Annotated in this window: 51 protein-coding genes and 5 pseudogenes (2 of these 56 cut by a window edge); 26 read left to right on the plus strand and 30 right to left on the minus strand. The window is 70.1% G+C overall.

Annotated features, from left to right (window positions below; genetic code table 11):
- From ACIP4Y_RS36545 to ACIP4Y_RS36570, 6 genes and pseudogenes are all read right to left on the minus strand, one after another.
- Nucleotides 1–445, minus strand: partial view of a helix-turn-helix domain-containing protein gene (locus tag ACIP4Y_RS36545; protein ID WP_401400902.1) — the 5' portion only. Its footprint begins 251 nt before the window's first position; 445 of the gene's 696 nt are visible here — the first part of the coding sequence; the start codon lies at nucleotides 443–445; its stop codon lies off the left edge, out of view.
- The gene (locus ACIP4Y_RS36550) at nucleotides 442–1,857 is read right to left on the minus strand and encodes a phytoene desaturase family protein (protein ID WP_401400904.1); all 1,416 of its coding nucleotides are present in this window, start codon (nucleotides 1,855–1,857) and stop codon (nucleotides 442–444) included. The genes ACIP4Y_RS36545 and ACIP4Y_RS36550 overlap by 4 nt, the downstream gene beginning before the upstream one ends.
- Complete coding sequence (locus ACIP4Y_RS36555) at nucleotides 1,850–2,392, minus strand: DUF3556 domain-containing protein (RefSeq protein ID WP_401400907.1); 543 nt, start codon at nucleotides 2,390–2,392, stop codon at nucleotides 1,850–1,852. Before ACIP4Y_RS36555 ends, ACIP4Y_RS36550 begins: the two co-directional genes overlap by 8 nt.
- Nucleotides 2,393–2,540: 148 nt before the next feature.
- Nucleotides 2,541–2,807, minus strand: a pseudogene (locus ACIP4Y_RS36560) (enoyl-CoA hydratase-related protein); the annotation flags it as partial.
- Between the two features lie 129 nt (nucleotides 2,808–2,936).
- Nucleotides 2,937–3,374 (minus strand): CoA transferase, encoded by a 438-nt coding sequence (locus ACIP4Y_RS36565; RefSeq protein WP_401400910.1) that lies wholly within the window; start codon nucleotides 3,372–3,374, stop codon nucleotides 2,937–2,939.
- 94 nt (nucleotides 3,375–3,468) lie between these two features.
- Nucleotides 3,469–3,594 (minus strand): annotated as a pseudogene (locus ACIP4Y_RS36570) (hypothetical protein); the annotation flags it as partial.
- Here ACIP4Y_RS36570 and ACIP4Y_RS36575 point away from each other — a divergent pair.
- The 5 genes from ACIP4Y_RS36575 (at nucleotide 3,593) to ACIP4Y_RS36595 (ending at nucleotide 7,190) form a co-directional block, all read left to right on the plus strand.
- On the plus strand, nucleotides 3,593–3,721 hold the full coding sequence (locus tag ACIP4Y_RS36575) for a hypothetical protein (protein WP_401400912.1): 129 nt from the start codon (nucleotides 3,593–3,595) through the stop codon (nucleotides 3,719–3,721). The pseudogene ACIP4Y_RS36570 and the gene ACIP4Y_RS36575 overlap by 2 nt on opposite strands.
- A 154-nt stretch (nucleotides 3,722–3,875) precedes the next feature.
- Nucleotides 3,876–4,226 (plus strand): hypothetical protein, encoded by a 351-nt coding sequence (locus ACIP4Y_RS36580; RefSeq protein ID WP_401400915.1) that lies wholly within the window; start codon nucleotides 3,876–3,878, stop codon nucleotides 4,224–4,226.
- 332 nt (nucleotides 4,227–4,558) lie between these two features.
- A complete protein-coding gene (locus tag ACIP4Y_RS36585) occupies nucleotides 4,559–5,437 on the plus strand; it encodes a hypothetical protein (RefSeq protein ID WP_401400918.1) in 879 nt (292 codons plus the stop codon).
- Nucleotides 5,431–6,426 carry a serine hydrolase domain-containing protein gene (locus ACIP4Y_RS36590; protein ID WP_401400921.1) on the plus strand — a complete coding sequence of 332 codons (996 nt, stop codon included), beginning with the start codon at nucleotides 5,431–5,433 and terminating at the stop codon, nucleotides 6,424–6,426. Before ACIP4Y_RS36585 ends, ACIP4Y_RS36590 begins: the two co-directional genes overlap by 7 nt.
- A gap of 488 nt (nucleotides 6,427–6,914) precedes the next feature.
- Entirely contained in the window at nucleotides 6,915–7,190 is a 276-nt protein-coding gene (locus ACIP4Y_RS36595; RefSeq protein ID WP_401401041.1) for a hypothetical protein, read from the plus strand.
- On the opposite strand, the gene ACIP4Y_RS36600 is transcribed toward ACIP4Y_RS36595, so the two are convergent.
- From ACIP4Y_RS36600 to ACIP4Y_RS36615, 4 genes and pseudogenes are all read right to left on the minus strand, one after another.
- Entirely contained in the window at nucleotides 7,114–8,088 is a 975-nt protein-coding gene (locus ACIP4Y_RS36600) for a RimK family alpha-L-glutamate ligase (protein WP_401400922.1), read from the minus strand. The two genes, ACIP4Y_RS36595 and ACIP4Y_RS36600, sit on opposite strands and share 77 nt — an antisense overlap.
- 100 nt (nucleotides 8,089–8,188) lie before the next feature.
- Nucleotides 8,189–8,485, minus strand: coding sequence for a hypothetical protein (locus ACIP4Y_RS36605; RefSeq protein WP_401400925.1), 297 nt, complete (start codon nucleotides 8,483–8,485; stop codon nucleotides 8,189–8,191).
- Nucleotides 8,486–8,512: 27 nt separating this feature from the next.
- Nucleotides 8,513–8,827 carry a hypothetical protein gene (locus tag ACIP4Y_RS36610; RefSeq protein WP_401401044.1) on the minus strand — a complete coding sequence of 105 codons (315 nt, stop codon included), beginning with the start codon at nucleotides 8,825–8,827 and terminating at the stop codon, nucleotides 8,513–8,515.
- A gap of 22 nt (nucleotides 8,828–8,849) precedes the next feature.
- Nucleotides 8,850–9,560 (minus strand): annotated as a pseudogene (locus ACIP4Y_RS36615) (hypothetical protein); the annotation flags it as partial.
- 1,034 nt (nucleotides 9,561–10,594) lie between these two features.
- Here ACIP4Y_RS36615 and ACIP4Y_RS36620 point away from each other — a divergent pair.
- Together ACIP4Y_RS36620 and ACIP4Y_RS36625 are read left to right on the plus strand one after the other, a co-directional pair.
- Nucleotides 10,595–11,593: an aldo/keto reductase family protein gene (locus ACIP4Y_RS36620; protein ID WP_401400927.1), complete on the plus strand. Its 999-nt coding sequence runs from the start codon at nucleotides 10,595–10,597 to the stop codon at nucleotides 11,591–11,593.
- Between the two features lie 392 nt (nucleotides 11,594–11,985).
- Entirely contained in the window at nucleotides 11,986–13,680 is a 1,695-nt protein-coding gene (locus ACIP4Y_RS36625) for a hypothetical protein (protein WP_401400930.1), read from the plus strand.
- Between the two features lie 81 nt (nucleotides 13,681–13,761).
- Here the strand turns inward: ACIP4Y_RS36625 and ACIP4Y_RS36630 are convergent, their stop codons facing one another.
- Complete coding sequence (locus tag ACIP4Y_RS36630; RefSeq protein WP_401400933.1) at nucleotides 13,762–14,241, minus strand: hypothetical protein; 480 nt, start codon at nucleotides 14,239–14,241, stop codon at nucleotides 13,762–13,764.
- A gap of 532 nt (nucleotides 14,242–14,773) precedes the next feature.
- Here ACIP4Y_RS36630 and ACIP4Y_RS36635 point away from each other — a divergent pair.
- The 4 genes from ACIP4Y_RS36635 to ACIP4Y_RS36650 all read left to right on the plus strand — a co-directional run bounded on the left by ACIP4Y_RS36635 (nucleotide 14,774) and on the right by ACIP4Y_RS36650 (nucleotide 18,314).
- Nucleotides 14,774–14,914 carry a hypothetical protein gene (locus ACIP4Y_RS36635; RefSeq protein WP_401400935.1) on the plus strand — a complete coding sequence of 47 codons (141 nt, stop codon included), beginning with the start codon at nucleotides 14,774–14,776 and terminating at the stop codon, nucleotides 14,912–14,914.
- Between the two features lie 484 nt (nucleotides 14,915–15,398).
- Nucleotides 15,399–16,364: an endonuclease/exonuclease/phosphatase family protein gene (locus ACIP4Y_RS36640; protein ID WP_401400938.1), complete on the plus strand. Its 966-nt coding sequence runs from the start codon at nucleotides 15,399–15,401 to the stop codon at nucleotides 16,362–16,364.
- A 97-nt stretch (nucleotides 16,365–16,461) separates the two neighbouring features.
- A complete protein-coding gene (locus tag ACIP4Y_RS36645; protein WP_401400941.1) occupies nucleotides 16,462–17,673 on the plus strand; it encodes a M4 family metallopeptidase in 1,212 nt (403 codons plus the stop codon).
- 338 nt (nucleotides 17,674–18,011) lie between these two features.
- The gene (locus tag ACIP4Y_RS36650; RefSeq protein ID WP_401400944.1) at nucleotides 18,012–18,314 is read left to right on the plus strand and encodes a protealysin inhibitor emfourin; all 303 of its coding nucleotides are present in this window, start codon (nucleotides 18,012–18,014) and stop codon (nucleotides 18,312–18,314) included.
- A 31-nt stretch (nucleotides 18,315–18,345) separates the two neighbouring features.
- Here ACIP4Y_RS36650 and ACIP4Y_RS36655 read toward each other — a convergent pair whose 3' ends face one another.
- Complete coding sequence (locus tag ACIP4Y_RS36655; RefSeq protein WP_401400947.1) at nucleotides 18,346–18,882, minus strand: GNAT family N-acetyltransferase; 537 nt, start codon at nucleotides 18,880–18,882, stop codon at nucleotides 18,346–18,348.
- Between the two features lie 243 nt (nucleotides 18,883–19,125).
- Complete coding sequence (locus tag ACIP4Y_RS36660; RefSeq protein ID WP_401400950.1) at nucleotides 19,126–19,521, minus strand: hypothetical protein; 396 nt, start codon at nucleotides 19,519–19,521, stop codon at nucleotides 19,126–19,128.
- A 1,256-nt stretch (nucleotides 19,522–20,777) separates the two neighbouring features.
- Here ACIP4Y_RS36660 and ACIP4Y_RS36665 point away from each other — a divergent pair.
- Nucleotides 20,778–21,929, plus strand: coding sequence for a glutathione-independent formaldehyde dehydrogenase (locus ACIP4Y_RS36665; protein WP_358645533.1), 1,152 nt, complete (start codon nucleotides 20,778–20,780; stop codon nucleotides 21,927–21,929).
- Nucleotides 21,930–22,104: 175 nt separating this feature from the next.
- Nucleotides 22,105–22,344 carry a hypothetical protein gene (locus tag ACIP4Y_RS36670; RefSeq protein WP_401400953.1) on the plus strand — a complete coding sequence of 80 codons (240 nt, stop codon included), beginning with the start codon at nucleotides 22,105–22,107 and terminating at the stop codon, nucleotides 22,342–22,344.
- 29 nt (nucleotides 22,345–22,373) lie between these two features.
- Here ACIP4Y_RS36670 and ACIP4Y_RS36675 read toward each other — a convergent pair whose 3' ends face one another.
- The gene (locus ACIP4Y_RS36675) at nucleotides 22,374–22,826 is read right to left on the minus strand and encodes an HIT family protein (RefSeq protein WP_401400956.1); all 453 of its coding nucleotides are present in this window, start codon (nucleotides 22,824–22,826) and stop codon (nucleotides 22,374–22,376) included.
- A 952-nt stretch (nucleotides 22,827–23,778) separates the two neighbouring features.
- Entirely contained in the window at nucleotides 23,779–24,030 is a 252-nt protein-coding gene (locus tag ACIP4Y_RS36680; RefSeq protein ID WP_358648340.1) for a DUF4242 domain-containing protein, read from the minus strand.
- Nucleotides 24,031–24,158: 128 nt separating this feature from the next.
- On the opposite strand from ACIP4Y_RS36680, the gene ACIP4Y_RS36685 reads away from it, so the two are divergent.
- A complete protein-coding gene (locus ACIP4Y_RS36685) occupies nucleotides 24,159–25,151 on the plus strand; it encodes an AraC family transcriptional regulator (protein ID WP_401400959.1) in 993 nt (330 codons plus the stop codon).
- A 396-nt stretch (nucleotides 25,152–25,547) separates the two neighbouring features.
- The gene (locus ACIP4Y_RS36690) at nucleotides 25,548–26,324 is read left to right on the plus strand and encodes an alpha/beta fold hydrolase (RefSeq protein ID WP_401400961.1); all 777 of its coding nucleotides are present in this window, start codon (nucleotides 25,548–25,550) and stop codon (nucleotides 26,322–26,324) included.
- Between the two features lie 51 nt (nucleotides 26,325–26,375).
- Here the strand turns inward: ACIP4Y_RS36690 and ACIP4Y_RS36695 are convergent, their stop codons facing one another.
- Nucleotides 26,376–27,038 (minus strand): hemerythrin domain-containing protein, encoded by a 663-nt coding sequence (locus ACIP4Y_RS36695; protein ID WP_401400964.1) that lies wholly within the window; start codon nucleotides 27,036–27,038, stop codon nucleotides 26,376–26,378.
- Nucleotides 27,039–27,320: 282 nt separating this feature from the next.
- On the opposite strand from ACIP4Y_RS36695, the gene ACIP4Y_RS36700 reads away from it, so the two are divergent.
- Together ACIP4Y_RS36700 and ACIP4Y_RS36705 are read left to right on the plus strand one after the other, a co-directional pair.
- Nucleotides 27,321–28,334: a YihY/virulence factor BrkB family protein gene (locus ACIP4Y_RS36700; protein WP_401400966.1), complete on the plus strand. Its 1,014-nt coding sequence runs from the start codon at nucleotides 27,321–27,323 to the stop codon at nucleotides 28,332–28,334.
- A 180-nt stretch (nucleotides 28,335–28,514) separates the two neighbouring features.
- Nucleotides 28,515–29,354: an MBL fold metallo-hydrolase gene (locus ACIP4Y_RS36705; RefSeq protein WP_358646765.1), complete on the plus strand. Its 840-nt coding sequence runs from the start codon at nucleotides 28,515–28,517 to the stop codon at nucleotides 29,352–29,354.
- A gap of 105 nt (nucleotides 29,355–29,459) precedes the next feature.
- On the opposite strand, the gene ACIP4Y_RS36710 is transcribed toward ACIP4Y_RS36705, so the two are convergent.
- From ACIP4Y_RS36710 to ACIP4Y_RS36730, 5 genes are all read right to left on the minus strand, one after another.
- Nucleotides 29,460–31,859, minus strand: a complete 2,400-nt coding sequence (locus ACIP4Y_RS36710; protein WP_401400970.1) for a glycoside hydrolase family 65 protein — start codon at nucleotides 31,857–31,859, stop codon at nucleotides 29,460–29,462.
- Entirely contained in the window at nucleotides 31,856–32,599 is a 744-nt protein-coding gene (locus tag ACIP4Y_RS36715) for a beta-phosphoglucomutase family hydrolase (protein WP_401400973.1), read from the minus strand. Before ACIP4Y_RS36715 ends, ACIP4Y_RS36710 begins: the two co-directional genes overlap by 4 nt.
- Nucleotides 32,600–33,093: 494 nt before the next feature.
- On the minus strand, nucleotides 33,094–33,627 hold the full coding sequence (locus ACIP4Y_RS36720; protein ID WP_401401047.1) for an AAA family ATPase: 534 nt from the start codon (nucleotides 33,625–33,627) through the stop codon (nucleotides 33,094–33,096).
- Nucleotides 33,628–33,912: 285 nt separating this feature from the next.
- The gene (locus tag ACIP4Y_RS36725) at nucleotides 33,913–34,464 is read right to left on the minus strand and encodes a hypothetical protein (protein ID WP_401400975.1); all 552 of its coding nucleotides are present in this window, start codon (nucleotides 34,462–34,464) and stop codon (nucleotides 33,913–33,915) included.
- Between the two features lie 403 nt (nucleotides 34,465–34,867).
- Complete coding sequence (locus ACIP4Y_RS36730) at nucleotides 34,868–35,044, minus strand: hypothetical protein (RefSeq protein WP_401400976.1); 177 nt, start codon at nucleotides 35,042–35,044, stop codon at nucleotides 34,868–34,870.
- A gap of 1,456 nt (nucleotides 35,045–36,500) precedes the next feature.
- Here ACIP4Y_RS36730 and ACIP4Y_RS36735 point away from each other — a divergent pair.
- Nucleotides 36,501–36,833, plus strand: a complete 333-nt coding sequence (locus ACIP4Y_RS36735) for a putative quinol monooxygenase (RefSeq protein ID WP_358646757.1) — start codon at nucleotides 36,501–36,503, stop codon at nucleotides 36,831–36,833.
- 421 nt (nucleotides 36,834–37,254) lie between these two features.
- Here the strand turns inward: ACIP4Y_RS36735 and ACIP4Y_RS36740 are convergent.
- A pseudogene (locus ACIP4Y_RS36740) lies at nucleotides 37,255–37,697 on the minus strand (amino acid ABC transporter substrate-binding protein); the annotation flags it as partial.
- 143 nt (nucleotides 37,698–37,840) lie between these two features.
- Here ACIP4Y_RS36740 and ACIP4Y_RS36745 point away from each other — a divergent pair.
- Nucleotides 37,841–38,275, plus strand: coding sequence for a VOC family protein (locus ACIP4Y_RS36745; RefSeq protein ID WP_401400978.1), 435 nt, complete (start codon nucleotides 37,841–37,843; stop codon nucleotides 38,273–38,275).
- A 69-nt stretch (nucleotides 38,276–38,344) separates the two neighbouring features.
- On the opposite strand, the pseudogene ACIP4Y_RS36750 reads toward ACIP4Y_RS36745, so the two are convergent.
- Both ACIP4Y_RS36750 and ACIP4Y_RS36755 read right to left on the minus strand, forming a co-directional pair.
- Nucleotides 38,345–38,510 (minus strand): annotated as a pseudogene (locus tag ACIP4Y_RS36750) (IS5/IS1182 family transposase); the annotation flags it as partial.
- Between the two features lie 503 nt (nucleotides 38,511–39,013).
- Entirely contained in the window at nucleotides 39,014–39,988 is a 975-nt protein-coding gene (locus ACIP4Y_RS36755; protein WP_401400980.1) for an SDR family NAD(P)-dependent oxidoreductase, read from the minus strand.
- A gap of 58 nt (nucleotides 39,989–40,046) precedes the next feature.
- Here ACIP4Y_RS36755 and ACIP4Y_RS36760 point away from each other — a divergent pair, with 58 nt between their 5' ends.
- On the plus strand, nucleotides 40,047–40,469 hold the full coding sequence (locus ACIP4Y_RS36760; protein ID WP_401400983.1) for a MerR family transcriptional regulator: 423 nt from the start codon (nucleotides 40,047–40,049) through the stop codon (nucleotides 40,467–40,469).
- A gap of 367 nt (nucleotides 40,470–40,836) precedes the next feature.
- Here ACIP4Y_RS36760 and ACIP4Y_RS36765 read toward each other — a convergent pair whose 3' ends face one another.
- Both ACIP4Y_RS36765 and ACIP4Y_RS36770 read right to left on the minus strand, forming a co-directional pair.
- Complete coding sequence (locus ACIP4Y_RS36765; RefSeq protein WP_401400985.1) at nucleotides 40,837–41,682, minus strand: DUF3626 domain-containing protein; 846 nt, start codon at nucleotides 41,680–41,682, stop codon at nucleotides 40,837–40,839.
- A 286-nt stretch (nucleotides 41,683–41,968) separates the two neighbouring features.
- Nucleotides 41,969–42,766: an MBL fold metallo-hydrolase gene (locus ACIP4Y_RS36770; protein ID WP_401400988.1), complete on the minus strand. Its 798-nt coding sequence runs from the start codon at nucleotides 42,764–42,766 to the stop codon at nucleotides 41,969–41,971.
- A 79-nt stretch (nucleotides 42,767–42,845) separates the two neighbouring features.
- Between ACIP4Y_RS36770 and ACIP4Y_RS36775 the strand changes: the two genes are divergently transcribed.
- Complete coding sequence (locus ACIP4Y_RS36775; RefSeq protein ID WP_401400990.1) at nucleotides 42,846–43,460, plus strand: TetR/AcrR family transcriptional regulator; 615 nt, start codon at nucleotides 42,846–42,848, stop codon at nucleotides 43,458–43,460.
- A 267-nt stretch (nucleotides 43,461–43,727) separates the two neighbouring features.
- On the opposite strand, the gene ACIP4Y_RS36780 is transcribed toward ACIP4Y_RS36775, so the two are convergent.
- On the minus strand, nucleotides 43,728–44,777 hold the full coding sequence (locus ACIP4Y_RS36780) for an aldo/keto reductase (RefSeq protein WP_358648108.1): 1,050 nt from the start codon (nucleotides 44,775–44,777) through the stop codon (nucleotides 43,728–43,730).
- A 116-nt stretch (nucleotides 44,778–44,893) separates the two neighbouring features.
- Here ACIP4Y_RS36780 and ACIP4Y_RS36785 point away from each other — a divergent pair, with 116 nt between their 5' ends.
- On the plus strand, nucleotides 44,894–45,346 hold the full coding sequence (locus tag ACIP4Y_RS36785; protein ID WP_401400994.1) for a MerR family transcriptional regulator: 453 nt from the start codon (nucleotides 44,894–44,896) through the stop codon (nucleotides 45,344–45,346).
- Between the two features lie 922 nt (nucleotides 45,347–46,268).
- Here ACIP4Y_RS36785 and ACIP4Y_RS36790 read toward each other — a convergent pair.
- The 3 genes from ACIP4Y_RS36790 to ACIP4Y_RS36800 all read right to left on the minus strand — a co-directional run bounded on the left by ACIP4Y_RS36790 (nucleotide 46,269) and on the right by ACIP4Y_RS36800 (nucleotide 49,674).
- Nucleotides 46,269–46,439, minus strand: a complete 171-nt coding sequence (locus ACIP4Y_RS36790; RefSeq protein ID WP_121790737.1) for a hydrophobic protein — start codon at nucleotides 46,437–46,439, stop codon at nucleotides 46,269–46,271.
- A gap of 678 nt (nucleotides 46,440–47,117) precedes the next feature.
- Nucleotides 47,118–47,933, minus strand: a complete 816-nt coding sequence (locus ACIP4Y_RS36795; RefSeq protein WP_401400997.1) for a hypothetical protein — start codon at nucleotides 47,931–47,933, stop codon at nucleotides 47,118–47,120.
- Nucleotides 47,934–48,609: 676 nt separating this feature from the next.
- On the minus strand, nucleotides 48,610–49,674 hold the full coding sequence (locus ACIP4Y_RS36800) for a sodium:calcium antiporter (protein ID WP_401400999.1): 1,065 nt from the start codon (nucleotides 49,672–49,674) through the stop codon (nucleotides 48,610–48,612).
- 390 nt (nucleotides 49,675–50,064) lie between these two features.
- On the opposite strand from ACIP4Y_RS36800, the gene ACIP4Y_RS36805 reads away from it, so the two are divergent.
- The 4 genes from ACIP4Y_RS36805 to ACIP4Y_RS36820 form a co-directional block, all read left to right on the plus strand.
- Nucleotides 50,065–51,042 carry a thiopeptide-type bacteriocin biosynthesis protein gene (locus ACIP4Y_RS36805; protein ID WP_401401001.1) on the plus strand — a complete coding sequence of 326 codons (978 nt, stop codon included), beginning with the start codon at nucleotides 50,065–50,067 and terminating at the stop codon, nucleotides 51,040–51,042.
- A 2-nt stretch (nucleotides 51,043–51,044) separates the two neighbouring features.
- The gene (locus tag ACIP4Y_RS36810; protein WP_401401004.1) at nucleotides 51,045–53,786 is read left to right on the plus strand and encodes a lantibiotic dehydratase; all 2,742 of its coding nucleotides are present in this window, start codon (nucleotides 51,045–51,047) and stop codon (nucleotides 53,784–53,786) included.
- Entirely contained in the window at nucleotides 53,750–53,902 is a 153-nt protein-coding gene (locus ACIP4Y_RS36815; RefSeq protein WP_358648114.1) for a hypothetical protein, read from the plus strand. Before ACIP4Y_RS36810 ends, ACIP4Y_RS36815 begins: the two co-directional genes overlap by 37 nt.
- A 71-nt stretch (nucleotides 53,903–53,973) precedes the next feature.
- Nucleotides 53,974–54,804: the 5' portion of a lanthionine synthetase LanC family protein gene (locus ACIP4Y_RS36820; protein WP_401401008.1), read on the plus strand. The gene runs 378 nt beyond the window's last position; only the first 831 of its 1,209 coding nucleotides appear in the window; the start codon lies at nucleotides 53,974–53,976; the stop codon falls past the right edge of the window.

Consider the following 54,804-nt stretch of genomic DNA (forward strand, 5'->3'; position numbering starts at 1 on the left):
CTGGTCGCAGACCCGGTCCAGAAATGCCGAGGTGAGGCTGACCAGTTTGATGACGGTGCCGGTCCGGCAGCTCCAGTCGGACGGCCTCACCGAGAACCAGGTCCAGGCTCTGCGCATGGCCGAGGCGGTAAGCGCGCAGGAGGGCCGAGAGTGGAACGTGCCGCTGGGCGAGACGGCGGGCGTAGGTCACGGCCGAGGCGGGGGCGTCCACGGTCTGCGGGTCGATGCCGTTGATGAGGACGTGCACGGCGGGGACGATGTTCTCGGTGATGCTGGCTTCCAGGAACCCACTCAGCGGTGCGTCGTGTTCCAGCTGGGAGATCTCCGCCTCGGTGGTGGCAACCAGCCGGGCGATGAAGTCGTCCCGACGCGCCTGCATCACCTGGGCCGCGAGGACGACCGGATCCGGTGCCCCGTCCGTCGGGGGGTCCACGGCGCCGGTCACCGGCCCAGGTACCGCAGCGCGGAACCAGCGGCGTTCGCCCCGCACATGCCGTGTACCCCGGCGCCGGGCGGGGTGGCCGCCGAGCACAGGTAGACGCCGGGGATGCCGGTGCTGTAGGGGTCCACAGCCGTCCGGGGGCGCAGTGCGACCTGCCGTGCGGTGTTGGCGCCACCGACGATGTCGCCACCGACGAAGTTCGCGTTGTAGCGGGCGAGTTCAGGGGTCGGGCGCACCGAGATCGCCACGATCCGCTCCCGGACGCCCGGTGCGAACCGCTCGATCTGGCGCAGTACCGCCTCGGTGGCGTCACCTGGGTGGCCGTGCGGGACGTGCGCGTAGGCCCAGACCGGGTGGACGTCGCCGCGGGAGCGGCCGGGGTCGGCGAGGTACTGCTGGCCGACCAGGACGAACGGGCGCTCGGGCATCCGCCCGGCGGCGGTCTGCGCCTCCGTACGGACGACCTCCTCCAGGGTGCCGCCCAGGTGCACGGTGCCCGCCCGGCGGCACGCCTCGTGCGTCCAGGGAATGCCACCCTGGACGGCGAGGTCCACCTTGAACGCCGCCGGGCCGTGCCGCCAGCCGCGGTAGGCCCGGCGTACCCGGCCGGGCAGCCGGTCGCCGCAGATGCGCGCCGCGGCGCCGGGCGTGGTGTCCAGCATGACGATCCTGGCGGGGGCGAGTTCGGCGAGAGTCTCCACCCGCACCCCCGTCTCGATGGTCCCGCCGAGCTCGGCGAGCAGTGCGGCCAGCGCCTCGGTGATGGTCCGCGACCCGCCGCGGGCGACCGGCCAGCCGAACCGGTGAGCGGCGGCGATGAGCATCAGCCCCGCCGCAGAACTGGCCGGCCCGGTCAGCGGGAACATCAGATGCGCCGCCGCCCCGGCGAACAGCGCCCTGGCTTCCTCGGTTCCCCAGCGCCGGGCCACCGCCGTGGCCGGCTGGAGCGCACGGAGCCCGAACCGAGCCAGCGTCACCGGATGGGCAGGCAGCCGGAGCACCGGGCGCAGCACGTCCTCGGTGAGCGCGTCGAAGTCACCGGCCAGCGGAGCGAACAGCCGCTCCCAGGCCGGGCCGTCGGCGCCCAGACCGCGCACGGTCCGCTCCACGGAGCGGACGAGCACTCCGGCCCGCCCGCCGTCCAGTGGGTGGGCCAGATCGACCTCGGGCCACGCCCAGGCGACGCCGTACCGCTCCACGTCGAGGGACCGCAGGAACGGCGAGCCGACGCCCAGCGGATGTACCGCGGAGCAGTGGTCGTGGATCAGACCCGGAACGGTCAGTTCGCCGCTCCGGGTGCCGCCACCGATCTCGTCGGCGGCCTCCAGGACGGTCACCTTCAGCCCCCGCTGGGCTAGGGCGACGGCGGCGGCCAGCCCGTTCGGGCCGGCCCCCACCACGATCGCGTCACTCATGTGCCGCCGCCACCTCGGTCACCGGTCGTGGGGTCGGGAAGGGCTCGACGGGGATCGCGGGCGCCTCGTCGTCGAGCCAGGGCTGCCGGGACACCATCTCCCCTACTTTCACATATCCCTCCTCGATCAGGCCGCTCGCCGCGTCCACGATGCGGTAGTGCTGGCGCTGCCGGTGGGTCGGATGGGACTCCAGCACGACGACGCGCAGGTCGCCCGGCGCGAAACCGCACCGCTGCTGTACGGCGGCCACCAGCTGCTCGTTGTGCAGATGACCGTCCCCGAAGTTCCAGCCGAGGACTGCTCCCGTCACGATCTCGCCCTCCCGTACATCGTAGGCCTCCACGTCGTCCACGGCCCGCGGCAGCAGCCCGGCCAGCGCGCGGCCGTGGGTGTGCATCTCCCGCCAGGCCAGCCCCTGGTGCAGCACCAGTTCGGCGGCCTCGGCACCGTACAGGCGGGTGAGCTGGTCGACGGGCGGACCGGACGCCGTGACGATGCGCTCGTTGAGCCGGTGCTCGGTTCCCTGCGGCAGCACCGCAGGCTGGTGGCCCGGTTGTCGGCGTAGTAGCGCATCGAGGGGAGGAACGACACCAGAGCGAATGCCTCTTCCTCCGGCGTGCCGTCGGCGGCGCGGCGAGTTCCTTGACGGCGGCCAGGGCCAGCGGGGCGTTCTGCGCCATCCGCTCGGCCAGTTGCAGTACCGTCTCGACGGTCTGACCGGACGGAACGACACGGTTGGCGATGACCGAGCCGGCCTCCCGCTCGCCGGTGACCGGTTCGCCGGTCAGCAGCAGTTCCATCGCCAGGTGGTACGGGATGCGCTTGGGCAGCCGGATCACCCCGCCGCCCGCCGCGATCAGCCCGCGGCTGACCTCGGGGAGGCCGAACCGGGCATCCTCCGCGGCGATGACGAGGTCGCAGTCCAGGGCCGGTTCGAAGCCGCCTCCCATGGCCCAGCCCTCGACGGCGGCGATCAGCGGCTTGGTCGTCCGGGCCTGGGTGAGTCCGCCGAAGCCGCGTCCCGGGATCTCGGGCGACTCACCGGCCAGCGCGGCCGTGCGTCCTTGCTTGGCGGCCGGTCAGCGGCCGGCGGCGAGTTCCTGGAAGACCTCTTCGGTGTGCTGGCCGGGCAGCGGGGCGAACCGGCGGACCGAGGCCGGCGTGGCGGAGAACCGCACCGGGACGCCGACCGAGCGGATGGCGCCCTCGCTGGGGTGGTGCACCACGTCGACCAGCCCGCCGCCACGCACGTACGGGTCCTCTGCGGCCCGGTCGAGTTCGAGCACGGGGGCCATCGGGATGCTGTGCTTGGCGCAGACCCGCGTCCACTCCTCGGTGGTCAGGCTCGACGAGCACTCCCCCACCGGCTCCATCAGCGCGTCGACGTCGTCGTCGGCGATGGAGTCGCCGTTGACGCGGGGGTCCGCGGCCAGATCGGCACGGTCGGCCGCGAGGAAGAAGTCCCGGCGCTGCGGCTGCCGCTGTTCGAACAGCTCCGCGGGGACAGAGGTGGCCACGGCTCCCGCGACCCTCCCGTCCGCGTCGAGAACGGGGGGCGGCGAGGCAGGACAGGCCGCCCTGGAACTCCCCCACCTCGACCGCCACGCCGGAGGCATGGACCCGTTCGCGATGTCCCTCCAGGACGTCGGGCGCGGTGATGGTGCGCTCGGTGAGCCGGGACAGCCCCTGTTGCCGCAGGTAGTCACGGCGCCGCGCGGCCGGCAGCGACGACAGCATGACCTTGCCGAAGGCCGTGGCGTGCGGGGCCTGGTGGAAGCCGACGTCGAGCGGCTCGGCCCGGGGCGCCGAGGGCGAGTCCACGACCTCGGCGACGACGACCTCCTCGTCCCGGAAGACGGTGTAGTACGCGGCGGCGGCGCACTCGTCGTGGTTCTGGTGGAGCACGCCCAGCAGGCCGGGGGTCACCTCCAACTGCTGGCACAGACGCCGGTGCAGCCCGGTGACCCCGCAGAAGAACCTCGGCCACGGCGTCGGCACCCTTGATGCCGTGATCGCCGATGCCGTTGCCCACCGACGACTTCTACCACCACCCCTCCGCCTGGCTGGCAGACCGAGGCACCAAGGCGCATCTCATCATCGTCGACGACAGCCCGCCGCTGCTCGGGGAAGGCTCTCGTCGGCTCCGGACCAAGGAGCTTGGGCCCGCCCCGGGCGTCTCCTACGACCAGATGCCCACCCACCCGCTCCAGCGCGAGGCGCCCACGGCGAACGTCTGGGACCGCCCGCAGGCGCCGGCCCACGCAAGCAAGTCGGACGCGTTCGGCGCCCTGGATCTGCTGCACCTCCCGGGCGCCGTGGCGTGCTCGGAGTGCGGCGCCGACGCCACACTCGGCCCGCACGCGTGTTGACGCCCCGGCCGGGCTGCGGATTCGATTGCGGGGGAACACCCGCGGGGCCAGAACTTCCCATAACGTCCAACAGGCCGTACAGGGAAGGCTCGTGCCGCGCAGCCCGATGACCGGCACGGTCCAACCGCTCCTTGGCCGGGCAGCCTTGCGACCAGTAACCCGGGTCCCGGCGCTCTGCCGCGCCTTCGGGACCCCGGTGCCGCCCCGGCCACAAGGTCCCGCCCCGGGCCTGCCCCCGGGGCGGGTTCCTATCTGCCTGATGCGGGGGCGGCCGACAGGTACTAGCGTTTCAGGTGTGGCGTGGGGTGGGTCGATCCGAGGTAGGGAGAACAATGGCCCTGCAACAGCCCCAGTGGAATCTCACTGACGCGCAGTACCGGTCGAACTTCGATTTGTACGTCAAAGTTCGGGGGTACCGCATCGTGGACCTGTGTGGATACGAAGTCCCCTCTGGCTCGACCAAGGTAATCGACCATGCCCAGTTTGGTGTCATCTGGGAAAAGTGGGACGGCTTGGAGGGGGCCGCCCACTGGAGTGCTCACGATACGCCAGTAGCCGACTTTCAAGGCATCTCTAACCAGCGCATAGCCGAGGGATACAGGCCTGTACGTATTAGCGGGTACACCGTCCTCGGTCAGGCGTTTCTGGCCTCCATCTGGGAGAAGTCAACGAGAACCGACCGGAACGCGCAGTGGGCTATCCCGTACGGCGAGCTTTTCTCGAGAATCCATGAGATTCGGTCAAACGGCCAGCGCATTGTCGATGTCAGCGTCTACCCCGGCCCGGCGAACGACACGAGATGCGCCTTGATCTGGGAAAATTCGGATGGTCGGGACTGGGTGGTGATGGAATCACTCGCGACCGCCTACCAGCACGACTTCGAGTCACTGACAGGGGAAGGTTACAGGCCGGTCCGAGTCTTCGGTCATAGAAGAGACAACCCTGGCGGCAATCCTGACACGCACCGCTTCATCAGTCTTTGGGAAAGGGAGGATGGTGCAGCATGGGTCCCTCTCTACGCCCGGCATGGCGTCACTCACCTCACGGTGGCAAGTGAAGTACCGCTGAAAAGAATGGCTGGCTACCGGATGGTCGCCCTGGGCGGGTTCAATGCGGCAATCAAGCCGGACATACTGGCCGCTTCTGTCCGATCTGGGAGAGGCGCGAGGTGCGCCCCGTCATATCGAACCTCGTGCGCAGATTTATGGTGAAGTACGACGTGCCTGGTCTGTCGGTCGCCGTCGCCAAGGACGGGCACCTGCTTTACGCTCAGGGTTTCGGATACGCCGACAAGACCAGCCTGGAAGGCGTCTCCAGCTCCAGCCTGTTTCGAATCGCCAGCGCCTCCAAGCCAATCACTGCGGCAGCCGTGATGAAACTAGCCTCCCAAGGCAGCTTGGCGCCCGCCGACCTCGTCTTTGGAAGCACGGGATGGTTGAACGGGTTTGATGCGTCGCTTGACCCGAAGTTCAAGCAGATCACTGTAAGACACCTCTTGGAACACTCCTGTGGCGGCTGGGTGAACGATAATTCCGATCCGATGTATGTCAACCCTGCCTTCACTCACCAGCAGTTGATCTCATGGGTGCTTAAACACAGGCCGCTTCAAAATAAACCTGGCACCAAATTCGCGTACTCGAATTTTGGGTACTGCCTGCTCGGCCGGATCATCGAAAAGGCGACCGGGAAGCCTTACGACACTTATGTAAGAGGCAGCATCTTGGCGCCCTGCGGAATAACCGACATGTATATCGCCGGGAATACTGTGGCGCAGCGTCGCGCCGGGGAAGTCACGTACTACGACCAAGGCGGCGACAACCCATACGGCATACCGGTGACCCGGATGGATTCCCACGGAGGATGGCTTGGCACCGCCACGGACCTGGTGACATTCATGTCCAAGCTACCGGATCCCCTGGACGCGGACTGGCTCCATTACATGACGAAGCCCTCCGGTCTACCGTCATCAGATGGATATGCGCTGGGATGGCGCAACTATAATGGATCCATCTTCCATAACGGGGAGTTGGCGGGAACCGATTCATATCTGGCTCGCACCGCCGACGGCTACTGTCTGGCCGTACTAATAAATACACGGAAAAGGGAATCAGCCGACCCCGACAACGTGGAGAAGAACTCTCTCATCGGTCTTGGTCATCTCATGTGGTCCATACGGGACCAAGTGGACGTCTGGAACTGATGCTGCAAGCCGGTCCCGGCCGACGGCTCCAGCAACCCCCTGTGGTGCGGCCCGTCAGTGTTGGGGCTGCGGCATGGGGGCGCTAAAAGCTCCAGGCCGCGTCTTTTCGGCATGCCGATGGCCAGGTCGCGGTATCCGTCGCCGTTGACGTCGTCGGCCAACTTGGACCCGGCGGCGACGGCCTGGTCGGCCGAGGCGGCCACCAGAGTGCCGGTCAGACAAGCCGCCAGGGCCGCTGCCACGGAAAGACGGAGTGGGTGACGCACGAAATCCCCCCACTTTCGCCGCGGACGCCGACGGCGTCCGCGAACCAGAATGGCGGCCCGCACTCCGTGTCAGCGGACTACCCGCTTGATCACGTGCTGTGTGACAGTGAACAGACTCCACGCCTGACGGGCAAGCACGTCTACATCACACAGACCTCCACCAACATCCCCGGCACCGCTGGATACCAGGACTACTTCGGCAGCAGCCTGGCCAGCGGCGACATGAACAGGGACGGGTACGCCGACCTGCTGGTCGGCAGCGAAGGAGACGCGTCGGGAACGGGCTCAGTGACCGTGCTCTGGGGCGGCGCCGCACCGTTCCGCAGTGCCTCGCGTTGCCCTCGGGACCGTCGTATCCCGGCCGCATGTTCGGCGCCGACATCGGCCGGGGCCGGCCGAGGCGATCGGGGGTGCGGTTCCGTCAGGGCTTGGCCGACGCCGGTGGAGGCGCAGGCTCGGGGCCGGCCTTTTGGCTGTGGGTGGCCAGGTGGTGGGTAATGCAGGCGGTGATGGCGGGGGTTACCTGTGTCATGTCCGGGCGCCAGCCGGGGACGGCGTTGACCTCGCAGATGGTGTAGGTGTCGGGTGAGGTGAACAACAGGTCCACACCGGCGATGTGCAGACCGAGAGCGCGGGCGGCGCGCACTGCCAGGTGTTCTGCCTCAGGGTGTTGGCCGGTGCACGCGGTGGCGGTGCCGCCGTTGGCGATGTTCGCGGCCAGCGCGGTGCGGCGGGAGGTGTGCACCACGGCGCCCACGGATTCGCCGTCGACGACGATGACGCGGAGGGTCCGGCCGTGCGAGTGGGCGATGTGCTGCTGGAAGAGGAAAGGTGTCTCCCGGGTGAGGCTGCCGGCCACCTCGTGCAGCAGCTGGGGGCCAGGGGCGAGGAAGACTTGCGCGCCTTTGGCGCCGTTGACGGATTTCACCACGCACGGGGTGGTCAGATCGGGGCTGCGGACCACGCCTTCGAGGGGTGCGGTGGCGTAGGAGAGGGTGTCGGGTACGGGCAGCCCCGCCAGGGCGAGTTCCTGGAGCTGCCAGATCTTGTTGCGGGCCTTGAGCTGGGCGTCCAGGGGGTTGACGAGGGTGGCGCCCATGCGGTCGAGGTGGCGGAGCAGGGTGATCTCACGGTCGTTGTCCATGGGGCCGGCGACCTGGCGTACGCACACGACTTTGGGCGGCGCCAGAGGGGTGCCGCCCAGGGTGTGGAGGGTGAGCCGGCCGTCGCGGATGCCGACGAGGAGTTCGTCGGTGTGCCAGAGGGCGAAGCGGGGGCCGTGGGTCGTGGCCAGTGCTGTGGCGAGTTCCTGGGTGGAGCGGCGCAGGACGGCGGGGTGGTGGCGTACCAGCATCCACACATCGGCGGAAGGCGGGATGGTGTGCTGGTCGGTCACGGTGGCTCCTCGCCTGGTGTGTCGCCCGTCGTCTGCGGGGTCAGTGTCGCAGCGTCGGGGGTGGCGTCTTGCGGTTTTCGCGGGTCTCGCGGGGGGCGGGTCAGTCACAGGAGGGGCGGTGGGTCAGGTGGGGGAAGAGGATCCTCCACTGGGTTGCGGGGACGCTGACCGGGTGCGCTTGGCACAGTTCGTAGTGGATGCGGTCACTGTCGAGGCCGAGGAGGAAGGTGAACTCGTCGTGGTCGACTCCGGAGTGGTTGCCGGGCACAGCCTCCAGGTCGGAGACGTCGGTGAGGCTGGTCTGTGCGGGGTTGCGCCATCGCCCGTTAGGGCCGGTGGCCCAGATGCGGAACTCCTGGGTGGCGGAGAATTCGCCGGTGGTCGTGCCGGTCAGCATGGTTTCTTGCGGCGGCGTTCGGCGCGTTCACCGGCCGCGATGAAGTCCCGCTCGACGCGGCGCAGTCACAGGCTGCGGCGGTCGTACGTGACGGAGCGGGCCGCGGCGAGGTGACGGCCGGCGTACTGGCCGCTGGCCGGGCGGGCCGCCTCGTCCCCGGCGTCGGCGGCCTGGGCGAGTCTGCGGTGGACCAGCAGGGTGTCGAGGTCGGCGTTGATCCCAGGTGCGCAGGCGTGGCCATCCGTGCAGGAGGGAGTCGTGGCGCAGCCGGGCCACGCCGTCGTCCACGATCAGGAGGCGGGCGTCGGCCAGGCGGGCCAGCAGGTCGCCGGCGCCGTCCAGTCCACCAGGGGGAGGGGCGGTGTACGGCCCGGCCGTCGTCGTCGACGAGGTGGACCATGCGCAGCAGCAGGCCGCGTAACCGGTTGCGGTCGTCGGCGTCGAAGGCGTTGTGGATGTCCTCGGCGCTCTTGACGGCGGAGGTGCGGATGCCGCCGGAGCCCTGGTAGCCGGCGAAGGTGAGTTCGGCGCCGCGCCTGCGATGTCGGGTCTGCTGCAGGGTGTGGGCGAGGAAGGGCAAGGCGGTGGCGTCGCCGACGCCGACGTGTTCGTACCGCAGTTTCACGCAGCAGGAGCTTCGGCAGGGCCTCCTCCCAGCGCAGTCCGGCCCTGGGAGCGGGTTGTTCGACGGCGGCGCGCAGTGCGTCTCGTCGTTCATCACCGCAACGGGGAACTGGCCGGTGCTCACGATGGGGTCGAGGCGGGGATCCTGCAGGTCCGGGCCGAGGTAGTCGGCGCGCAGGCCGAGGACGCTCCGCGGGGCCGGGGCGTGGGGCGATCCGCTGAGTGCGCGCGTGAACAGGCGGCGTTCCTCGCTGTCCCGGGAGTGGGTGAAGATCTCCTCCAACTGGTCGATCACCAGCACGCGGGGCATGCGGCACACGTCCCCGGGCGGGGTGAACCGGCCGACTTCCAGGTCGCGTTCGACGTCGCTGAACGGGCGGCCCACTGCGCGGGCCCAGGCGGTGGCGAGCGTTTGGAAGGGCCGGGCGCCGGGGGCGGACACCGGGAGCACTGGTATGTGGCCGGCGGCTGAGCTCCAGGGCGGTGCCAGATCGCCGGTGTTGTCCGCCGGGGGCGGTGGGGCGGGTGGGATGAGCTGGGGTGGTGAGGGCTGTCCGTGGTGGAGGGCTGGGGTCGGCTGTCCGGGGCGGTGGGCCGGTCGGGGCTGGACCGGGGTGGGCTGTCCGAGGTACCGAGTTGGGGTGGGCTGTCCGAGGTACCGGGCTGGGGTGCGCTGTCCGAAGTGCCGAACCGGGGTGGGCTGTGCGAAGTGCGGCCGGATTCCTCCACCGCCGCCGCGATGCCTGGGCCAGGTCGCCGGTGGCCTCCGCGGTCAGACCGCGGACCTTGATGGAAACGACCGTGATCTGCGGCTGGTCGGGCAGCGTGATCGTGACGGTCTGGTCGCTCCCCCGCCCCGCCATGGTGCCGAGCGGCGGTGAGGCCGCCGGGTGCCGCACCAGGCGGCCGCGCAGCCGCGGGTCACGCTGCAGCCACCGGTGGAGATCGTCCGTGGCCGCTACGCCACGGCCGTGGGCATCGCTCCAGGAGACCGTGACCTTCACGTACCCTCCGCGTTGGCGCGACGTGGGAGCCGGACTGACGTCATCCGTGTCAATTATCCTTCCGGAGGGGGAAGTTCGGACAAGCACGTCCGTATCGCCGGGGCCGGCCGGTCCCTGCCCATGGCCCCGGCCACGTCCGCCTCCGCGTTCCGGGTTGGCATCGCCGCCGGCTCCTGGCTCGGCGGCATCGCCCTGACCTCCGGACTCTGCCTGAGGGGCCCGTCGCTGACAGGCGCCTTCGCCCTGTCGCCCTGCCGCCCCTCGGCCTGTTGGCCGCCTCCCACCGCAAGGCGGAAGCAGCGCAGAGCTGACACCGCACGGGGAGGCCGGGCCCTGCCTGGACCCGGCCTCCGGGACCGCATCGACACCAAACGTCACCCCCGAGACGGTCATCAACCCGGCGACACCAGCATGGTCAATCCCGCCCTGGAGGTGGTGGCCCGCCGACGCTGGTCGCACACCCGTTTTCAGAGGAGCAATCATGCGGTACCGCACACTCGGCAGCTCGGACCTGGAGGTCTCGGAGATCTCCCTCGGCTCCTGGCTGACCTTCTCCGGCGGCATCGAAGCGGACAAGACCCGCGCCTGCACCGAGGCGGCCTTCGACGCCGGCATCAACTTCTTCGACACCGCCAACGTCTACGGCCAGGGAGCCGCCGAGACGGCCTGGGGCGAGATCCTCTCCGCCCACCCCCGCGACTCCTACATCCTGGCCACCAAGGTCTACTTCCCCATGTCGGACGACCCGGCCGACCATGGCCTGTCCCCCGCCCAGATCGCCAAGCAGATCGACGCCTCCCTCAGCCGCCTGAAGACCGACCACGTCGACCTCTACCAGGCACACCGCTTCGACCCCACGGTTCCCATCGAGGACACCATCGAGGCGTTCCAGAAGGTCGTCGAGCAGGGCAAGGCCCGCTATCTCGGCTTCAGCGAGTGGACGCCCGAACAGATCCAGGCCGCGATCGACATCGCCGGCCCCGATCTGTTCGTCTCCTCCCAGCCGCAGTACTCCATGCTGTGGCAGGCCCCCGAGGCCGAGGTCTTCGGCCTGTGCGCGGCCAACGGCATCTCGCAGATCGTCTGGTCCCCCCTCGCCCAGGGCGTCCTGACCGGCAAGTACAAGCCCGGTCAGCCCCTGCCGGAAGGCAGCCGGTTCGCCTCCGCGGACATGGCCGTCTCGAAGGACCTCGTCTACCACGACGCCACCCTGGAAGCGGTCCAGCGCCTCGTCCCGATCGCCGAGGAGGCCGGGCTGAGCATGCCCACCCTGGCGCTCGCCTGGATCCTGCGCCGCAGTGAGGTCGCCTCCGCCATCACCGGCGCCTCCCGCCCCGGACAGGTCCACGCCAACGCCGCCGCCTCCGGCGTGCACCTCTCCGACGACCTGCTCGCGGCCGTCGACCAGGCCCTCGGCGACGTCCCCGTCACAGAACCCACCCTCGCCCCCGCCGCCCAGCCCGGCCTCAAGCACCGCTGACCCAGCAAAGATCCCGGAAGGCCAGACCCGGCAGGCGGTGGAGGCCGCACTCCGAATCGGCTACCGCCTGCTCGACCCGGCCGCCGCGTAAGAGAAGGAGCAAGCCGTCAGCCGAGCCATCGCCGCCAGCTGCATCCCCCGCGAAGACCCTCACATCAACCCGGCCGGCCGCGCCCGGGCGATCGGAGTCAGCAACTTCGAGGGCGACCGGGATCTGCGTCTGGTCGGGGGCTGCGGGGCGGGCCTGGGCCTGTCCGGACGGCACCCTCCCGGGGGCGTTTCCTTCCTGAATGGGCGGTATCCGTGGTGTCTTCGCTAGGGTCGTCGTACGGCCGCCCCCCTGTCCGGTCGGGTCACCGGGGCGGGCAGTGGGCAGCGGTGAGGAGTTCCGGGTGCGCTACTACGATCTCGGCAGCCACGGCCGGCCGGTGACGACGACGTCGTCCGAGGCGCAGACGTGGTTCGACCGCGGGCTGAACTGGACGTATGCCTTCCACCACGAGGAGGCCGTCCGCTGTTTCGAGGCCGCCGCGGCGGCCGATCCCGCCTGTGCGATGGCCGACTGGGGCCTGGCCTACGCACTGGGCCCGAACTACAACAAGCCCTGGGAGTTCTTCGACGAGCAGGACCTGGGGCGGACGGTGGAGCGTGCGCATGCCGCCGTGCAGCGCGCGCAGGCGAAGGCGGCCGGCGCGACTGCAGTGGAGCAGGCGCTCATCGGCGCGCTGGCGGCCCGCTATCCACGGGCCCAGGCCCCGGACGCCGAGGACTGCCCGGTGTGGAGTGCGGCCTACGCCGACAGCATGCGGGCCGTGCAGCAGCTGGCCGGTGACGACCTGGATGTCGCCGCCCTGTACGCCGACGCGCTGATGAACCTCACGCCCTGGCAGCTGTGGGACATCCGCACCGGCAGGCCGGCTGCGGGGGCGCGTACGGTGGAGGCCCGGGAGGTGCTGGAGCGGGCGATGGCCAGCGGGACGGGCGGGTGGCACCCGGGGCTGCTGCACCTGTACATCCACCTGATGGAGATGTCCCCCACCCCGGAAGCCGCTCTATGGGCCGGTGACCGGCTGCGCGGTCTGGTGCCGGATGCGGGGCATCTGCAGCACATGCCCTCGCACCTGGAGGTGCTGTGCGGTGACTACCGGCGGGTGGTCAGCGACAACAGCGCGGCCATCGCGGCCGACGAGAAGGTCCGTGCCCGGGGCGGGGCGATGAACTTCTACACCCTCTACCGGTGCCACAACTACCACTTCAAAATCTACGGTGCGATGTTCCTGGGCCGTTTCCAGGACGCGATCGAGGCGGCCCAGCAGTTGGAGGAGGCGGTGCCCGACGAGCTGCTGCGGGTGCCCAGCCCGCCCATGGCGGACTGGCTGGAGGGCTTCCTGGCGATGCGGGTGCACGTGCTGATCCGCTTCGGCCGCTGGGAGGACATCCTCCGCCTCGCTCTGCCCGCCGATGCGGGGTTGTACTGCGTGAGCACGGCGATGCTGCACTACGCGCGGGGCGTCGCGCTGGCGGCCACCGGCCGGGTCGAGGAGGCCGAGGACGAACGCGGCCTGTTCGGCGAGGCGGCTGCCCGCGTGCCGCAGACCCGGATGCTGTTCAACAACACCTGCAGGGACATCCTGGCGATCGCCGGGCAGATGCTGGACGGGGAGCTGGAGTACCGCAGGGGCAGGTACGAGGCGGCGTTCGCGGCGCTGCGGCGCTCGATCGAGCTGGACGACACCCTTCCCTACGACGAGCCGTGGGGGTGGATGCAGCCCACCCGGCACGCCTACGGTGCGCTGCTCCTCGAACAGGGTCTCGTGGAGCAGGCCGAGGCCGTCTACCGCGCCGACCTCGGGCTGGACGACACGCTGCCGCGTGCGCTGCAGCACCCAGGCAACGTTTGGGCGTTGCACGGCCTGCACGAATGCCTCCTGCGGCTCGGCAAGGAGGCGGAGGCACGGATCGTGGGCCAGCAGCTCAAGTTCGCCGCAGCGGTGGCGGACGTAGAGGTGGAGGCGTCCTGCTTCTGCCGACTGCAGACCGCCGGGCGCGCGGGGACGGGGGGTGAGTGCTGTGCCGGGGACAGCTGATGGTCGTCGTTGATCCGCTTCTGGTCGATCCGCTTCCGGCTTGTCGTTGATCGGGGGGCTGCGGTGGCCGTGCCGGCACGGTCAGGGGGTGAAGGTGGAGATCACGAACTGGACGCGCCGGTTCTGCGCACGCTGCGCTTCGCTGGTCGGCACCGGGTTCACCAGAGCCGCAGCGCCGCAGGGCACGAGGACGATGTCGAAGTTCGTCGCCTCCTCCACACTCGCCGGAGGGCTCTGCCCGGCGGCGGTGAGCGCGGCAGTGATCTGCTCGAAGACCCAGGTGCCGGCGCTGGTGGCCCGCTTGTCGCTCGCGTCCAGTTCCTGCGCGCGACGCTGCTCGGCACTCAGTCCCGCGGTGTCGACCCGGTCGGAGTGCCCCAGGACGGTGATCATGCAGAACCGGCCGTCACCAGGGAAGCCCTCCGCGTTCACAGCCGGCTCGATCACCTCCTGCCGGACGGTGTCCCTGGCGCCCTCGCTCAGCCGGTCCAGTAGTTGTGGGAAGGCGACCTCCTGGGCGACGAAGCCGCTGATCGGAAGATCGGTCAGTGTCTTGGCCATGCAAGAGGCTCCCTCGCTCGTGCCGTATCACCACAAAGGCCCCTCGCCGGTGGGGCTGCCTGGCGGGCAGCATCCTCCCCTTTCACCGCCCGAACACCGACGGCACCACGCCGGGGTGTCCCTGTACCGGAGCCCTCCACACCACCCCTGTGCAAGCACGGGGTGGGGAAGGGTCCCCCCTGGCCGCGCCGGTACCGGCGCCGCTCGGGTCGCGCCACCAGCGGGCGCGCACCGTCGGCAGCGCGCCCCTGCTGGTGGCGATCGACGGCCGGGCCGCGCGGGCAAGACGACCCTGTCCCACTCGGTGGCGGAGCACCTCGGCGGTCCGGAGCGCGTCCGCGTCGTCCATGGCGACGGCTACTTCCGCGACCTTCCCCCCGCCCAGGTCCTTCTCCCGCGGTCCGGGCGGGCTCAGGCCCCGGACCGTCCGGGAAGGGACCGCGGGACGTGGTCATCAGCGAGGGGGTCATGACCATCCGCCCGGAACTGGCAGGCCGCTACGGCCAGGGTCTTCGTCGGCACCCCGTCCGAGGTGCGTCTGCACCGGCTGCACGAGCGCGGTCGCAGCCCGCAGCGCCAGGCGTGGATCGCGCGCCGGCGTGCCGTCGAGGAGCACTACCTGAGCGTCACCCGGCCGCAGGAACGCACCCGTCTGAAAGCCGGCGGCGCCTGACGCGACGTCACCGGTTTCGTGGACGCCGGTGGCAGCCGCAGTGCCCGCCCCGCCCCCGCCGAACTCCCGGGCCGCGCACCTCACGTACGGGCCCCCAGCCCGTCGGCCGTCAGCGGCCGCCGGCCGTGACACTGCGCCGGCAGCGACAACCCGCTCCTACCCGCCGGGGAGCACCGGCAGCGCACACCGTCCGCCTCGACCGGCACGCTCTCCCCTGCCCTGCCCTGCGTGCTGCGCGACGCCTGCACTCCCCAACGATGCTGGTCGCAGAGTGAGCCGAGCTGCCCGGGCACGGGCGGTGCCCTGCGTTTGCCAGGCGTGGTGGGCAGCAGGAGACTGTTGATGTCAGCGTGGTCCTGCCGCCGGAAACCGGGGCCAAGGCGAGGGCCGACGCTTCTCCTGCTGCCGCCGCCACCCCTGCACCCCGTGCACTCCCCCTTCAGGCGGGGCCGTACCTGACGTCCCGGTCTTCTCGGGAGGGCCCGTGACAACGCTGCGCCTGGCCACGTTCAACGTCGAGAACCTCTTCGCCCGCTGGCGGTTCAAGGAGGGCCTCGACCCCGCGACCGCCAACTCGCGCGGCTGGCTCGTCGACCAGACCCGTTTCGACGAACTAGGAATGGACGACAAGGCCATCACCGGAGCCGCGGTACGCGAGATCGCAGCCGACGTGCTGTGCCTTGAGGAAGTGGAGAACGTCGACACCCTCAAGCATTTCCGTGCCCAGGCGCTGGGCGGACGGTCGCAGTACCCCTACGTCGCCGGGGTGGACGGCAACGACCCGCGGCTGATCGACGTCGCCGTGCTCTCCAAACTGCCGATCACACGGATCCGCTCCCACCAGCACCTCATGGACCCCGCGAGCCCGACCGAGCCGCTGTTCTCCCGTGACTGCCTCGAAGTCGACATCGAAGTCGGCCCCGAGGCGGGGCAGGGCGAGACGACGTCTGTCACGCTCTTCGTCAATCACTTCAAGTCCATGCGCGGCGGACGCGCCCAGACTCGCGGCAAACGCGAGCGGCAGGCCCAGCAGGTGCTGGACATCGTCACCGACCGCTTCGGGCACCAGGCGCCGGGAGACCACCCGTTCGTGGTCCTGGGCGATCTGAACGACTATCTGGAACCCGACGGTGACGGCGGCTCGGGCATCGACCAGCTCGTCACCTGGGACCAGGTCGAGAACGTGATCGCCCGTCTGCCCCAGGACGAGCAGTGGACCCACTACTGGGACGACGGCGACGAATACCGGCAGCTGGACTACCTCCTGCCCTCCGCCTCACTGGCCCGCGCGGTCCCCGACACACTGCCGCAGATCTTCCGTAAAGGGATGCCGCTGCGCGCCGTCAAGTACACCGGCCCCCGCTTCCCCGGCGTGGGACCGAACAAGCCGAAGGCATCGGACCACTGCCCCGTCGTCTTCGACCTCCACCTGCCCCAGGCCACAGCATGACCGCACACGCACCTGCACCCGTATCCAAGCCCGCGCCCGCGCCCGCACCCGAGCGACCAGCCTTTCGCGGCCGTTGCCCTCACCCGGGAGGTGTCCCATGACCACGGCCCGCCCCGTCAACTGCATCATCCCCCCGCACCTTCTCGACAACCTCCTGAAGAGCGACGACAGCGAGATACGCAAAGCCGCCCTGGACACCATGCTGACCACGACACGGCTGCGGGGCGAACGAGCAATACGGGCCTCCTTCACCGGTGCCGCCGCCCCCGGCCACGGCCGGCGCACAGTCTTCGACTGCCGGCAGGGCCGCATCCTGCCCACCGCCGCCCTGGCCCGCACCGAGGAAGGCACCGCCCCTCAGGACACCTCCGTCAACCATGCCTTCGACGGACTCGGCCTCACGAGGGACTTCTACCAGCAGGCCCTGCAACGCGACTCCGTCGACGGCATGGGCATGCGCCTGGACGGATACGTCCACTACGACCAGAACTACAACAACGCCTTCTGGGACGGACGGCAGATGGTGTTCGGTGACGGCGACGGAAGAATGTTCACCGACTTCACCGCAGCCATCGACGTCATCGCCCACGAACTCACCCACGGCGTCACCGAATACACCGCAGGCCTCGCCTACCACCACCAGTCCGGAGCACTCAACGAATCGATCTCTGACGTCTTCGGAAGCCTGGTCAAACAATGGTCGGCCCACCAGAGCGCCGAGACCGCGGACTGGCTGATCGGAGCCGAAGTCTTCACCCCCGGCATCGACGCCGACGCCCTGCGCTCCCTCAAGGCCCCCGGCGAAGCCTACGACAACCCCCAGTTCGGCAAGGACCCCCAGCCCGGCCACATGAGCAGATACGTCAACCTGCCCAACACCGAACGAGGCGACTACGGCGGAGTCCACATCAACTCCGGCATCCCCAACAAAGCCTTTTACCTCACCGCCACCCGCATCGGCGGATTCGCCTGGCAGGCCCCCGGACTCATCTGGTTCGAATCCCTCAAAGCCTCCAGCATCCAAACCCAGTTCCAGGACTTCGCCGACACCACGTACCAAAAAGCCGAAGAACTCTACGGCGCGAACAGCACCGAACAACTCGCCGTCCTCGCCGCATGGCACGACGTCGGCATCCAGATCAGCGGAGTCCCCACTGCAATCGCCCGTGCCCGCACCCTCGCAGCCGGCCACAACGGCGGCGTGGGCCCAGAAGACGGCCTGGCAGCCCTGAGCAAGCAGATCGGGGCTCTGTCCGCCCAGGTCAAGGGACTGGCCGAGGACGTGACCGCACTCAAGAGCAACAGGTGAACGCCGGCCGGGGCGCGGAAACGGGTGCGGGTGCGGGCGGTTGACGGGCGCCCAGTTGATGCGCGGTGCCCTGGGCGAACCTCGCGGCGAGGAGGAGCGCCACCCGGCCAGCCGAGAGAAAGGGACGCTCGGCCGGGAGGTGGCGGCGCCCGCCAGGAAGGAGCGGCGCCCCGCCGACAGACGGCAGCACTCCGCCGGAAGGCGGTGACGCCCCGCCGGAAGGAAGCGTCACTCCGCCAGAAGACGGCGACGACCCGCCCGGAGGGAGCGGCACTCGGCCGGAAGACGGTGGCGCTCGGCCGGAAGGAAGCGGCGGTCGGCCGGAAGGTGGTGGCGTGATGAAGGTGAGCCTGGCCCGACACGGCGGGCAGGCCGCGGCGATCCGGCTGCGTCAGCCGCCCGACGTCGTGGACACCGACACCCTGCCCCAGCCAGCCGCAGCAGAACTGACCCGGCTGGTCGCCGCAGCCCTCCCCGCAGGTGGAGAGGACCGACCCGGGCGCGCCCGAGACGCAATGAGCTACACCATCACCGTCGAGAACAACGGCCACACAACCGACCTCACCCAGTCGGACACCACCATGTCCCCCCCGTTCGCAGCCCTGCTCAACTGGCTGCAGAACCACTTCGCACAACAGTGACACGGGAGGGCACGCCGCTGGAGGGGGCCCGTCACATAGGGAGCGAGAACAGCCGTACCGGCCCGGAGGGCCAGTGGGCGTCGTCGCGCAGGGGCGTCACCATGGTCCGCAGCGGCATGGTCACCAGGCGGGCTTCGGGCTGTTCGACGAGTACGTCCTTGTCGAGCAAGTGCCATCCCAGGCGCTGGTAGAACGGCACGAGGGGAGGTCGGCAGAACAGGAGTGCGTGCTGAGGACCCATCGTTCGCGCGTGCTCCAGTGCGGTGGTGACGACGAGCCGCGCCAGGCCCTGACCTTGCATGCCGGGTGCGACGGCCACCCCGCCGACGCCCACCACCTCTGTCTCGGTGTCGCCGATCGCGACAGGCAGTCGCAGCAGGCCAGCGTGTGCCACGAGCCGACCGTCGTGTCTGACGCCGAAGTGCTCTTCCTTCGGCAGCCAGGTCAGACCGGTCCAGGCGACACCGAAGGGATCATCACTGTTGCCAAGGATCTCCTCCTGGTCCGCCTTCGTGTACCGGGGAAGCCGCACGACAGTCGGCGCCACGGAAAATCGGTTCTCAGACATTCCCACATTATGATTTCGCCGCCGAGCACAGGACCCGTCGCGCCCGACCCCGGACACACCGCCCTCGCCGTGCGCCTGCACCGGCGAGGATCGCGATACCGATCCACTACGACGGATCCCTCAGCTGGCTGTCGCCCTTCGGCCAGCGGCGGGAACGTCGCCGCGACGTCCGGATGGGAGTCGGCTGCGGCCGGACATGTGCCGCGCCGGCACGTCAGAGCGGCACAGGCGGCCTGGACGTGCTCAATAGTTGCCCCTGTGCGGGCGCACGGGGCGTGGCAGGGGCTGGCGCCAGTCGCCCAGCGTCGTGACGAGAAACTGGCGGGCGAGAGGACGTATGTCGTCCCACGCCGGCTCTGTGGCCAGGGCGTTGGCCCATAGGCCGACGCGGCAGGCGGCATCGATCTCGCCGAGGCGACGGCCGATGGCCTGGAGATCGCGCAGATCCTTGGGCTCGAAGGCTCCGCGTTCCGCGAGTTCTTCGGAGATGCGGCAGAGGAGCTCCACCTCTTCAACGACGGACACCGTCTCCAGCTCACGCTTGCCCAGCCAGGCAAGCTGATCCTGGGCGTCGGCTGCGAGGAGGGCCATGAAGCGCAGCGTCCATGTGCGCAGGTGCGCGTCGCCGAGATGGTTCATGCATGCAGGATCGCACCCTGCACTCCGTTCTCATGGGCATGACCACTGGGACCAGGTCGAGCTCGTCGCCGCCCCAGAGGGGAGGACCCGACAGTCCAGCCCCGGCCGCCCCTGATGGCCAGCGGCCACGGACGGGTCCTTACTGGCTGCTGATCGAGAAACCGACGATGCTCGGCGCCGTCGTCGCGGGCAGGTTGAGACCGGGGGACCTCCGTGGTCGGGGCACTGCGCGTGTCGGCGGGTGCGCCGGTCGAGGCCAGCCGGATCTGCTGGTGCCGCCCGAGCAGCCGAAGGAGTCGGCCCAGAAGCGGTAGGGGATCATGCCGCCGTCGCAGACGTCGGGGCTGGTCAGCGTGAAACGGGCGGCCGAGGAGCCGTAGGCGTCCTGGTGGGTGTCCGGCGCTGCCGGGGATCGCGGGCGGGCCCTGGGCGCTTTCCGGGGGGCCGGCGCGGGTGCAGGTGCTGGCAACACCGGTTGTCGTCGTCGGCGGGAATCGTGAACTTGTTCCGCCCCGGTTTACCCGGTCGACGGCCGACCGTGCAGAGGAAGCCACACACGGTATCCACCCCGCCCTGTTCGACTCGGTTCGGTCGAGCGGCTGGACGTGGAAGTACGAGGTGGGCGGTGTCCCGGCCTCGCTGCCGGCGGCCACGGAGGTCCTGTCGCGGCCCGCGGGTGCCGAGACGGTCGACCTCTCGTGCGCGGCCGGTCCAGGCCGTGTTGGTGATCTTTCGTCCGATGTCTGCGGGGGAGATCGATGTCGACATCGACCTTCGTGGCTACGGGGCGGTCAGAGACGGCTTCCGTCGAGCCCCTACGCGATCGCCAGATCACCACGCCCATGACCATGGACTCAGCCACGTGGACGACACCACTCACGTGATCCGCCGGACCGAACCCGAGCCGGCTCACCGACCTTCCCAAGCCTCAGCCCTGCCCGCCCTGCCCCCGTCGCCCGAAAAGATCGCCGCCGGAGGGGAGCGGTGGTCCTCACTACGGCGGGGCACCGGGATCCTGCTGTCCCCGGCCGCCGCGAGGCCGCTCCCGACGGCCCCGGCAGCCCTTCATACCTGGCCCCCCGCCCGGTGGGCACCCAGGCGGGTTGCGACCTGTGACCTGCGGGCGTTTGCTGGAAGTACCGGCGGTGCAGCGAGCGCGCAGGCCACGGCACGGTTCCCCGGGACTCCACCCCTAACCCCCCGCAGCGGCCGGCCCTCGCAGCCGCCCCCCAGCACTCGACGCGGAGGTGACACAGGTGAAAGCCGTTGTCTACGAAAGGCCCTTCAGCGTCACGGTGAAGGACGTCGACGACCCGCAGATCCAGCACCCCAACGACGTACTCGTCCGGGTAACCTCCACCGCGATCTGCGGATCCGACCTGCACATGTACGAAGGACGCACCGCAGCCGAGGCCGGCATCGTCTTCGGCCACGAAAACCTTGGCATCGTCGAGGAAGTCGGCAGCGGCGTGACCTCCCTGTCCGAAGGCGACCGCGTGGTCATGCCCTTCAACGTCGCCTGCGGATTCTGCAAGAACTGCCTCGCCGAAAAAACAGGCTTCTGCCTGACGGTGAACCCCGGCTTCGCCGGCGGCGCCTACGGCTACGTCGCCATGGGCCCCTTCATCGGCGGCCAGGCCGAACGCCTACGCGTCCCCTACGCCGACTTCAACTGCCTGAAACTCCCACCGGGCGAAGAATTCGAAACCGACTTCGTCCTCCTCGCCGACATCTTCCCCACCGGCTACCACGGATGCGAACTCGCCCAGGTCTCCCCCGGCGAAAGCGTCGCCGTCTTCGGCGCCGGCCCCGTCGGCCTCATGGCCGCCTACTCGGCACTCCTGCGCGGCGCATCCAAAGTCTTCTCCGTCGACCGAGTCCCCGAACGACTCGCCAAAGCGGAAGAAATCGGAGCCATCCCCATCGACTTCACCCAAGGTGACCCCGCCCAACAGATCAAGGACCAAACAGACGGCGAAGGAACCGACAAAGGCGTCGACGCCGTCGGCTACCAGGCCCAAGCGCACGACGCCAGCCACGAAGAGCCCGCCGTCGTCCTCAACACCCTCGTGGAGACCGTACGACCCACCGGCAAGCTCGGCGTCCCCGGCCTCTACGTCCCCTCCGACCCCGGCGGCCCCGACGAACACGCCAAACACGGCCAACTCCTCGTCTCCATCGGCAGGATGTTCGAGAAGGGCCAGCAGATGGGCACCGGCCAGTGCAACGTCAAGCGGTACAACCGTCAGCTGCGCGATCTGATCATCGCCGAGCGCGCCAAGCCCAGCTTCGTGGTCTCTCACGAACTGCCCCTGGACCAGGCACCCCAGGCGTATGAAAAATTCGACAAGCGCATCGAGGGCTACACCAAAGTCGTACTCCACCCAGGCCACACCCTCGCCGCATAACACCAGGTAGCGGGGGCCGGGACCGTACCTACGGCACCCGGCCCCCGCCTTACGCGCCGTCCGCCGCTCACTGCCCGCTACGCGGCGGCCGTGGCGGGTTGCCGTTGCCCGCTACTTGGTGACCCGCGGGGCGGACCGTGAATCCGCCCGCGAGGCTCCCGCCCGCCGGCACCGGATGACAGGGGGCGGGGGCAGGGCCCGTACGGCACCCCAGCTCCTGACCGCCGCCGCTGCCCGGGGACCGGCCGGCGAGGCCCCCGTCTCCCAGCGGGCGGAGTCGCCGAACTGCTTCGCCGACGACCGCGGCTCCATCCCCGGCCTCGTCCAAGCCGTCCGCCGCGCCCTGCGCATGCAGCCCGGCGAGGGCAAGATCGCCTCCCTCGTGGTGCCGATCCCGCTCGGGAGCGGGGAGTGAGGGCGTCGACTGCAGTCGCGCCATGGATGTCAGGGGCGGTATCCGCTACGTGCCAAGCCTTTCCTGATCCGTGCGGCATCGTCGTCCAGGTCCGCTCGGGATCGCTCCTGCCACCTGACCTCCAAACGGAACCGGTCGTCCTCGGTACGGGGAAAAACATGAAAATGAAGGTGGAAGACCGTCTGATCGGCTGCCTCACCATCAGCGAGAAACACGTTCACCCCCTCACACGGCAGCCCTGAGCCCCGGAGCCCCCGCACCAGCAGGTGGACGACCCGGAACAGATGAGCCGCCAAAGTCCCGTCGATGTCTTCCAAACCTGCCGCATGCACCGTGGGAATGACGAGGAAGTCGCCGGGCGCGGCCGGGTGGATGTCCATGAAGGCCAGGACCTGCGGGTCCTCGTACACACGGCTGGCGCGCACTCGGCGAGAGACGATGCCGCAGAAGGTGCAGGTCGGGTCCGTAGCGAACCATCCCATACCGCCAGCATGAGGCATCTGCTTGTCTTCCGCCCCAGTCGCCAAGAGGGCCTCGGGCCACACCCCTCGACCGGCTCCTCGCCGATCTCCACCAGGTTGACCCGACGATCAGTGCGCCGGCCTGCGGCCACACGACGGCAGGGGCGCACGTGTGGTGGCAGGAAGCGACCTCGCTCCTGTCGATCCCAGGCGTTGGCGACGGTAGTGGGAACGATCAGCCGACCACCAGCCCCTTGGCCACCGCGGCCGGTTCCATGGCGCCCTCCCGGCCGCCTCGGCCCAGTCAGGCCCGCGCCGAAGAGACGTCGACGTGGTGGCGCGGGCGATGCAGGCGGCGCAGCGCCGCCCCGCTCCAACACCGGTCCCCGGAAGGCGTTGGCAGAACGCAGAGCGTGGGCAACCTGGGAGCAGGGGATTCCGGCCAGCTCGCTGGTCGCCGCCGTGATCGGCTCACGCGGGACGAGCAGCTCTCGTTCGCGCACGGGCGGCCTCTGCCGTTCATCGCCGCTATCTTCACCGGCCAGGCCTGCGCGCCAAAGCCGACGTCTGGACATCAATCACCGGCAGCGTCTGATCACCGCATCGTCCATGCTGCGACACTGTTGCGCCGCGGACTGCACGTGCCATAGGTCGTCGCCGTTCGGACGGTCGGGCACCGTGCCCGAGACACCGCTCGTGTGGACGGCCCCGGTCGGCCGCTCGGTGTGCAGCGGCAGACGGATGCCTGCATGCGGCTCGAGCGCCCGCTGCCCCGGCTGCCGGCCGCTGTGGAGCGTTCCTGGCCGCTGTTACCGCGTCAGGCTCCCGGAGCGCCTTCCGTACGGCTGTAGTGCACGGTCCTGCGTACCCGGTGGTCCCGGGGCGGATCTCGGCGAACCTGTGATCGGTCGTCCGAGCGCCCCGGGACCGGGTGTCAGCACACGGTCCCGGGGACCGTGCTCCGCCGTGTCGTTCAGGCGCCCTCCTCGACGAGGAAGATGTCGTCGGCGAGCAGGCCGTGTGCCTCTTGGTGCACGGCGGTGGCGGCCTGCGCGGAGGGAGCCTCGATGAGGCAGAAGACCTTTCCCTGCGGTTCGTTCACCCAGTACTGCAGGTAACGGACCCCGAACCTGCCCTGCGTCTGCAGGTCCGCCCGGTGAGCCTTGGCCGCGTCTTCCGCGGTGACGCCCCCGCTGATCGTATGGACGTCGAGATACAGCGCCATGGTTCTTCCCTTCGTGACGGGCACCGTTGGCGGTGCCAGAATCGATACTCGTGAGGCCACGCGGGAAGAGCCATGACCGCAGGACCGGGGCTCCTAGCCGCGACCCCGCGGATGGTTCCGGTTGGGCGGTGACGGGACCGGCAGTGGCGAGGGACCCGCTGACCGCGGCTCTCCAGGGACTGCGGCTGGACGGAGCGATCTTCTTCCGGGCCGAGTTCACGGAAGGATGGGCCTACCGGTCGCCGACGCCCGACCAACTGGTACGGATCCTCAGACCGGCCGCGAAACGCCTGATCGTTTTCCACATCGTCGCCGGTGGAGCGTGCTGGGCCCAGGTACCCGGCGGTGAGCGCGTGTGGGCCCGGGAGGGCGACGTCGTCGTCGTGCCCTACGGCGAGCAGCATGCGATGGGCGGATCCGAGGTGGCGCAGGAGGTCCCCATCTCGGATCTGCTCGATCCGCCTCCCTGGCGGATCCTGCCGGTCCTTCGTCACGGTGCCGGTGGGGCACGGACCGACATCGTGTGCGGCTATCTGCACTGCGACCATCCGCTGTTCAACCCCGCCCTTCAGGCCCTGCCACGGATCTTCGTCGTACGGCCGCCCGAGGGACCCACGGCGGCGTGGATCCGCTCCAGCATCGATTTCGCTCTGGCGGGCGGTTCGGCGGCACGGGGCCCCGACCGGACGGCGACGCGGCTCCCGGAACTGGTGTTGCTGGAAACCCTGCGACTGCACCTGGCCACTGCGCCGGCGATCGACACCGGATGGCTGGCCGCGCTCGCGGACCCGATTCTCGCTCCGGTGCTGGCGCGCCTGCACGCCGCACCGGAGCGCCACTGGACCGTTCGACAACTCGCCGACACGGTGGCGGTGTCGCGTTCCGCGCTGGACGAGCGATTCCGCCAGGTGCTCGGGCGGCCACCGATGCGCTACCTGACCGACTGGCGGATGCACCTGGCCGAGAACCTGCTCGCAACAACCCGGCATTCAGTCGCCGCCGTCGCTCATCGTGTCGGCTACGACTCCGAGGAGGCGTTCAGTCGGGCCTTCAAACGCGTCCATGCCGTCGCTCCCGGCGTCTGGCGAGCGGCGATGACGGGCGGACAGGACGCGTCCTGAAGCGCAACGCCACAGAGTGGTACCGCTGCGCTCACGGCAGCCGGACGGACATGACCGGCTCGTTCCCCTGGGGCCGGGCGGCGGCCCTCGCCCAGCTGCCGGTGGACACCGGGGTCCACGGCGAGCTGGTGGTGCGGGAACCGGACCGGTCGGCGCTTGAGCCGCACGCCCGACCACAGATGCGTGGATCGCGGACCAGCTGCCGGTGTTCCTTTCCCCCGGCGAGGGGGCGTGCGGCGGTTTTCGATCCCTGGGTGAAGGACCAGATCGCCTTGTTTCAGTTCACCCTGAGCGGTGCGCCGTCCAGCTGCCTGTGCAGAAGATAGGAGCGGGCGAACAGCCCCGTCCCGAGCTCCGGCAAGCCGAGCGGGCCGTCGTCGACCCGGAAAGACCCCTATGCGCCTGTCCCGGCCCGAACCTCGTCGGCCCACCGCGGATGTCCATCACGACCGGGCCGGGCGGGCGCGCGTGCGCAGTTTCGGGACCGTTCGCCTCCAGGGACGACGGCATCTGGTCGTCCTCGTTCCGGGCCTCGGAGCGCCGGGATACCTGCTGTCCACAGCTGACCGCTGCGCCCGGTCGGGACCGGTGCGTGTGCTGGACGTCCCCGGATTCGGGGATCCGCTGGGTCCGGCGTGCGCCGTGACCCTGGGATCGCTCGCCGACACGGTGGCGCGATGGCTGGCGGAAGTGGCACCGGCCCCCGTGGTGCTGGCAGGTCACTCCACCGGCGCCCAGGTGGCATTGCATGCGGCGGCTCGCAGGCCCGACCGGGTGGCGGCGCTCGTCCTGCTGGCGCCCACGTTCCCGCCCCACCTACGGCGAACAGGTCCCCTCGTCCGCGCCTTCGCACGCACGGCGCTTCACGAGTCGCCCGGCGTCCTGCCGGCCGTGCTGCCCGCCTACCTGAAGGCCGGCCCGAGGCGCCTGACCGCCTGCGTCCGCTCGGCCCAGTCGGACGCACCCGAGCAGCTCATGCCCGCGCTGCACTGCCCGGTCACCGTCGCCGTGGGCGAGCACGACGCCCTCAGCCCACCGCGCTGGGCGGACCGGCTGGCGAGCCGTACCTGCCACGGGCGTGTCGTGCTGGTCCCGGGCGCCCACTCCTTCCCGCACACGTCTGCGGAGATCACCGCCGTAGTGCTGGAACAAGCAGGGACCGGGTTGCCCTGACCGCTCCCTCGCCGCGGGGAGTCCTCGACGGCCCACCGGTGCAAGTGAAGGTCACGTGCCCGTGCGATGCCGAACGGCGTCGAGTGCTCGGTCGACAGGGCCGAGAACCGGGGCGGCCAGCTTGTTCGTGGCCTCGTTGTTGACCCAGCGGTGCGGCCGGGTCGGCGCATATGCCTGGGTCAGCTTGACCTCGGCGCCCAGCATCCGCAGCCGGGGCACGCTGACGGCCTGCCGAAGCGCCGTGAATTCTTCGCGCTCCTCCCGGGCAGCGTGCTGGGTGATCACTCGCCGGGCCTCGTTCAGCCGGCGCAGGTAGCCGGGGCCGTCCGGGCCGGTGCGCCACAATGAGATCAGCAGTTCCTTGGCCGCCTTCTCTTCGTTACGCCGTCGGGCGGCCACCTCACGACCGTGCTGCAGCGCCCGCCGCGCGACGGGATGGACATGCGCTTCCTCGGCAGCTTCGTGCACGGCGAGCAGCCGCATCAGCCGGTGGAAGTTGCGGGAACGCCACGGCCCGGGAAGCGCGGCCTTCAGGAATCCGAGCTTGATCTGCCGGTGCTGGCGGACGAGCAGGTCGACGGCGTTCTCAGCGCCCAAGGAGCGTGCGATCCTCAGTGACCAGGTGGGTGCGGCTTTCGCGGTATTGGCCGTGGCCTTCCCGCCTCGCAGCGACATCGGCGGCACCCGCACGGCGGACTTCGTCAGCGTGCCCATGATCCCTCCTCGCTTCGGTTCCAGCGCTCGCGGGTACCCACCAGCGCGGCGCTCACGCGCCCGGCACTTTCGGGGGCAGTGGTCCGTCTTGGGTTGTGCGATCTCCGTCGTGGAATTCCGGTGCCGCGCCAATCCGCACGAGCCGGAGATCAGGCGGGCCATCGCCTGGCACAGCAGCCGCCGGGGACCGGGGGCGGTAGCGTGACCATGGGATCGGATCCGCACTCCCGGCTCTCCCGAAGGGCGATCGCATCCGCCACGGCCGTTCACCGGGAATGAATCATGAGAGTTCTCGCGCGCCTGGACGCTTATCAGAGACGGCACCGCTGGGTGGGCCTGCCGCTCGGCGTCCTGTACAAGTTCTACGACGATCAGGCGCTGTATCTCGCGGCCCTCCTCACCTACTACGGTTTCCTCTCGCTGTTCCCCCTGCTGCTGATCCTCGTCGTCGTCCTGAGCACCTTCCTCAGTGACGACCCCGCCCTGCAGCAGCGTGTCCTGGACTCCGCCCTGAGCGAGTTTCCGGTCATCGGTGACCAGATCGGGGAGAACATCCGCTCCTTCCACGGCAACGGTGCGGCACTGGCCGCCGGCATCGTGGGCAGCCTCTACGGTTCTCTGGGCGTCGCCCAAGCCGCGCAGTACGCGCTCAACAAGATCTGGGCCGTCCCGAGGCACGCCCGCCCCGACCCGTTGCGGTCGCGCTTGAAGGGTCTGATCTTCCTCCTGGTCCTGGCACTCGGATTGTGTGCGTTCACGCTGCTGTCAGTGGCGGGTTCGGCGACCTACGTCTTCGGCGCACGGCTGGGAGGCGCGACGTGGCTCGCCGCCACCGCAGGTTCGGTGTGTCTCAACACCGCGTTGCTGCTGGCGAGCTACCGGCTGCTGACGCAGCGGGCACTGCCGCTGCGCCGGCTCCTCGGCGTGGCGCTGGGCGCTGCTCTCGCATGGCAGGCACTGCAGTGGGTGGGCTCCTACTACGTGAGCCACGTCCTGCGCGGGGCCACGGCCACCTACGGCATGTTCGGCATCGTCCTGGGACTGCTCGCCTGGCTCTATACCGGGGCGTTGATCTTCCTCACGGCCGCCGAGGTGGGGGCCGTTCGGGTCATGCGGCTGTGGCCGCGCAGCCTGCTCACACCGTTCACGGACCGGGTGCACCTCAGCCCGGCGGACCGCCGCGCCTACCAGTCGTACGCGGCGACCGAAGCGTTCAAAGGTTTCCAGAAGATCCGGGTGCACTTCGAACCGCCGCCCGACCCGCCGCACGACGAACCCCCCGACGATGCCCGCTGAGGCGGTGGGCTCCGCGAGCGGGATGCGGTGTGCTCACGGACGGCCTCCCGGGCTGAGCGCGGGGAAGCGGAATTGAGTATTCCGCATACGGCTTAGGGAAGCCCCGGTCAGGGGAACCCGGCCCGTCGGGAACGGATTGTGATGACCTCAGACGACGCGACCCGTCGGGCAAGGACCGTTATGACTACCTTTGACGACGCGCTCGACCTCCACTTCATCGGCAACGCGACGGTCCTGCTGCGGTTCGGCGAACTGACCCTGCTGACGGACCCCAACTTCCTCCACCGCGGCGAGCGAGCCCACCTGGGCTATGGGCTGGTCAGCCGCCGGCTCACCGAGCCGGCCCTCGACGCGGCGGACCTGCCCCGCCTGGACGGGGTCGTCCTCTCGCACTTGCACGGTGATCACTGGGACCGCCGGGCCAGGCGTCACCTGGACCGCTCGGTACCGATCGTCACGACCCGGCACGCGGCGCGCCACCTGCGTACCTGGCAGGGGTTCCGCAGGGCAGGAGGACTTCGTACCTGGGAGAGTTGCACGCTCACGCGCGGCGAGACGCAGGTCCGTGTGACATCGCTGCCCGGACGACACGCTCTGCAGCCCGTACTGCGCGGCCTGCTGCCTCCTGTCATGGGAAGCATGCTGGAATTCGGTCCTGTGGACGGGCCCGCGCGTCTGCGGCTCTACGTCTCCGGCGACACCCTTCTCTTCGACGGCTTGGAAGAGATCGCCCAACGTTTCCCCGCCGCCGACCTGGCGGTGCTCCACCTGGGAGGCACTCAGCTGCCCGGGGGGTTCATCGTGACCATGGACGGCGCGCAGGGAGCCGAACTCGCCCGGCGTCTGGATTACCAGCGTGTCCTGCCGGTGCACTACGACGACTACACGGTCTTCCGTTCTCCGCTGCGCGACTTCCTGACCGAGGCGCGCAAGCTGGGGCTCGAGGAGCGACTCCTGCACTGTCCCCGGGGACAGCACGCACGACTGGTCCCGGGCGGCGACCGCCCCACCGTCCGCTGACATCCGGCTCGCGTCTTCGGCCCGGGCGGTGTCGATGGTGCTCGACTCCTTCGTTCTGCCCTCGCTGCCGGCCGACGGCCTCGGACCGGTACGAGCAGGTGGTCTCTAGTCCTGTGTCGTCCCCGCTTGCTGCTCCTCTCCGGTGAGCAGGCCCTCCGGGCGGCGGCCCGGTGGCTGCTGTGGCTCGGGGCGCGCGGGTGAGGGGTGCATCGGCCGGTCCAGTGGAGCGTCGGTGGTCAGGGTGATCGGTTCCCCGTGGTGCAGTACGACGAGCGGTTCGCCTTCCACCAGCCGGTAACGCACATGGGACGGGTCGACGTCCACCTTCAGCCTGCGTCCGCGGACCAGCACGGTGAACGCCACTCTGGACAGTGCTTCCGGCAGGCGCGGTGCGAACGCGAGCAGGTCGGGTCTTCCGTCTTCGCCGATGTACCGGCGCAGGCCGCCGAAACCCGCGACCAGGGCGATCCAGGTACCGGCGAGCGAGGCGATGTGCAGCCCGTCGCGGGTGTTGTGCTCCAGGTCGCCGAGGTCCATCAGCGCGGCCTCGCCGAGGTAGGCGTAGGCCAGTCTGAGGTGCCCGGTCTCGGCCGCGAGCACCGCCTGGCAGGAGGCGGACAGGGAGGAGTCGCGGACGGTGAGCGCTTCGTAGTAGGCGAAATTGCGCGCCTTCTGCTCCTCGGAGAAGAGATGCGGGCACTCCATCATCGCCAGCACCAGATCGGCCTGCTTCACCACCTGCTTGCGATAGAGGTCGAAGTAGGGGTAATGCAGCAGCAGCGGATAGTTGTCCGTCGGGGTCGCCTCGAAGTCCCAGCGCTGAAGCGTCGTGAACCCGGCCGACTGCTCGTGCACCCCGAGAGACTCGTTGTACGGCACCGCCACGTGAGCCGCGGCGTCCCGCCACACCGCGGTCTCCTCGTCATCGACACCGAGTTCCGCTGCCCGGTCCGGATGGCGCGCGGCCGCGTCCGCTGCGGCCAGCAGGTTCTGCCGCGCCAGCAGGTTGGTGTAGAGGTTGTCGCGGGCGATGGCGCTGTACTCGTCGGGTCCGGTGACTCCGTCGATGTGGAAGACGCCTTCCGCGTCATGGTGTCCGAGGGAACGCCACAGCCGTGCGGTGTCCACGAGGAGATCGAGACCCTCACGGCGCTCGAAGTCCTCGTCCCCGGTCACCATGACGTACCGGACGGCGGCCATGGCGATGTCGGCGTTGATGTGGAAGGCGGCCGTCCCGGCCGGCCAGTAGGCGGAACTCTCGGCGCCGTCGATCGTCCGCCAAGGGAACGCCGCTCCCGACAGGCCCAGCTGGCTCGCGCGTTCCCGGGCCGCCGGCAGCATCCGGTGCCGCCATCTCAGTGCCGACGCGACGGCTTCCGGCGCGGTGAACGTCAGGACGGGCAGCACGTACGACTCTGTGTCCCAGAAGGAGTGCCCGTCGTACCCGGTACCGGTCAGGCCCTTCGCGGGGATGGCTCGGTTCTCCCCGCGGGCCGCCGCCTGGAGCACGTGGAACAGAGCGAACCGCACCGCTTGCTGGATCTGCGCATCGCCCTCGACCTCGACGTCTGCGCCGGCCCAGAAGCGGTCCAGGTACGCCCGCTGCGCGGCGAGCAGCCCGTCCCAGCCCGTGCTGACCGCTGCTGCCACCGCTCCGTCCACCTGGTCGTGCACGGCTGGTAGCGAACGCTCCCCCGACCAGCCGTAGGCCACGAACTTGACCAGTCGCAGCGGCTGCCCGGGGACCAGGTCCGCGGTCACCGTCAGACGGCTGACGTCGGGCTCGCTCTGTGCCGTCCAGCGTGTGCTCTCGGGGCCCTCGACGAGATGGTCGGCCGCTGCCGCCACGCGCAGTGCGCTGTGGGTGGTGCAGTGCACGAGCCGCAGGCGGGTGTCCTGGGCGAAGTGCTCTTCGGCGATCAGGGGGGATTCGATCGCCGCAGCCACACGCGGGTCCCCGTGCAGGCGGGGCAGTTGTGCGTTGGCGACCAGCTCGGACTGCACGGCCACCGTGGTCGGTCCGTCGATCGGCTCGACCTCGTAGACGATCGCGGCCACCGCGCGTTGGGTGAAGGACACGAGCCGCTGTGAGGTGATCCGGACGGTGCGGCCGCCGGGCGTCGTCCACTGCGCCGTGCGGCTGAGCACGCCGGTACGGAAGTCCAGAACGCGTTCGTGCGCGTGCAGCCGGCCGTAGCGCAGATCGTACGGGTGGTCGTCCACGAGCAGACGGATGATCTTACCGTCGGTGACGTTGATCATCGTCTGGCCGGACTCGGGATATCCGTAGCCCGCTTCTGCATAGGGCAGCGGGTGCCGCTCGTAGACGCCGTTGAGGTAGGAGCCGGGCAGTCCGTGCGGCTCTCCCTCGTCCAGGTTGCCGCGCCACCCGATGTGTCCGTTGGACAGCGCGAACACCGATTCACTCTGGGCGAGCACGTCCAGGTTCAGCTCGGTCTCGCGCAGGCGCCACGGCTCGACCGTGTAGCTGGGATGGGTGATCACCGCGGCTCCAGAAGCTCGGCGAGGTCACGTACGACGATGTCCGCGCCGTGCGCGCGCAGCTGGTCCGCCTGTCCCACCCGGTCGACGCCCACGACCACGCCGAACCGACCCGCCCTCCCGGCCTCGACGCCGGCGAGGGCGTCTTCGAACACGGCAGCCTCGCCCGGTTCGACTCCCAGGCTGCGGGCCGCCTGGAGGTAGGTGTCCGGGGCGGGCTTGCCGCGCAGACGGCGTTCGCGCGCCACGACTCCGTCGATCCGTTCCTCCAGCAGGTCCTCGATGCCGGCCGCTGCCAGGACGTCCCGGCAGTTCGCGCTGGACGACACCACCGCGCGGCGCAGGCCTGCCTCCCGCGCCGCGTGAAGGAAGCGGACCGAGCCCTCGAAGGGTTCCACCCCGTCCTCACGGATCCGCCGCAGCACCAGGGCGTTCTTGCGGTTGCCGAGTCCGTTCACCGTCTCCGCCTGCGGCGGGTCGTCCGGTGTTCCCTCGGGCAGGTGCAGCCCCCGTGCGGCGAGGAAGGTGCGTACGCCGTCCTCGCGGGGCCGCCCGTCGACGTACTCGTCGTAGTCGTCCACCGCGTCGAAGGGGACGAACTCGGTTCCCTCGCGCGCCGCCTGCTCGCGGAGATAGGCGTCGAACATCTCCTTCCAGGCGGCCGCGTGCACCTTCGCGGTCTGGGTGAGGACGCCGTCGAGGTCGAACAGACAGGCACGGACATGAGCAGGAAGCCCCAGCATGCCGTCGAGGCTAGGACGCACCCGCAACCGCTCCCGTCAGGCCACCGTCCGGCACACCGGAAGACACCCGCACGGTCGAAGGCCGAGCGGTGACACCAGGGGGTGGTAGGGGGTCTGGCCGGCGCTGACGTATGCCAGGGCCTGAGGGGTGATCGGCCTGCGCCAACGTGGGCTCGATCAGCCGCGAGGTGGTGTGACCAGTGGGTCCGTGCCACCGGTGCTTCGCAGGCCTGGGCAGTGGGTTCCGCTGCCACGCAGGGTGGAAGGTCTCCAGCGACGGAGGGGCTGTTCGCCGAGTACGCCGTGGCCCCGCCTGGTGATCCAGGGACGGAGGCAGCGCTACTTGCCCGGGGTGCGCGTGCGTGCGTCCTGCGGCCGGCGGCCCGCAGTTCCCCGCTGAAGGGGGTGTGGTTCACGACGTCGTGGGGCTCGCGGAACCTGCTGGGCGTCCGTCTCGGCGATGCCGGCCAGGTGGTGTCGCAACGGTGCCCCGGTCAGCAGTCCAGTGCGGGCAGGCGGGCCAGGCCGGTGTCGAGCATGATGCGGTCGATGGTCTCGTGCAGGGCACTGTCGGCGCCGATGACGGTCTCGATGCCGCCGGGCAGTAGATCGAGCGGCCGGTACCAGTCGCGCAGGTGCGTCTCCTTGACGTCATCGGCGATCGGCTTGGTGGCGTGCCGGGCGAGGGTTTCGTCGAACGGCACGTCCAGGTAGTACGCGTGGGTCGGGCCGCGGTGGTCGGCGCGCAGCTGGGCGAGCATGTCGCCGTAGCGGTCGGCGTAGAGGATGCCTTCGACCACGACGTGATAGCCGGCGTCCAGGGCGTAGCGGGCCGTCAGGTCGATCAGGCCGATGTTCGCCGCTCCGGGCCGGTCGTGCTCGCGCAGCACGATGCGGCGAAGGTTGTCCTGGCCGACCAGGGCCAGGCCGCGGCCGAACCTCTCACGGAGGCCGACCGCGACGGACGACTTGCCTGAGGCGCTGTTGCCGCGCAGTACGACCAGCCGGGTTTCCTCGGTTCCCACCATCACGAGGGCCACGTTATCGACCGCCGGCGACAGCGTAGGGGCGTTCTGGCACACCGCCGGCACCGACGCCCGGACGGGTGACTCTCGCACGCAAGCTGGGCCAGCACGGTCTGCCTGCTCAGTACGGCCGCCCTGCTCAACACGTGCGTGGTGGTGGCCCCGCAGGTCAGGGCGAGCCGTGAGGTCGACACCGATGCAGGCGCCACCCGAGCCTGGCGCCGCTCAGGCGCCGCGGATGCTGAGGCGGCTGTCGTAGAGGACGCTCTGAGCCGTCGTTGCCATTGGTCAGGCCCCCTGCCGTTGTCCCAACAGGCGGGCCTGTTCCTTCTTCAGCGCGGAGAATCCCTGGCGCGCGTAGGCGGCGAGCTGCTCACTGGGGAACGACACCACCGACAGGTGCTGGTCGAAGTGTCCCTGCGCCCACCGCGCGGCTGTGATCTCATAGCCCGACACATGCGCGCACAGTTGGAGCAGAAGCGGTGGCATCTCGGGTTCGCCCAACAGGTCCGCGTGTTTGATGACCAGGTCGCGCATGGCCTGGATGTTCGGAAGAAAGACGGTGGTGACCCACAGCCGCCACTCGGTGAGCTCTTCAGGGGTGGGCGGGGACTCGTGAGCGAACGGCGACGCTCCGCCAGGGCGAGCGTGACGTTCCACGAACGCGCTGAACGTGCGGCTGTTGGCTTCCGTGAGGGCGAACAGCGGTCCGTAGAGGTCGCTGAGCTGGCGATTGACGCGCGCAAGGCGTTCCTGGCGCTGCGACAAACGCAAGCCGTTGAGGTAGGTGACGACATAGCCGACGAACGCCAGCCCGATGGTGACGACCACTGCGATCATGAGGGGCGATGCTAGCGAGCAGTACGTCCCTGGTCAGAGGGCCGTAGCAGATACGGTGTGACGCCCTTGCGGGCTGTCCGAGGCGTGCTGCAGCGGCTGATTCCCCCTTGCTGGCCCGTGTGTTCACCGAGTCGACCGCGCACCGTGAGCTGAGCAGCGAGTTCAAGGTTCGCTGCAGGTTCGGCCAAGTTCGGCCGGGCATGGTCGCTCTGCAACGTCCGGTTCCCGTGCCGGATGGTGAAGGTCGCATGGGGTGACCTTCACACGAAGTCGGCAGAGAGGAGCAGTTGTGCGTTCGGGACGGACTCCTGCGAGCGGGCTGTTCGGTGCCGCGCTCGTCCCTGCACGATGTCCCGGACGCCCGAACGTGTTCCGGCGTACGCGACAGCCGCAGCGCCTTCTGTCACGAGCCGCCCGCCGCCGCAGATGAGGTGTACAGAGGCTCGGTGACGGAACCGGGTAGGCGTAGTACCACGCTGTCGCCCATCGCGGGGATGACCCAGCCGTGCAGGGCCACGCCGAGCGGCACGGCCGCGGCGCACGCGACCAGCCCGGTCAGGACGACCGAGGTGAGGACCATCGCGACGGTCTGCCGGGGGGCATGCCGAGCGCCTAGTGAACACCGGTCTCCCGGACGCGCTCGCGGGTGTCGAGCAGCACGCCGTTGAGCACACCGAGTGCGGCGACGGCGACGAGCATCAGCGTGAGGGGAGGGACAGCGCGTTGAGCGTGACGACCTTGTCGCCGCCGGCGTCGAGCCCGCCGGCCCGAGCGGTGATCCGCAGCGGTGCCAGGTCCCTGTTCAGCGCGTCGACGTGCCAACAGCTGCTTCGGCACGTCCTGCACCGAGTTGCGCATCGGCTGGAGCTTCCTCGTTGCACTCAACTCGGGCGACGAGAGCCCGGGTTCCCCCCGCTACGCGACTTGGTGGTCCCCCTGCGACACCGTGATCGGCCCCGTCAGCACCGTCTCCGTGCCCGGCACGACCAACGCCCAGACCAACCGCCTCAGTCACCCGGACCTGCTCATCGACGCGACCGTATACCGCCCAAACCCGGGCCATGGTCAACCGGTAAGCCTCCCTTGGCAGTCGGCAGGGAGCGCGGCCACCACAGCCGCCACCGCGGCCAGGCCGGCACCGCGTCGCAGCCGGCAGGTCAGCGAATCCGGTCGGTTCCTGGCTTCAGGACGCCGAACAGGAGCGGCAGCGCGCCCGGTCGAAGAGTTCCATCACTCCACGAAGGCAGCCTCCGAGGCCGGCCGATGCAAGAGGCATCGGCCTGGGCCAGTGCCGGGTGGGGTGGTTCTACAGGGGCCGTTAGGCGAGCCAGAGCGAGCTACGGCGATGACGCGCCGGCGGTATGTCCACCGTGTCCGCGGCATCGAGTGCGAGTTCGTTGGCGGTGGAATTGACCAGCCTCAGCAGAGTCCCCACTTGGGCTCGTAGCCGCTGTCGCGCCCGGCGTTCCTCCGTTGCGGACCACTGGCCGACGGAGCGGTCCCGCGAGTGTCGAGCGAACGAGTAGACATTCACCGTGCGGCGCGCCAGGCGAGGTTGGGGTCTCTTGGACTCTCGTGTCGCATCGGTGATGCTGTGTGTGCTGTATCTGAGGTCATAGAGAACCACGGAGCTCCACGGGGTTCCTGACGAGCAGTCGTGTGCACCTTGGCTGTGTGAACGGGGCAGATGGTGGGCGGTGCGTGTCACGGGACCCCGTTCGCAGCGACCGCCAGGTATTTCCTGGCGGGCTACCTGAAGCCCATTGGTCCTGCCCAACGTGCGTCATCCATGCGCGTAACCCTATCTCGCTCCTCCCGTGGGCAAGCTTGTTGCCTGTCTGCCGGATTCGTCTCCGGTGACCTGGGGTGGCGCATTGATCACCGACTGCCAGGTGGGAGACTCAGGAACCAACCTCCCGCACCATCGGGCGTGTGGGGAGCCGCGAGGGTCGGTCGGCGCCGTACGATCCTGTCGCCACGGGGCTCAACACGAGGAACGGGCCTGTAAAGCGCGCACGCGTCGAGGAGAGAGTCCGATGATCTTCATTACCGCCAAGTTCCGAGTCCTTCCCGACGATGCCGACCGGTGGCCGCAGATCGCCGCCGACTTCACCGAGGCCACGCGCAGGGAGCCCGGCTGCCTGTGGTTCGAATGGTCGCGAAGTGTGGCGGACCCGACGGAGTACGTCCTGATCGAGGCCTTCCGCGATGACGAGGCGGGTGCCGCTCATGTGCAGTCCGCACACTTCAGGGCCGCACAGCAGACGCTGCCGCGCCACCTGGTCGAGACACCTCGCATCGTGAACATGACGGTTCCCCAGGACGACTGGTCTCTCCTGGGGGAGATGGCCGTCGCCGAGCAGGATTAGGCCGGGAAGGAGCAGCTGCGCGCGGTGGGCGAATCCGGCTTCGGTCGTCTCCGTCGGCTGGGCTCAGGAGCAGCAGGTTGAGCATGGTCAGGCCGATGGCGCGACCGAGCAGGTTGTCGGTGAGGTCCTGGGCGTGGGGGCTCGCAGCAGCAACGGCACCGCTTGTTGAAGTGGACCCGGGCATGCATGGATGCCCTCCCACATCCGCGCGCAAGGGAGGCGAGGCCACCGGCCCGTCGCTGGTCGACGGCATCCCGCCCGTCACGGGAATGCCCGGCCACCCGCGCAGACGCCCCGGCGCGCCTCTGAGAGACAAGTGTTACGACAGCAACTCGAACCGGCGCGAACCGCTCAGGCGCCGCGGCCTGCCGATGATCTGCCGCAGGCCGCCCCCAACATCAAGGGTTTGGGCAAGCTCCGGTAGAAGAAGGAGGGCTGTCACACGATGGTCGACGAGTTCGTCGCACACGGCCGCGGGGGTGAGCGCGCCCATGTCAAGTTCGATGACTGTGCCGCCGCGTGGAGCGAGGTAGTCCCGCAGGATGCGGGTCCCGGATGCCCAGCAGACACTCGGCTGGGCTGCTACGGCTATGCGGCTGTGGCCGGCCGTGAGGCGGAAGTGCGCGTGGATCTGCCAGCTGCGGGACTGGGGCGGGGACAGGCGCGCGCCCAGTCCGTCGGCTGTTCGGTGAGCGCGTCGAGAACGGCTGACGAGCAGAGGTACGGCAGGCGACGGCATCGGCCCTGGCGGCAGCGGCGCGGGCGACGACGCGGTGATACTCCCCCGCCAGGGCGGCCACACCCCCGGCCGGCCAGTTCACCCACGGCCGCCGGCCCCCTCCGCGGATCGGCCGCGGTGTCCCGCCCCCCGTGTGACGACTCGGTCGCACGTTGCCCGGAGCGCAGGTCCGGGTCCGTGCAGAGCTGTTACTCCGTCGTCCCTTGCTGGCGGATCCGTCTGGGGAAATGAGCGGCAGGGTCCCCCTGGTACGCGGTACGGTGCGGCGATGTCAGCGATCAAGAAGTTCCAAGTCACCTTTGACTGTGCAGAACCTGAGCGCCTCGCTCGCTTCTGGTGCGAGGTGTTGGGGTACGTCATACCGCCGCCACCGGAGGGCTTCACCACCTGGGACGATTTCAACCGCACCCTGCCCCCCGAGAAGCAGGGATCATGGGCCGCCTGCATTGATCCCTCAGGCGTGGGCCCGCGCCTGTACTTCCAGCGCGTCCCCGAGGGCAAAATCGTTAAGAATCGGGTGCATCTCGACGTCCGGGTCGGCACCGGGCTCGTGGGGGACGAGCGCCTCGCCACGCTCGAAGCGGAGTGCGCACGACTGGTCGCGCTCGGCGCGACCCATGTGCAGACACTGTATGCCGATGAGGAAAACGAGTCGTGCATCCCGATGCTGGACATCGAGGGCAACGAGTTCTGTATCGACTGAGCACTCACCGAGCCGGGGAGGTGGGGAGCCGCCTCCCTTGGGCCTCTGTGGTTTCGCATCGGGCGGGAGCCGGTGTGAGGTGTTGTGCTTCTCCTTCCAAGCCGGCAGTTCGGTCTGGCCGCGTTCACGGCGTGCGGGATGAGCAGGCCGGTACCCCGATGGCCGCCCTCCGCGATGACCGCGGCCGGCCGACGGCGGCCTTCGCACGGGAAAGATCCCACGCCTTGCAATCATTGCCCGAACAGCGGGGCGGGCTGTCTCAGCGTCACGTTCGTACGGCCGCGAGGATTACAAGGCCCGGCACGCGGTCGAGTGGGGGATCAACCGCCTCAAGCGCAACCGGGCGGTCGCCACACGGTTCGGCAACTGGCGGGAACTGTCGCTCCGGCATGCCAAGTTGACCGCAGTACCGGTTGATCGGGGCGAGGGGAGATACCGCAGATGGGGGCTCTGTACTACGGCGCCGACCGTGAAAGCGGCGACCGCATCGACGATCCGTCCCGGACGCGCTGTTCACGGTGATCAGCGACCTCAACGACTCCGCCAACACCTTCGTGGTCGTACAGCCCGACGAGGACGGAGACGACCAGCCGCCCGCGTGCAGGACCTCGTCGTCCTCGCCGTCACCGAGTGGCTCGACCACCCGACCGCGAGTAGGCGTTCCTCCAGGACGTTCCGGCTCCGGCAGAGGCGGGACCAGCCGTCTGCGCCATCTCGTAGCCGACGCCGTACTTCCGCTCACCGGATGACGGGGGCGGCGCCGGTCGCCGTCAGGGACAGCTCCCACAGCCGGGCGGCCGCGCCGGGATCGACGGCGTAGGCGCGCACCCCGCCGTCGTCCATGGGCCGGCCCGGCTCCGATATGCGCGCGACGTCGCAGTCCTCGAGGTAGAGCCCGCCCCGGCCGTCGAGGAGGGGGGACGTAGCCGCCCACAGACCCGTAGCGGCGCCCTGGGATGGTGTCTTGAAGCCTGCGCCGACCACCCGGCCGTCCTCGTCCACCCAGCCGCGTTCGATCTGCTCGTGGAGGGTCATCTCCCGTTGCAGACCGGTGATGATCCTGCCGGGGTGGAGGGCGAACGCCCGGACGCCGTCATGGCGGCCCAGCGCATCGAGCTGGACGGCGAACAGGGCGTTGGCGGTCTTGGCCTGGCCGTAGGCCAGCCACTTGTCGTAGTCGGTACGAAAGTGCGGGTCGTGCCAGCGGATGTCGCTCAGGGCGTGGCCGGCGGAGCTGTTGACGACGACGCGTGCATCCCCGGCCGCGGCCAGGAGCGGGTACAGCTCCGAGGCGAGGAGGAAGTGTCCGAGGTGGTTGGCGGCGAACTGGCTCTCCCAGCCGGGTCCGACGCGGCGCTCGGGCGTAGCCATGACACCAGCGACGGCCATCAGAAGGTCGAGCCGGTCCACCAGCTCGCGGATCCGTGCCGCACCGGCGCGCACACTGCCAGGGTCGGAAAGGTCCATGGGGACGACCTGCGCGCCCGCCACCTGGGCGAGCACGGAGCGGGCGAGGTCGGGGCGGCGCGCCGGCACGACGACCCGGGCCCCGGCGGCCGCCAAAACCCGGGTGGTCTCCAGGCCGAGCCCTGAGTAGCCCCCCGTCACGACGGCGCTCATGCCGCCGAGGTCGAGGCCGGCCACGACGTCTGCGGCGGTGCTGGCGGCGGAGAAGGGCGAACCGAGCGGCTGCTGCTGATCAGTGATGGTCATGCCGCCGACGCTACGAACTAGAGCGGGGTCTAGATCAAGTTTTCGTAGGCTGGGCGCCATGACGACCGCCCCCACACGTCAGCAGCCGCTCAGCATCGGCGAGGTGGCCCGGCAGACCGGACTGAGCGTGCACGCCCTGCGCTTCTACGAACGCCAACACCTGCTGATCGCACCCGTCGAACGCACCACAGGCGGACGGCGCCGCTACACCACCGCCGATGTCGAATGGCTGCAGATCTGCATCAAACTCCGCGAATCCGGCATGCCACTGGCCGACCTCAAGCAATTCGCCGAACTGGTACGACACGGCCCGGGCAACGAAACCGAACGCCTGCGACTCCTCCACACCCATCTCAACCGCGTCGAGGAACAGATCAAGGCACTTCAGGAATGCCGCTCCCTCATCGCCTGGAAAGCCGGCGTCTATGCCGAACACCTCACCCGGGGCACAGCGGGCGGCCTCTGGGACCCCACCACCTGACACAGCCGGCCGACCGCAGCTGCTGGGCTGAAGCCCTGCACCACCCCCGGTTCACGGTGTGTCCGGCGCCGTGGGCCCGAGGTTCCGGTCGGTTCGGCACCCAGTCGGTCAGCTCCGCCCTGATGCGGTCGGTGGGCTGACCGACCCCTCGATCACCATCGTGCGCGCCGCGCCGAATCGCGTCCTGCCCCGCACCGAGGAACTGACCGCCCAGCTGGACTCACTCGCCGCTACTTGGACGTGATGCTGCAAGGGCTGCACGGCTGAGCCGCCGCAGGCGTTCCGCCTGAGATGCCTGCCCGGTCTCGAACCTGCCACCGACGTGTCGAACGCGGCACGGGTCCCGTGGGCCAGGCAGCACGGCGTATCAGCAGCCGCTGAGCTTCCCGAACCTGGCCAGGCAGTGCCAGACCTTCTTCAGGTCCTGGGGAGGGTGTCGACCTGTACGGGCCGCGTCTCCGATGACCCTGGGCGTGAGCCATCCACCGGCAGCGATCTCGGCTCCGAGATCCACATACGCCTGGCCGCGATAGTGGGGATGGTGGCGCAGTTCAGCCACGCTCAGCCGAAAACCCGGATGCCATTCGACGGGGCACGGCAGGCGTTCTGCCGCGTATTCGACCGCTGTACCGCGATAGCTGGGATCCAGCACCAGCGCTTCGACGTCACAGTCGAACCTGACGGGCCCATGGATCTGTGCCTCGATGTGGCCGTCCAGGGGATCCGTGTCCGCTGCCTCGGCGAGCTCCAGAAGTGAGCATCGATCGGCGACACCGAAGGCAGACGGCTCGGCGGAGCTGTCCGGGTAGCAGAAAGTAGCGCGCGTGAGAGCCTCAGGCCTGAGCCTGAAGTACGAGGAACCGAATCGCGGAGCGCCGCCGAGCGGATCACGACGGTAGTTCAAAGCGCCGTAGACCGGACGCTGGTCAGGTGCGGCTTCGTCATACGCGCCGGCGAAGATACGACTCTCCCACCGCCAGCGGTCTCCGCCCGGATGAGCGGTCAGTCCGCCGTTACTCGTTCCTGTGACGAACTGCGACCGGTAGACACCATCGTCAGCCATCTGGAGCAGGATGGGACGGTTCCCCGCGTCTCGATCGGGATGAAAGTGCATCGTCACCCGCAGGTCAGGCGGGAGGGGCTTCCCCGTGGACGACGCCGCGGCATGTCGCAGGGCCCTCTCCTGAAGCGAGACGGCGATATCAGCAGCCATGCGTGGAGTCTGCACAGGGTGCAGGTACCAACGCACGTCAATATGGCCCGCTGCCGCCCTGCGAGCTCATCGCGCACCCCGTCCTCGGGCGCGGTGAGCACGGTGTCCGCCTGGCGCCGCCACCACGTACCCGTCGCAGACAGCACCAGTCGATCGCGTAGGAGGCGAGGGTGCCCACCCCGGCCGGGGCGTCGACAGCAGCCTGCGCCGCGGCGTCGGTTGGGGTCGAGGTGTGACCGCATCCGACTGCGGCGCAGCAGGAGGGTCCGGCAAGCCGCCGGGGGGTTCAGAGGGTCAGCTCTTCACCCAGGCCCGGGGTGAGGACGTCGTACGGCTCGCCCTCGGCGGCGTCGAGGAAGCGGGCGAGCTCGTTGGGCTGCGTGGTGTAGAAGCCGTCGGCGTGGAAGCCGTCGTAGTGGATGGGAATCGCGGTCCTGGCCTGCAGGAGGCGGGCGGCGACGGCTGCGTGCCGGGCGTCGAGTGCGGCCGGGTAGGGGCTGGGTGGCTGGCAGTGCGGGAAACAGACGGTCGGCCCGTTGATGGGGGTGAGGACGGCGTCGAAGGGACCGTGGCGGTGGGCGGCGCGCCACCAGTAGCCGTGGTACATGGTGTCGCCCAGGTGGATCACGCGGGTGCCGTCGGCTTCGACCGCCCAGGAGACCTGGGGGTCGCCGAGGGTGTCGACGGCGGGGATGGCGGCGATGGTGAAGGGCCCGATGGTCGTGGTCTCCCACAGGCCCATGGGTCGTCGGGGCAGGTCGTGGGCGGCGAGTTCGGCCTCGGCCTTGAGCGTCCAGAGGTTCTCGTGGTCGTCGCCGCCGAAGGATTCGGGGTGCAGGACCGTGCCGCCGGGAGCCAGCGCACGGGCCAGGGCGCCCGCGTCGGTGTGGTCGCGGTGGAGGTGGGTGCACAGACCGGCGAGCACATGCCCTTCCCTGCGGGGCGGCACGACCTTCGGCAGCGGGACGCCCGAAAGCGGGCTTCCTTCCAGGACGCCTTCGGGCCGCCCGAGCAGGTCGATGACCAGGCTCTCCCCCTGTGCTTCGAGTTCCACCCCGGCCCAGCCCAGCCATCGGATACGCATGCGAACGTCCTCTCCATCGATCATTTACCGTACGATCGTTCGCTAATTTAGCAGACGATCGATCGGTAAGGTGGACGGCATGAGGAAATCGGCCGAAGAGGCTCGCCGCACCCGCGACCGCATCGTCAGCGTCGCGGTGACCCAGGCCTCCAGCGCGGGACTGTCCGGACTGACCATCGGCTCCCTGGCGGAGACGCTCGACATGAGCAAGGCCGGCGTCGTCGGCCCCTTCGGTTCCCGGGCCGGGCTCCAACTCGCCGCACTGGAACGGGCGGTGGAGCTGTTCATGGAGGCCGTGGTGGCACCCGGCCGCGCTGCGGAGCCGGGTCTGCCGTGCCTGCATGCCGTGATCGACTCCTGGTGCGCCTACCTGGCCGACAGCCCGTTCCCCAACGGCTGCTTCGTCACGGCAGCCTCGTGCGAACTCGACGGACAGCCGGGTGAGTTGCGCGCCCGCCTGTACGACGCCGTGACCCGTTGGCGGCGCTTCCTGGCCGAACAGGTCACCACCGCGCGCGCCGCCGGCGACCTTGCCCCGGATCTCGACCCGGAGGATCTGGTGTCCACCCTGACGGGCCTCGCCATGGCCGCGAACCAGGAGATCCAACTCCTCGGCGACGAGGGCGCCGCGCGGCGCGCGCGCCGCCTCATGCGCGCTGCGCTCGCCCGCCACCGTCCCGGGCCGGCCGCCTAGAGCCAGTCTGACACTTCGCTTCGTCGCCCGAAGGGCGGCCGTGCGACGTCAGGTCCGTGCTCTGGGGGTCTTCCGGCCGGAGGCTGCGCAGTGCCGGCCGCCAGGCCCTCGTCCTGGGTGTACGTGGCTCAGGGGCCGGTGCGGCGCGTGGGGGCACCGCCCACGCCCTTGAGGCACTGGGGATGTGCGTGGCGTCGCACGGCTGGGGGCACCCCCCGGCCGAAGGCTGGGCGAGGGAATTGTCAGACAGACCCTGGGGCCGGCTCCTCAGGCTGCGGCGCGTTCGGCGAGGGGCCGGCGCCGCAAGGCGGTGTCGGTCAGGGAGCGCGGAGGAAACGAAGCGCTGGGGTTGTACCGGTTCACCCCGGGCGGCACGATCGCGTCGATCCGGTCCAGGGTCGCGTCGTCCAGGGTGAGCGCGGCGCCCTTGAGCAGATCCTCCAGTTGCCCCATGGTCCGCGGTCCGATGATTGCCGAAGTAACGGCGGGATGGGCCACGGTGAAAGCCACGGCGAGCTGCGGCAGCGTGCAGCCGATACCTTCCGCGAGTTCGACGAGCTGTTCGACGGCCTCGAGCTTGGCGGCGTTCTCGGCGATCGCGGGATCGAAGAACGCCGGGCGGAGCGCGGCCCGGCCGGTCGCCAGGTCGACGGGCCGGTCCTTGCGGTGCTTGCCGGTGAGGAAACCGAAGGCGAGGGGGCTCCAGACCAGTACCCCCATTCCGTACCGCTCGCAAACAGGCAGGAGCGAGGCCTCGATCCCGCGGGCCAGGATCGAATAGGGCGGCTGCGCGGTGCGGAAGCGTCCGAGGGCGCGCCGCTCGGAGACGTGGTGCGCCTCGACGATGTCCCCAGCCGGGAAGTTCGAGCAGCCGAAGGTGCGGATCTTCCCCTGGCGCACCAGGTCGCTGAGCACCGAGAGCGTCTCCTCGATGTCCGTGTCCGGGTCGGGAAAGTGCACCTGGTAGAGGTCGATCCAGTCCGTGCCGAGACGCCGGAGGCTGTCCTCGACCGCCTTGAGGATCCAACGCCGCGAGTTGCCACTGCGGTTGCGGCCCTCACCCATCTGGAAGTGGACCTTGGTCGCGAGTACCACGTCGTCACGGCGCCCCCGTAGCGCCTTCCCCACGATCTCCTCGGATTCGCCCTGGCCGTACATGTCGGCGGTGTCGACGAAGTTGACGCCCTGGTCGAGGGCGGCGTGGATGATGCGGACGCAGTCGTCGTGGTCGGAGTTGCAGCCGGCCTGGAACATCATGGTCCCGAGACAGTGCACGCTGACCTCGATACCGGTTCTGCCGAGGGTGCGATAGCGCATGCTGATGCTCCTTCTGCCGCTTCAATCGATCATGCGGAGCGGCACAAGCGCCGACCGCACGAGGCACCCTAGGAACTAGAGTCGGCTCTAGATCAACCCCCGTTATCCTGACCGGCATGGCCGAGATCACGACGAGTCTGAGCATCGGACAGGTCGCCGAGCGCACCGGTTTGAGCGTGCACGCGCTGCGCTTCTACGAGCGCGAGGGCCTCTTCCTCGACCCCGTGCGCCGCGGACCCGGCGGGCGCCGCATCTACAGCGAGGACGACGTGGACTGGCTGACCGTCTGCATCATCCTCCGGGCCTCGGGCATGCCCCTGCCCGCGCTGCGCCGTTACGCCGACCTCGTCCGGGAAGGCGCCGGGAACGAGCAGGAACGCCTCGCGCTCATGCGCGAGCACCAGGCGCGCGTCGCCACCGAGATCGGCCGTCTCAACCAGTCCCTGGACCTGATTGGGCACAAGGTCGCGATCTACGAGGACCTGGTCGACCAGGATGCCGCCATCGCCCGCCCCCGCCACGCTCCCTCCCGGGTGGCCGAGGAGCAGCGCACGCCATCGCTGCCCTGACAAGCCTTAGGGGTGGCGTGCGGGGATGCCGTCCGCGCATGGATCGACATGCTGACAGGGCAGGGCAGGGCAGCGAGCCGAGCCAGCCTTCGAGACCCGCAGACCATCAACCACTTCGTTCGCTACGTCGCTTCCGCCCCGCGAGCGTGGGCCGCCGGGACCGGTGACCAGAGATCACCGGGACACACGCCGAAGAGGCACCCAAGTCGCTATAACGGACCGCCGTTCGCTCCATCGCTCTGGCGGTCGCGCGGCGCCTGCCGACCCCGCCGCCGTCGGACCGGCTCCGCGGCCCGCTCGGCAAGGCCACCGATGCCTGAAGCGAGCTGATGCAGACCCCCCCCCGCCTGCGGATGGAGGACCTCGACCGGGCCCCCGACCAGCTACAGCCGGCCCGGAGGCCTGGATCACGGGTTTCTGCCGTGGGCTCGCTCGCATACGCCGGGGATGTCCGCCGCACCGCGGCAGCACGCGTACGTGGGTTCCAAGCTGCCGTCGTGCGGGTGTACCCGCCTTCCGGGCTTGCGCACCTGGCCGCCGGGAAGCGTCGCGGCGACCGGGTGCCGGATGGGTGTGGGGCGGGGCGCTACGTCCACTGCCGTCGCATCACAGGCGCCAGCAGGACTGCTCGACCTGGACAGCCCCGCACCGTCCCTGGACGAACGGGCGTCCTGGCCAGGTTGAGCCGCTGACACCGCACACGGTGCACCGGCCCCGCAGAGATAGGAGGTGCAGGTTTCCACTGCTTCCACGGGGCCGGTGCATGACACACGTACCCACCTATGCGCCCGATATGCCTGATCCATCCCAGCCGCTCGGGCGGGATGCATCCTGACGCACGACGTGGGGCCCGGCCGTTCCCGGCCGGGCCCCACGTCAACCTTCCCTAACTGCAGTGCTCCTGACACCGAGGAGTACGCATCTACCAGCGATACCAGCGACCCTTGCGGCCCGCGCCGTCCGCGGACCGGACGACGAAGCCCAGCAGCCACACGATCAGCACGATCACCGCGATCCACCAGAGCGCCTTCAGGGCGAAGCCCGCGCCGAAGAGGATCAGAGCCAGCAGAAGAACCAGAAGCAGGGGAACCATTGTTATCAACCTCCTGGCCACCGAATGCCCTTACTTCACCCCTACAAGCACACAAAAGGCGGGTTTTTTTCACTGGATCAAGGGCACGCGCGTCAGGCACGGTTCCCCCGCGCCGGCATCTGATGCACCGAGAGCTGGTTGGCTTCTCTGGTTAGAGAAAGGGGTATCGGGGAACAGTACGTGCTCGAGAATGCCGTCGCACCCGCGAGTAACGGGCGGCATCGGCTGAGAAGCCTCTTCGGGGCCACGCCTGTTGCCGTCAGCGCGACGAGCAGGGGTGCGGTCAAGGCGGCGACGAGCGTACGTAGGCGCCGTGCGATGCCGGGAAGCCCCCGGTGGCGTGCACGGCCGGGACCTGTCTGCGGTGACGGTGTCGGCGTACACGGCATTGGTGCCGGTGACTGTGGTGAAGCACCCGCCCTTCGTGGCGATGACCCGCAGGGACGGGTGGGCGGCCCGGACCGGGGCCATCCGGTTTGCGCCTGGCGGGTGGTTTTTCGGGCTGCTGGCAGCAGCCGCTCCCACGCCTCATCGGCGTCGAGGCCGCCGTGCGACAGGGACCCTGCCCGGCCCCGGACAACCCGCGCGGGTGAACCCTCGCGTACGCGCGCGGATCGGAGTGCCCAAGTCCAACGTGCCTGCTGCGGTCTGATACGGCCTGGCGAACCCGTCGCAGCCCTACATCGGCTGAGGACCCGGACCCCCAACCTCGTCGCGTGGCAGATACCGGCGCAGCAGCCGTATCGCAAGGCCATGGTCATAACGCTCGGCCACTTCAAGCGGCGTCTCACCGGAAGCATCCCGCAGCGCCGGATCTGCACCGTACGCGAGGAGCACCGCAGTCGTCGTCACGGTGAGCGGCTCACCGCTCTGCAGTGCTACGTCCCCTTCGGTCCCGATCGCATGCGTCAGCGGAGTTGCGCCGTTTCCTTCATCAGGGTCCGCACCGGCGTCGAGCAGCCGAGCCAGCAACTCAACGTCCTGGTGCTCCACGGCAAAGAGCGTCGGCGGCCACCAGCCAGCCCCATCGATGGTCGCTTGCTGGCTCGGTCGCAGTGACATGTAGACCGCGAAGCGCCTCCAGGTGCGCTCGACGGCAGCGCCCAGGTACGGCCGCGCCTCGCTGATCCCGTTGTGGGCCTCGGTGCCCGGTTCGTAGGGGGCGAGCATCTCATCGATCCGGGTGTCGACGTCAACGGACTGACCGGCGGGACCGGTCGTCATGTCAGCGAAGATCAGGGCGTCCAGAACCGGGGAGTCCTCTCGCTCATAGACGGCAACCTCCGCCGAGAGCCCCCGCGGCTCCGCCTCGTAGACGGCCACGGCCTGATGGGCGACCAGCCGCACCAGACGCGCCGGCGCACCCAGCGATTCGAGGTGGCGAGCACCGTCGAGCGGCGGGCACCCGGTGTCATGCAACTCAGGCGCGTAGCCGATGTCGTGCAGCCATGCAGCGGCGACGAGGATATCCCTGTCCGCCTTGGACACGGCCACGGCAGCCCCACGAGCCCGGGCGACCACGGCCTGGGTGCGCAGCCAGCGATTCCCGAGCGGGGAAGGAGGGACTCGGCGAGTTCGGCCGCTCCCTGGGGCGTGTCCGGTGCGGAAGGCATGGATGGGACGGTAACCGAGCCGGGAGATGAGCTGATAGGCCACGATCGAACCGTCGTCATGGACGCCTTCGTGGGACTCATCAACCCGGCCGAGCCACAGGGGCTCTGCTCCGCAACGGCGCGTTAACCCAGGCCGCCGCCCACGTGCCGGCCGCACCGACGCCGAGGCGCAACGGCTCAACTGGTCCGGGACGGCTTTGATCGCGTGCTTGGCCCGCACCGGCGCCGCTTCGCGAAAGGGCACCGTCGACGAGGCCGCATGAGAACTCACCCGGGGCAGAAAAAGAGGCGCCCACGGTCATCACGGACGGCCGCCGGCCGAGCCAGATCGTGGGCGGACCACCACCGTTCGCGATCAGCTCGAGCAGCTGACCGAAGCCACCGGCGCCGCGTGTCGACGGCGGCCTGCGCGGCGGCGAGGGCTTCGGCCGGCTCGCCATCGCGCAGGGCCAGGGCCGGCTGCGGGAAGCAGCGCGCACAGGGCGTCGCTGACGGCCGTCGGATCTGCGGGATGCGCTCAACTCCTGACACCACACTGCCCGACGGCATGCGCAGGGTCAGGTGGCGATCGTGGCCAGTCCGGCGATGCCGACGAGATAGATGACCACCGCGGCGATGCTGTCGACGCCCATGCGGGCGTACTGGCGGCGTGGGCGGAAGATCAGCCCCGCCATGTAGACCACGGTCAGGATGATCCCGAGCGCGGTGAGGTAGATGTCCGTGTCGTGCGCGGCCGGCAGTACCGGCTTGCCGGAGATGACGGTGGCGAGCAGGAACAGCACGGGCAGGAAGGCGTTGCCGCCGAAGATGTCGCTGACGGCGAGCTGGTAGTCGCCCAGCTTCGTGGAGGTCAGACCGGTGCTGACCTCGGGCAGGGAGGTGGCTGCCGCCAGCACGGTCGCGCCGAACAGCACACCGCTCAGCCCCTGACGGGCGAAGAACTCCTCACCGCTGCGCTCGATCACGACACCGGCCACGAGCGTGGCCAGCGCGGACACGCCGAACACCAGCCCGGCGCGCACGGTGCTCACGCCCTTGTCGCTGGCAGCCTTCTCCTTCTTGCCCTTTGAGTGGCCGCGTGGTTCGGGCTGGCTGTCCGGGGCGTCACCGCCCTCCCGCCAGGGCAGGCCCCGGCCGGCCCGGTTGAGCAGGATCAGGCCGATCACCCAGAGGACGGCGATCGCCACCGAGGCGGGGGCCAGGCGCGCGGCGTGCAGATTCGGGGAGAGCTGGGTGCCCATCACGACCACGGCCAGTACGACCACCACCATGGCCCCCTCAAGGACCAGCTGCAAACTGGCCGCCAGGCGGGTCAGCGGAGCGCGCGGGCGGACCCCTGCCGCGTCCAGGACGGCCAGGACGACGGTCTGGATGGCGATGCCGCCCAGGATGTTGCCGACCGCGACGTCGAGCTGTCCGGCCATCGCCGCAGTCGCTGTGATGGCGATCTCGGGCAGGTTCGTCGCGACCGCCAGCAGGATCAAACCGCCCAGCGCGCTGCCGAGGTGAAGTCGCTCGGCGAGCACGTCGGTGGTGTCCGACAGCTTGATTCCCGCAACCCAGATGACAGCCGCACTGGCCACGAACAACACCAGCAACAGCGGCGAACTCGAAGATCCCATACGGCTGGGAGTACCCGCCGATCCGGGGCAGAACCAGCAGGCACGCCCGCCCATCACCCCTCACAGCTCAACCGCACCCCTCAGCGGGGTCCCGGGAGTGTCACGGTGGATCCCCGGGTGCGCGTTGCTCTTCGGGGCGCGGGCACGCAGCCCGTCGGCGGCCCCGGTGGACTCGGCTGGCGGCCCCGGTGGACCTCGGCCGACGGCCCCGGTGGTCGTGCGCTCGGCGGCGCCGGTGCCAGAGCGGCGCGTCCGGCGAGCTGTCCCGGGATGCGGCATGCCCCCCGCGCACTCCTGTTGATCATATGACCAATCGGTTTGCATGCTTCGGGGTGCGTGCGGGCCGGACATCACAGGGGTGGTTCCTCTCCTCAGCGATCAGGAGGCCCCATGGTGCGGGTGGAGCGTCTACTGGCCGACTGCCTGGCCGACGCGCGGGCCGAGCCGTTGGGCACCGTCCCCCTCCCGGCGGACGGCCCCGCGTACGCGGCGGCACGCCGGACCTTCCTGGCGGCCGGTCTGCACGCCCTGCGCGCACACCGGCCCGAGGACGGATGGGTACAGCTCGGCCTCACCTGCGAGCACTCCGGCCCTCGCCTCCCGCCGTACGGCCAACTAGCCGAGGCGGCCGGGGAGTTGCTCGGCAGCGGGCAGGCCCGCGACTTCTTCTTCCTGCACAAGCCTCCGGGGTTGCGCGTACGGTTCCGGGCGGCCGAACCGACCCGGGCGCCGGACCTGCACGCCGCGCTGCTACGGCACCTGGAACCGGACCGGCAGGACGATGCCCGGGTGCGGCCCGTGGCCGGTGTGTACGAGCCGGAGACGTACCTGTTCGGCGGCCCGCGTTCCATGCCCTGGGTGCACGCGCTGTTCACCGCCGACTCGCGGGCCTGGCTGGACGTGCACACCGCCGTGGCCGGTGCTCCGGCACCGGTCGGCTGGCGGGTGTCGCTGGCACTGCTGCAGGCCCTGTTCGACGGCCTGGACATCATCGGCTGGGAACATCGCGGGGTCTGGCAGGCGGTACGCGAGGAGACCGGCCGCCGGCTGCCGGGAGGGCTCGGCGGGCCGGACCGGCAACGGGCCGCCGCCGGGATCCGCGCCTGGTGGCAGCTCAGCCCCCAGGCCCGGCTGGAGGCGCTGCCCAAGGCCTGGCAGGACATCATCGGCGAGCACCTCCAAGCGGTGCGGCGCGCCGCGGAACACTGGCGCACCCACTACTTCGCCTCCGGCGAGGCCACGATCGGCCCGCGCCGGGCCGCCGCCCACCTCGTCATCTTCCACTGGAACCGGGGCGGGCTGTCGACAGCACGCCAGTGCCTGCTCACCGAGGCACTCGCCGCCGACGGCCACGAGGGAGCGGACTGAACATGCGACGCGCACCGTCACCGGCCTCTAGCACCAATGACGACCCCGGCGCCTCGGGGGACGCCCGGGACGCGGTCCTCGGGGGCACTGCGCTGCTGCGGCTCGCCGGCCTGCCCGCCCAGGCATGGACCGCCGGTGGCGCCGCCGACCTGTTCGACACCGCAGCCCGGCTCGCCGACACCGCCGAGGACCTCGCCGTACGGGCCCGGGCACTGGCCGACCAGGTGGGCGAGAAGGTCGTACCGCACCCCTCGCTGACGCCCGCCGACCGCGGTGCCGTACTCGCCCTGCGTCGGCACCTGCACTCCGGCGCGGCACCACGCCCGGCAGATTGCCTGCTGCTCGAACGCTCCCCGGCGGTGCCCCCCGAACTCGCCGAACAAGCCCGCGCCCTGCGGAGCGAGGCCGAAACCGCCGAGACGTCCGCCGACGCGCTGCGGCAGGCGGTCGCGGCCGAACAGCAGCGGCTGGCCGAGCACGCCTGGCACACGGCGTGCTCCAGCCCGGTGCTGCGGGCTTTCGTGGACAGCGCCGCCCCCGGGCTCGCCGACGACATCGAACGACGGCTCGCCCAAGGAGAGTTCTGGTCGAGCCGGCAATTACGCAAACGCACCGCCTATCTGTGGCGCGTGATGGGCCGGGCCGCAGTGAAGACCACGCCCCGCGGCCTCGCGGGCCAGATCGCCGCGGTCCCCGTCACCGGCACACCAGGCGGGTGCACGTGGCTGCTCGCGCCCGGTACCCCGCTCGGCGCCCTGGCCATGGTCACCGTGGAGAACGTCCACGTCGTCAGGGCGCGAACCACTCCGGCAGACCTGCACACCGCCGGAGCAGAGGCCCTGCTGGCGCCGGCACCGCTGCTCTTCACCGAACCACCCGCCACCGACGACTGCCCCGACGACGGTCCCGGTCGGTTGCGCTGCTACGTCGTCGATCCCCGCGCGCCGGGCCGGCTCCGGCAGATCGTGCTGCGCCGCACCCCCGTGCTGGAGGGCGTGCTGGCCCTCCTCGCCGACGGCCCGCGCCCCCTGGGCGACCTCGAGCGGCTGCTACCGGCCCTGACCGCGCCACCCGGCCGGCCACCCCTGACCACCGACGTGCTGCGCGGATTCCTGCAGCACCTGTACACCCTGGGCGTGCTGCAGACCTGTCGGCCACCCCGGCAGCACCACAGCGGCTGGATGCCGGCCGACACCCTCACCACCACCGGCACCCCGGCCGCCCCCGGCTCCCTGCCGCAGCCCCCCGCAGAGGCCGGATCCGGTGCCTGGTTCCTGGACTGCTACCGCCGCCCGGAGGCCGGCGCCGCCGTTCCCGCGGCGGCCGTCGCCCGCGTCCAGCGCGGGCTGCGGATCGCTGCCCGGCTCGCCGCGCTCCGCGCCGCCGACCATCCCGCCGATCCTCTCCAGCACCTGCCCGCCGCCCTCCAACTGACCGAGCAGCCGCGTCCCCTCGGCGAGCTCCTCACCGAGCAGCTGGCCGCCGACACCCCGCTCGCCGACCGCCGGTATCCGGGCTGGCGCCCCGCCCGCGAGCGCGCCGGCGGCTACGCCCGCCTGCTCGCGCACCTGGACGCCGCCGCCCGCTCCGGCGCAACCTGCGTCGACGTCGACGACACGCTGCTGGACACCTTGGGCGCACCGCCCGGCGAACAGGCCCTGCCGCGCTGGCCCCTGGACTGCCTGCTGCGCCCGCTGTCCCCCACCGCCGGCCCCGGCCCGGTGGCCGTTTTGGAGACCGCCTCGGCCGCCGGGGTGCTCGACGCCCGGTTCGCCGACCACCTCACCGCCCTGCACGACGGTTACCGCAACAGCGCTGCCTACCGCGCCTTTCTCGCCGCCGTCGAGGAACACACCGGTGTCCGCTTCGTCGAACTGCTCGTGCCTCCGCTGACCGAACGGTCCGCCAACGCCGTACGACGGCCCGTCACCACCCGCTGGTGGACCGGCGACCCGGACCCCACCCCGTACTACGGCCCGCCCCCACGCGCCCGCTACCTCCCGCTGGACCGCATCAGCCTGCGCACCAGCGGTGGCCGGATCATCGCCGAGGCGGACGGCCGGCGCATCATCCCCGTCCACCACGCCACCCGCTCCCCCGCCCCGCCCTACGACACCCTCGTACGGCTGCTGCTCACCGCCGGCCACCCCGCCGCCTCCTGCCTCGTCCGCCTGGACGCCCCGGAAGCGGCCTTGCCCCACCTGGCCCGGCTGCCGCGGCTGACCGCCGGCGGCGACCTCGTCCTGGCCCCCGCCACCTGGCGGATCGACCGCCGCCTGCTGTGGCGGCCCGCGGACGACCTGCCCGCCAAGGTCCGCACCCTGGCCCTGCTGCGCCGCGACGCCGGCCTGCCCCGGCACGCCTTCGCCCGCACCGCCCCCGGCGCGAAACCCGTACCCGTCGACCTCGCCTCCCTGACGGCCGTCCACCTCATCGAGCGGCTCTGCGCCCGGCAGGCCGGCACCACGCTGCTGGTGGAGGAGATGCTGCCCGCACCCGATGACCTGCTGCTGCACGACGCGCTGCACGGCGGCGCGGCCGTCGCAACCCAACTATTGCTCCGGCTCCCCCACGACCAGAGTGCCGGACGGCTGGCCGAAGCCGTCGCCCGCACCCTGGTCCACGGCAGCCGGCACGACGTCCCCGGCCCGCCCGCCAGGCGGCCCGCCGGGGCGGCCCACACCCAAGGAGTGAAAGGGGAAGTCCCATGCCCGGCACCGAACACACCGAACTCGACACACTGATCAACGACCTCGAAGAGCGCATCACCCACGAGGACCTGCCGACCGCCTCCGCGTACACCGAGGCCTGCAGCGGGCTGTGCACGATCGTCGTGTGCAACACGGTCGTCATCTGTTGATCCCACCCCAAGGGGCCGCCCGCTCCGCCGCGGGCGGCCCCTGCTCCGGCCGGCAGGATGCGAGGAGGACGATGACCCCCACCACACCGTCACCGGCTCCGCCGCCGGGCGACGTCCACGACATCTCCGTCCGCTACCTGCACCAGTGGGCCACGGCACCCGATCCCGGCGGACACCGCTGCGATCCCGGCATCCCGGTTCTGGCCCACCTGGTCGCCGACGACCGGGCGGCACCCGCCGCCGTGGCCGTATGGTGCCGCACAGCCGGCCGCGGCCCCTCCCACCCCGCCCTGTACGACGGCGGCCTGGCCGGCACCCTCGTCGGCCTGCACCTGGGCGCCGGCCTCCACCCCGGACTACGCACAGCAGCCGACCGACTGGCAACCCACCTCCGCACCCGCCCACCCCGCTACCGCACCCACCACGTCGCCTTCCCCGACTACGACCTCATCTCCGGCCCCGCCGGCACACTCCTCGCCCTGTGCACCACGGGTGGACACGGCGGGCGTGGTGGACCGGGTGGGCAGCCGCCATGGCAACCGCTCGCCACACACCTGGCGCTCCTGTGCGACGACGAGGAACTGGAACGGCTGCGCACCGGCCAGTACGCGCACCATCCGCAGCTGGCCTGGGTACACGGCCGTATCAACACGGGCATGGGGCACGGCGTCGCCGGCCTCACCACGGCGCTCACCGCCGCGCTGCGCCGTACCAGCACGGGCACCGATCTCGCGAGCAGCCTCGCCACGGCACTCGGCCGGGCCGCCCGCTGGCTGATCCGCCACGCCTACGACGACGAGCGCGGCATCCGCACCTGGCCCGCCGCCGGACCGGGAAGTCCCCCCACACCGGCAGCCCACCCGCGCCAGGCCTGGTGCTACGGCACCCCCGGAATCACCTGG

This window comes from Streptomyces sp. NPDC088810, from assembly GCF_044750305.1.
GTDB lineage: Bacteria > Actinomycetota > Actinomycetes > Streptomycetales > Streptomycetaceae > Streptomyces.

Excerpts from the sequence above, each read along its gene's own strand:
- ACIP4Y_RS36775 (WP_401400990.1), top strand. The coding sequence starts at position 42,846 with ATGAGGAAATCGGCCGAAGAGGCTCGCCGCACCCGCGACCGCATCGTC.
- ACIP4Y_RS36670 (WP_401400953.1), top strand. The coding sequence starts at position 22,105 with ATGACAGGGGGCGGGGGCAGGGCCCGTACGGCACCCCAGCTCCTGACC.
- ACIP4Y_RS36705 (WP_358646765.1), top strand. The coding sequence starts at position 28,515 with ATGACTACCTTTGACGACGCGCTCGACCTCCACTTCATCGGCAACGCG.
- ACIP4Y_RS36585 (WP_401400918.1), top strand. The coding sequence starts at position 4,559 with ATGGCCCTGCAACAGCCCCAGTGGAATCTCACTGACGCGCAGTACCGG.
- ACIP4Y_RS36735 (WP_358646757.1), top strand. The coding sequence starts at position 36,501 with ATGATCTTCATTACCGCCAAGTTCCGAGTCCTTCCCGACGATGCCGAC.
- ACIP4Y_RS36580 (WP_401400915.1), top strand. The coding sequence starts at position 3,876 with ATGCCGTTGCCCACCGACGACTTCTACCACCACCCCTCCGCCTGGCTG.
- ACIP4Y_RS36800 (WP_401400999.1), bottom strand. The coding sequence starts at position 49,674 with ATGGGATCTTCGAGTTCGCCGCTGTTGCTGGTGTTGTTCGTGGCCAGT.
- ACIP4Y_RS36645 (WP_401400941.1), top strand. The coding sequence starts at position 16,462 with ATGACCACGGCCCGCCCCGTCAACTGCATCATCCCCCCGCACCTTCTC.
- ACIP4Y_RS36620 (WP_401400927.1), top strand. The coding sequence starts at position 10,595 with ATGCGGTACCGCACACTCGGCAGCTCGGACCTGGAGGTCTCGGAGATC.
- ACIP4Y_RS36810 (WP_401401004.1), top strand. The coding sequence starts at position 51,045 with ATGCGACGCGCACCGTCACCGGCCTCTAGCACCAATGACGACCCCGGC.
- ACIP4Y_RS36700 (WP_401400966.1), top strand. The coding sequence starts at position 27,321 with ATGAGAGTTCTCGCGCGCCTGGACGCTTATCAGAGACGGCACCGCTGG.
- ACIP4Y_RS36760 (WP_401400983.1), top strand. The coding sequence starts at position 40,047 with ATGACGACCGCCCCCACACGTCAGCAGCCGCTCAGCATCGGCGAGGTG.
- ACIP4Y_RS36815 (WP_358648114.1), top strand. The coding sequence starts at position 53,750 with ATGCCCGGCACCGAACACACCGAACTCGACACACTGATCAACGACCTC.
- ACIP4Y_RS36745 (WP_401400978.1), top strand. The coding sequence starts at position 37,841 with ATGTCAGCGATCAAGAAGTTCCAAGTCACCTTTGACTGTGCAGAACCT.
- ACIP4Y_RS36755 (WP_401400980.1), bottom strand. The coding sequence starts at position 39,988 with ATGACCATCACTGATCAGCAGCAGCCGCTCGGTTCGCCCTTCTCCGCC.
- ACIP4Y_RS36660 (WP_401400950.1), bottom strand. The coding sequence starts at position 19,521 with ATGAACCATCTCGGCGACGCGCACCTGCGCACATGGACGCTGCGCTTC.
- ACIP4Y_RS36695 (WP_401400964.1), bottom strand. The coding sequence starts at position 27,038 with ATGGGCACGCTGACGAAGTCCGCCGTGCGGGTGCCGCCGATGTCGCTG.
- ACIP4Y_RS36715 (WP_401400973.1), bottom strand. The coding sequence starts at position 32,599 with ATGCTGGGGCTTCCTGCTCATGTCCGTGCCTGTCTGTTCGACCTCGAC.
- ACIP4Y_RS36790 (WP_121790737.1), bottom strand. The coding sequence starts at position 46,439 with ATGGTTCCCCTGCTTCTGGTTCTTCTGCTGGCTCTGATCCTCTTCGGC.
- ACIP4Y_RS36595 (WP_401401041.1), top strand. The coding sequence starts at position 6,915 with ATGAACAGGGACGGGTACGCCGACCTGCTGGTCGGCAGCGAAGGAGAC.
- ACIP4Y_RS36725 (WP_401400975.1), bottom strand. The coding sequence starts at position 34,464 with ATGATCGCAGTGGTCGTCACCATCGGGCTGGCGTTCGTCGGCTATGTC.
- ACIP4Y_RS36605 (WP_401400925.1), bottom strand. The coding sequence starts at position 8,485 with ATGCTGACCGGCACGACCACCGGCGAATTCTCCGCCACCCAGGAGTTC.
- ACIP4Y_RS36765 (WP_401400985.1), bottom strand. The coding sequence starts at position 41,682 with ATGGCTGCTGATATCGCCGTCTCGCTTCAGGAGAGGGCCCTGCGACAT.
- ACIP4Y_RS36785 (WP_401400994.1), top strand. The coding sequence starts at position 44,894 with ATGGCCGAGATCACGACGAGTCTGAGCATCGGACAGGTCGCCGAGCGC.
- ACIP4Y_RS36805 (WP_401401001.1), top strand. The coding sequence starts at position 50,065 with ATGGTGCGGGTGGAGCGTCTACTGGCCGACTGCCTGGCCGACGCGCGG.
- ACIP4Y_RS36690 (WP_401400961.1), top strand. The coding sequence starts at position 25,548 with ATGCGCCTGTCCCGGCCCGAACCTCGTCGGCCCACCGCGGATGTCCAT.
- ACIP4Y_RS36650 (WP_401400944.1), top strand. The coding sequence starts at position 18,012 with ATGAAGGTGAGCCTGGCCCGACACGGCGGGCAGGCCGCGGCGATCCGG.
- ACIP4Y_RS36550 (WP_401400904.1), bottom strand. The coding sequence starts at position 1,857 with ATGAGTGACGCGATCGTGGTGGGGGCCGGCCCGAACGGGCTGGCCGCC.
- ACIP4Y_RS36720 (WP_401401047.1), bottom strand. The coding sequence starts at position 33,627 with ATGGTGGGAACCGAGGAAACCCGGCTGGTCGTACTGCGCGGCAACAGC.
- ACIP4Y_RS36770 (WP_401400988.1), bottom strand. The coding sequence starts at position 42,766 with ATGCGTATCCGATGGCTGGGCTGGGCCGGGGTGGAACTCGAAGCACAG.
- ACIP4Y_RS36780 (WP_358648108.1), bottom strand. The coding sequence starts at position 44,777 with ATGCGCTATCGCACCCTCGGCAGAACCGGTATCGAGGTCAGCGTGCAC.
- ACIP4Y_RS36675 (WP_401400956.1), bottom strand. The coding sequence starts at position 22,826 with ATGGGATGGTTCGCTACGGACCCGACCTGCACCTTCTGCGGCATCGTC.
- ACIP4Y_RS36590 (WP_401400921.1), top strand. The coding sequence starts at position 5,431 with ATGGTGAAGTACGACGTGCCTGGTCTGTCGGTCGCCGTCGCCAAGGAC.
- ACIP4Y_RS36630 (WP_401400933.1), bottom strand. The coding sequence starts at position 14,241 with ATGGCCAAGACACTGACCGATCTTCCGATCAGCGGCTTCGTCGCCCAG.
- ACIP4Y_RS36655 (WP_401400947.1), bottom strand. The coding sequence starts at position 18,882 with ATGTCTGAGAACCGATTTTCCGTGGCGCCGACTGTCGTGCGGCTTCCC.
- ACIP4Y_RS36575 (WP_401400912.1), top strand. The coding sequence starts at position 3,593 with ATGACCTTGCCGAAGGCCGTGGCGTGCGGGGCCTGGTGGAAGCCGACG.
- ACIP4Y_RS36730 (WP_401400976.1), bottom strand. The coding sequence starts at position 35,044 with ATGGTCCTCACCTCGGTCGTCCTGACCGGGCTGGTCGCGTGCGCCGCG.
- ACIP4Y_RS36680 (WP_358648340.1), bottom strand. The coding sequence starts at position 24,030 with ATGGCGCTGTATCTCGACGTCCATACGATCAGCGGGGGCGTCACCGCG.